The sequence below is a fragment of the Pseudomonas sp. CFBP 5748 genome (assembly GCF_053850495.1).
On the sequence record NZ_JBSPTN010000001.1, the window covers coordinates 638,677 to 693,880 of the forward strand.

Consider the following 55,204-nt stretch of genomic DNA (forward strand, 5'->3'; position numbering starts at 1 on the left):
TATCCCGAAAGCTGCTGCTGGCCGTGCGCTGGACGCTGTAATCGAATCCGTCACTGGCGCTCTCAAGGCCGGCGACTCCGTTGTTCTGGTAGGTTTCGGCACCTTCTCCGTGACTGACCGCCCAGCTCGTACCGGTCGCAACCCGCAGACCGGCAAGACGCTGGAAATCCCTGCTGCCAAAAAGCCGGGTTTCAAAGCTGGTAAAGCGCTGAAAGAAGCCGTTAACTAAGGTTTCATTGAGTTTATCCGGGTCGGGGTCATGCCTGGCTTGGCAGCGGAGCGGTAATAGGACCGGTTGCTACTGGTCTGTGACGCCAGGGCTTGAGGGTTCGAGCCCGGTCCGCTCCGCCAGTTACGAGAAGGCGCATCCTCGGATGCGCCTTTCTTCTATCCGGATTCTACCCACGCTCCACGGTTGCCTAATTTTGAAGTTCAACCGTTTCTGGGGGACGCATGCTGCAGAATATCAGGGACAATTCACAAGGCTGGATTGCCAAAACCATCATCGGGGTCATCGTCGCATTGATGGCGTTGACCGGTTTCGATGCCATTTTTCAAGCCACCACCAACAGCAATGACGCGGCCAAGGTCAACGGCGAAAAAATCAGCCAGAACGAGCTGAGCCAGGCGGTCGATATGCAACGCCGTCAGCTCATGCAACAGTTGGGCAAGGATTTCGACGCCTCTTTGCTGGACGAAAAAATGCTGCGTGATTCGGCGCTCAAGGGCCTGATCGATCGCAAGCTGCTGCTGCAGGGCGCAAACGACGCGAAATTCGCTTTTTCCGAAGCCGCGCTGGATCAAGTGATCCTGCAAACGCCTGAATTCCAGGTCGACGGCAAGTTCAGCGCCGAGCGTTTCGATCAGGTGATCCGCCAACTGGGTTACAACCGTATGCAATTCCGCCAGATGCTGGCCCAGGAAATGCTGATCGGTCAGCTGCGTGCCGGTCTGGCTGGCAGCGGTTTCGTCACGGATGCCCAGGTGCTGGCATTCGCCCGCCTGGAAAAACAGACCCGTGATTTCGCCACCCTGAACATCAAGGCCGACCCGTCGGCAGTGAAGCTGACCGACGACGAGGTCAAGGCTTACTACGATAAACACGCCAAGGAATTCATGACGCCTGATCAGGTGGTCATCGATTATCTCGAACTGAAGAAAGCCTCGTTCTTCGATCAGGTCAGCGTCAAGGACGAAGACCTGCAAGCGGCCTATCAGAAAGAAATCGCCAACCTGTCCGAACAGCGTCGGGCTGCGCACATCCTGATCGAAGTGAACGACAAGGTCACCGAAGCCCAGGCCAAGGCGAAGATCGAGGAAATCCAGGCCCGCCTGGCCAAGGGTGAGTCGTTTGAAGCCCTGGCGAAGGAGTTTTCCCAGGACCCGGGTTCGGCGAATAACGGCGGTGATCTCGGTTATGCCGGTCCAGGCGTTTACGATCCGGAATTCGAAAAGGCGTTGTATGCCTTGAACAAGGACCAGGTATCGGCGCCGGTGCGCACCGATTTCGGTTTGCACCTGATCAAGCTGCTGGGTGTCGAAGCGCCTGAAGTTCCCACGTTTGCCAGTCTTAAGGACAAGCTGACCCGCGAGCTGAAGACCCAACAGGTAGAGCAGCGTTTCGTGGAAGCGACCAAGCAACTGGAGGATGCCTCGTTTGAAGCGTCCGACCTGGCGCAACCGGCTCAGGACCTGAAGCTGACCGTCCACACGTCGGCACCATTCGGGCGTGAAGGCGGGGAAGGGGTTGCGGCCAACCGTGCCGTGGTCACCGCTGCCTTCAGCCCGGAAGTGCTGGATGAGGGTGCCAATAGCACCGCCATCGAGCTGGACCCGGAAACTGTCGTGGTGCTGCGTGCCAAGGAACACCGCAAGCCTGAACAAATGTCGCTGGAAAGCGTGTCTGGGGCGATTCGCACTCAATTGGCCAAGGAACACGCCAGCGCGGCAGCCAAGACCCAGGCCGATGAGTTGATCGTCAGCCTGCGTGACGGCAAGACTGCCCTGGACAAGCCGGTTGCCGGCCAAAGCTGGAAAGTCAGCGAAGCGGCAACCCGTAACCAGGAAGGTATCGATCCGGCAGTGCTGCAAGCACTGTTCCGCATGCCCAAGCCTGAGTCGAAGGATAAGCCGACGTTCGCCAGCGTGACGTTGCCAGACGGCAGCCTGGTGGTCGTGCGTCTGAACGGCGTGAACGAAGCGGCGGCACCGACCGACGAAGAGAAGGCTCAGTATCGTCGCTATCTCGCTTCCCGTATCGGCCAGCAGGACTTCGCCGCTTATCGCAAGCAGTTGGAGAGCCAGGCGGACATCAAGCGTTTCTGAATGCGATGATGGCTCGCTAACCAAAGACCCCGGCCGAAAAGCCGGGGTCTTTTTGTATCTGCTTATTGCCAATGGCGGAATGTTCGTCGATCCATCGAGATTGCTTCTTTTTCCTGCAAACAACCCCCAGTAGACTTGTATCCCGTTCAAGTCGTGATTACTCACGCTGCCGAGCCGCGTTCTGTTGCACAATACGCCCCGGACTGTTTTTCTCAGGATGTTCAATGTTCAGATCACCTCACATGCGCACCCTCGGGCTTGCCTTGGCGTTGGCCGCCGCAGCCGGTTGCTCGTCCAAGAAAGCTGCCATTTACGAGCATGAAAACTTCGATGATTCCGGTACATTTTCGCGTACTTACCCAGTGAGTGATGCCGCGACCTGTGAAGCCGGGCGCCGGGCGTTGCTCAGTCAGGGCTACATCATCACCAGCAGCGATGCGAAACTGGTCAGTGGTCACAAGAGCTTTCAGCAGACCGGCGAAACCCACATGGAGATCAGTTTCAACCTGGTCTGTGCCGAAGACGGTGGTACCGGACATCGTGCGACCATGTTCGCCAACGCCCTGCAGGACCGTTATGCCCTGAAGAAAACCAACAACTCCGCCAGCCTGGGTGTGGGGGTGCTGGGCTCGGTGTCGATGCCGATCGGCTCGTCAGATGATTCGATGGTCAAGGTCGCCAGCGAAACCGTGTCGGCGGCCAAGTTCTATGAGCGTTTCTTTGCTTTGGTGGAATTGTTCCTACCGCCTGAAGCGAAAAAAGCCGTTGAGAACGTCGAAAAACCAAAAGATGAATTGGGTGTTCCGGAAACCAAGGTCGAACCGGCGGCGCTGATGCCTGCTCCTGCACCTGAACCTGAACCTGAATCTTCCGCGCCGCAAGCGGCGCCACCACCTGTCGAACCCGCGCCTGCGGTGTCGGAGCCGATCACTCCGCCTGCCGAGCCAGCGCCGATTGCGCCTGAGCCGTCAGAGCCAACGCCAACCACGGAAACCATCACTGCGCCACCGCCCAGTACTTTGCCGGCGCCGACCGAGCCAATCCAGCCGCTCCCCTGAGGTTCGGCGAGGGGTAATCTCTTGCCACACCTTAATACGGTAATTTTCCGACGCTGTGCTACGTTTAATTCATGAAGCTTTTGCTTCATGTTTTGTTCATAAAGCAGCTTTATGCTGATTCCAACGCCATCAGGCATCGGTTTCAACGACAGGGGAAGGACTCGTAATGGATGATTATCAGGAAGAGCTGCTGGAATACCAGGCGTATGAACTGGACCCGCTGGAACCCGCCGAGGATGCGACGGAGTTGTAGTGCAAGGGCAGCGTACGCTACACGTTATTAGTGGAAAGTTTGAAGCTCAAATCACTCTATGACTGCGGCGAAACTCTCCGGGCGTCTGGTCGTTCCAGCGCTTGAAGGCACGTTGGAACGCCTCGGCTGAGGCGAAGCCCAACAGGTAGGCGATTTCGCCGAACGCCAGTTCGGTATCGCGGATGTAGGTCATGGCAAGGTCGCGGCGGGTGTCGTTGAGGATCGCGCGAAATTGCGTGCCTTCCTCGGCCAGTTTGCGGCGCAAGGTCCAGGTCGGTAGCTTCAGGCGTGCCGCCACTTCTTCCAGGTCGGGTTCCCGGCCGCCATTGAGCAACGGCCCCAGCAGTTGGATGATGCGCTCGCGTAGACTGCGGGTTCGGGTCAGCTGCTCCAGTTCCTGTTCACACAACTGAACCAGATGCCGCCAGGTACTGGGGCAATGCTGCCGATTGCGCTGGGCGAGACTGTCCAGGCCCAGGCGCAGTTGATTCTGCTGGGCGCCAAACTGGATAGGGCAATCACCGAGCGTTCGGTAGGCCTCCACGTACGGCGGTTCTTCGAATTCGATCTCTATGCGTTCGGCCCGCACCGCGATGTCGCTCACGCTCGATAGCTGCGCAAGCCAACCGGCAATGATCGAGTCCACGACGAAGCGGTTGTAGGCGTTATATGGGCTGATGGAATAGAACCGCAGCCACGCTCCCCGGGCGTCCTCATGAAAACTCGATTGGCCACGATAGTTGGAACCGTACAGAGGCTCGAAGCGGATCATGCAGCGTGCGGCTTCGCGTACGGTCGGCGCCTGGGCAGCAGTGACGCCCGCCAGCCCGGCCTGGCTCAAACGGCTGAGTTGACCCATACGCAGGCCCAGGGCCGGATCCTGGGTCTGTTGGATCGCCGCATGGCCCAGGCGCATGTAGCGTGGGATCGACAGGCGAGCCCCGGGTTGGGCCAGGCGTGCGGCATCGAGGCCGTATTGTTCAAGCAAGGGCTGGGGGTCCTGTCCATGACTGGCAACCGCATCCGCCAGGCTATGGACGAAGCCCACGGACAGGTCCCCCAGGCGCATCGGTTGCGGTTTCATGTTCACAACCAAAGGTTCAGCAAGCGGGCGCCACGGGCTTCTCCGTCAGAGAAGTGCTCGCCGCTGTGGCTGATGAAGCTCTGCCCGGCACTGCCGCTGTCCCAGAACTGGCCCCGCAGGAAGACGCTGACGCCGCCCCTGGCCCGGCTGATGGGCAATTGGCTGGTCAGCGTCAGGCGGTGCCAGGCCTGGCCTTCACTCACCTCGCCGGGTTTGAGGCTCACTTCGCTCGGCGTGGACAGGCCTTTATAGCCGCTCCAAGGTTTGTCCCACGTGTCGCGCCCGATGACGAAGGCGGGCACTGCGATCAGTTGCACGCCTTGTTCGTCGAGCTGCCGATAGTGGACTGGGTACCAGCTGTCGCTGCCGATCAGCACGCCCAGGCGCCCGGCGGGGGTGTCGATGACGCGGGTGGTGTTCGAGTGCTCCGCGCCCAGCACATCCCGTTGTTCAAACACCGGATGCTGTTGGCGCTGGGGTTGGCCGATCGGCTGCCCATCGCGGCCAAATACCAGGCTGCTGTTATACAGCGCGCCGCGGCCAATCTTCAGTTGACCGTTACTGACGCTGGGCTCGGGCAGCACGATGGAGCCGGCCACCAGGGTCACGCCGAATTCCTTCGCCAGTCCGCCAAACAGCGCCTGATAGTCATGGGCCATGGTGTCGGCCTTCATGCGTAGGTAGGCATCGTCCAGCCGGTTGTCGCCTTGAGCATTGAACAGGGCCTGGATAAACGCCAGCGGGTTGCTGATCGCCAGCCAATTCATGGCGTCCTTCAGCGTGGCAGCCTGATACAACTCGTCTTTTTCCCCGCTGACCATCAGCCAGGTACCAATGTGCTCGGGCAAGACCACGATGGTTTTGTCGTTGATAAAGCCTTGGTCGCGAGCGTTCTGCAGATAGGCCGCCAGCTTGCGACGCAGGTGCGCGGGGCTTTGGTAGTCAGTGGGAAATAATTCCGGTTGGATGCCCAACAGGTTGCCTCGATCGGCGGGGGTGCCCTGGTCGACCGCCAGGTTGATGCGAAGGTCTGACAGGTAATGACCCGCCGGACGGTCCGCCGTCCACAGTGCATAGGTGATCAGGGCGGCAATCAAGGCCAGTGAAAACAGCAGGTACAGAAATTTGCGCATGGGGGACAGTCGGCGGTCGTGTGCGGATTCACTGACTAGGGTAGGGCCCACAGTGGGCGTTGCCAAGGGGCGCTGCGCATTTGGATCATTAAGTTGTCAGTTACGGTCATTGAGTGAGTGCATCCCGGCTCTTAGGCTGTTACGCATGACAGAGGGAAGCCGCAGAGCTTCCGCATTTTTCCGTGATTGCCCGTTGTGGAGTTATCGATGACCGCCTCCCATTACCCGCACCTGCTGGCTCCGTTGGACTTGGGTTTTACCACGTTGCGCAACCGTACCCTGATGGGGTCGATGCACACCGGTCTTGAAGAAAAGCCCGGCGGCTTCGAACGCATGGCGGCGTATTTTGCCGAGCGGGCCCGGGGCGGCGTGGGCCTGATGGTCACCGGCGGCATCGGGCCGAATGACGAGGGCGGCGTGTACTCCGGCGCCGCCAAGCTGACCACTGAAGAAGAGGCGCTCAAGCATCAGATCGTGACTCGCGCGGTACACGAGGCCGGTGGCAAGATCTGCATGCAGATCCTCCACGCCGGGCGCTATGCCTATAGTCCCAAGCAAGTGGCGCCGAGCGCGATCCAGGCGCCAATCAACCCGTTCAAGCCCAAGGAGCTGGACGAGGAGGGTATCGAGAAACAGATCAGCGATTTCGTCACCTGTTCGACACTGGCCCAGATGGCTGAATACGACGGTGTCGAGATCATGGGGTCGGAAGGTTATTTCATTAACCAGTTCCTGGCGGCCCACACCAACCACCGGACCGACCGTTGGGGCGGCAGTTACGAAAACCGCATGCGCTTGCCAGTGGAAATCGTGCGTCGGGTGCGCGAGGCGGTCGGTCCGAATTTCATCATCATCTTTCGCCTGTCGATGCTCGATCTGGTGGAGGGCGGCAGCTCCTGGGACGAGATCGTCCAGTTGGCCAAGGCCATCGAGCAGGCCGGCGCGACGATTATCAACACCGGTATCGGCTGGCATGAAGCGCGGATTCCCACCATCGCCACCAAGGTTCCTCGGGCGGCGTTCAGCAAAGTCACGGCCAAGCTGCGCGGCTCGGTGAGTATTCCGCTGATCACCACCAACCGTATCAACACCCCGGAAGTGGCCGAGCAGATCCTCGCCGAAGGCGACGCCGACATGGTCTCGATGGCGCGGCCGTTCCTGGCGGACCCGGAGTTCGTCAACAAGGCCGCTGCGGGTCGTGGCGATGAAATCAACACCTGCATTGGCTGCAACCAGGCCTGCCTCGACCATACCTTTGGCGGCAAACTCACCAGTTGCCTGGTGAACCCACGGGCGTGCCATGAAACCGAGCTCAACTACCTGCCGGTGACCCAGGTGAAGAAAATCGCCGTGGTCGGTGCTGGCCCCGCCGGGCTGTCCGCCGCCACCGTGGCGGCCGAGCGCGGTCACCAGGTGACGCTGTTCGATTCGGCCGGCGAGATTGGCGGCCAGTTCAACATTGCCAAGCGTGTGCCGGGCAAGGAAGAGTTCTTTGAGACCCTGCGTTACTTCAATCGCAAGTTGCAGACCACGAATGTCGAGTTGTGCCTCAACACTCGGGTGGATGTGGCGCAACTGGTGGCGGGCGGCTATGACGAGATCATCCTCGCCACCGGCATCGCGCCGCGTGTGCCGGCGATTCCCGGGGTGGAGCATGCCAAGGTGTTGAGCTACCTGGATGTGATCCTGGAGCGCAAGCCGGTGGGTCGCAGCGTCGCGGTGATTGGGGCCGGCGGTATTGGCTTTGATGTCTCGGAATTCCTGGTTCACCAGGGCGTCGCCACCAGTCAGGACCGTGAGGCGTTCTGGAAGGAGTGGGGGATCGACACTCAGCTCCAGGCGCGCGGTGGCGTGGCCGGAATCAAGGCCGAACCCCATGCCCCGGCACGCCAGGTGTTCCTGCTCCAGCGCAAGACGTCCAAGGTCGGCGATGGCCTGGGCAAGACCACCGGCTGGATTCACCGCACGGGCTTGAAGAACAAGCAGGTGCAAATGCTCAACAGCGTCGAGTACCTGAAGATCGACGACGAAGGCCTGCACATTCGCATCGGCGAAACCGGCGAGCCGCAAGTGCTGGCCGTGGACAATATCGTGATCTGCGCTGGCCAGGATCCGCTGCGCGAGTTGCAGGAAGGCCTGGTGGCAGCGGGGCAGAACATCCACCTCATCGGCGGTGCCGATGTCGCGGCGGAGCTGGATGCCAAGCGGGCAATCAACCAGGGTTCGCGGTTGGCGGCGCAGTTGTAAGGCATAAACCTGTGCGGTGACCTTGTTTTCAACCATGGAATCCAAGGTCACCACAAATTCAATGTGGGAGCGGGCTTGCTCGCGAAAGCGCCGAGTCAGCTTGGATCAATGTTGAATGTGCCGTCGTCTTCGCGAGCAAGCCCGCTCCCACAGGGTTTTGCATTGCCAGGTCATCGCAACTGAGCTGTTAAGATGCCGGCATATTTTCAACCGGCCTGCTGCAATGCTTCTTCCCGCCCTCGACTGGCACCCCCAACCCCGACTCGAACGCCTTCATCTGGACTGGCTTGCCCGTGCCGGCATTGAAGTGGCGGTGTTGCGCCTGGATCGGATCGATCCGCTGATCAGCGGTAACAAGTGGTTCAAGCTGGTTCATCATTTGCGCGCCGCCCACGAGGTGGGGGCCGAGGGCGTCATGAGCCTGGGCGGGGCCTATTCCAATCATCTGCATGCGCTGGCCGCGGCGGGCAAGCGCTTCGGGTTTCCCACGGTCGGGCTGCTGCGTGGCCATCCCCAGGAAACGCCAACGGTGCTCGACCTCAACGCGTTCGGTATGACGTTGCACTGGTTGGGTTATGGTGGATACCGGGAGCGGCACACAGCGGATTTCTGGGTGCCCTGGCGGGTGCGTTATCCAGATTTGTATCCGGTGCCCGAGGGTGGTTCAGGATTGCCCGGCGCCCGGGGTTGCATGGCCTGGGTGGCCAGTGCCCGTGAGCAAATGTCAGCGTTGGGGTGGACGGATTATCACGGCTGGTGGTTGGCCTGCGGCACCGGCACGTCGTTGGCGGGGCTGGTACTGGCCGAAGCGGGAGAGCGCCCGGTCTACGGTGTGCTGGCGGTGCCTCAGGACTATGGCGTGGCGCAGCAGATCGAAAGCATCGTGGGGGAGGCGGGGCTTTCCCATCCGCTTTATGAGTTGTTCGACGGCAGCCGTGGCGGTTTCGCTCGGGTCGACGCCGAACTCACCACCTTCATCGAAACCACAGGCGTAATCGAGCTGGAGCCGTTGTACACCGGCAAGGCGTTGATGTTGCTCAAGGCGCGGGTCGAGGCCGGACAGTTTGCCCCAGGTACCCGCTTGATCTTCGTTCACACCGGCGGCTTGCAAGGCCGCCGAGGGTTTGCGTAACCCGCCGTCAACCGCGTTTAGGCATCATCCGCAGCAGCGTGTTATCGCGCACCACGTAGTGGTGATAGAGCCCCGCCAAGGCATGCAGGCCAATCAACCAATAGCCGATGGTGCCGCCCAGCACATGCCAGCCTTCCAGCTGTTTGGCAAAGTCCTTGTCCTGATCGATGAGCAGCGGCAAATCGAAACCGTAGAACATGACTTGATGTCCTTCGGCACTGGTGATCAGCCAGCCCAGTAGCGGCATGGCGATCATGAACAGGTACAACGCCCAGTGCATCAGGCGTGCAAGGACGATCTGCCACGCAGGCGAAGCCGGGAAAATCGTCGGTGCCTGACCCATGCTGCGGGCGAACAGGCGCAGCCAGACCAGCACAAACACCGTCAGGCCGAGCATGAAATGCGCTTCCTTGATCAAGGTCCGACCGCCACTGCCCTTGGGGAAAATTCCTCGGAACTCGATGCAGGCATAAACCACGGCCAGCAGAATCAGCATTAGCCAATGCAAGGTGACGGTGACGGTACTGTAGCGGCTTTCTGAGTTAGTCCAGGGCATTGCGCAGCTCTCCAGCATCAGGGTAATGCGCCGTCTTGAGCGGCGTTGTGTGCTTTTTACTGTAAGCCGGTTTCGCTGGGTTTGCTTGAGCCAGATCAGTTTTGCCAGCACGAAGTCCTGATAAGTGCACTCGCTACAAGGTGACGGGTCAGGGTGTCGTGTCCGGTGGGTTCAGCAGCCAGTCGAGTAGCAGTCCTGCATCAGGGATGGGCGGCACCGGTTGCGCTGGCGCAACGACTTGCCCGCCACCGCTGTCGACAATTCCCGGGCACAGCACGGGTCGATCGGGGTCGCCGTCGAGAAAGCTCACCAGCACTTCACTGCCGGCCATCAGGGTGGGCCTGGCATGCTGTGCCAGCCGCGACACGGGCAGCATGATGCCTTCGTCATCCGGGGTCCACAGACTGACGCTGATGTGGCCGCGCTCATCGGGTCTGGCCGGCTGGCCAGCGGGGCCGAGCACATGGGCGAGGTGATAACCGGGAATGCGGGGCTTGGGATGTTTGAGTGCCGGCCTGAACACGGTGGACCACGCAATGGCTGTGAATCGGTTGCGATAGTCCAGGGCCGGCGGAGTGGGCGGTAGATTGGTTTCAAGGATCGAAAACTGCCGCCCGCGATGTTGGACTTCGGTGATCAGCCATTGGTCGTTGAAGGTGGGAACCGGGTGTTCGCCGATCTGCGCGATATGGCCGCTACGCAGGGCCGGTTGGGTGCTGTGGCCGTGGATCTGCCGTTGCCGACAGCGCAACCGTTCAAGGCTTCGGCGAGTGACCTGGTCATCATGAGCCAGCGCCGGATTGCCGCGCAGGGTTTCGTGGTCGACGCCTTTGAAGGGATGATTCGCGGCGCTGCTCCCGGCTTCGCTCATCGCCCGGTCGCTGAAACCGGCAGGCAGGCCCGGCGCCGTTAAGCGGTGACGCTGATACAGCCGTTGGATGGCCGATTGCCGGCCAGCGTCCTGGCGTAGTGTCAGTTCGACCGGACGCGCGGGGAAGCTTTTAGGGTCTTCGGCGAACACCAGGACATGGCCCTGGTGGGCATGTTCGAAGTGATAATGGATACCTTCTTCTTCGCATAAGCGTTGTAGCAGATCCAGATCACTTTCCTCGTACTGGATGCAGAAGGGACGGCATGGGTAATGCCCGTGGGGCAGTTCGAAACGGTAGCTGTGGGCGGGCAGTGCGTTGTCCTGCAACAGGCGTTGCAACACTTGCACAACGTTGAGTCGATAGAAAATCCGTCGCCGCGGGCCTTGTTCCAGATGCTGGAGGTAAGGAACCAGCGCCACACGGTAGCCGATGCGGTGCGGTGTATGAGCGCTCAGGCAGACGCTGTGGACAATCCCATGGATGCCCGATTCGCCGTCCAGGCGCAGGAAGGCCGGTTGTCCCAGTAGCGTGTCAGGGTTCATCGGTGGCGCCAGGCCGATCAATTCGAGATCAAAGCGGTACGGCTGGTTGAGGGCTTCCCGACCGTTGAACCGCAATACTTGCAGGCGCAAGTCGCTTTGCGTGAGGGTCAGGCTGAAGGGACTTTCCGTGTCGTTGTGCATCACCGCTCTTACTTGCAGGGAGAGAAGCGCAGAGGGTACGAAACCCCAAGGTGAAACGGTGCTAGCGAATCGCTATTTCAGAAAACCCCTACAACACGCTGTGAAAATGTCGATTCGCAAGGGCTGAATTTTTTGGTCGATCAGCCGGTTTAGGCCGTATAAACTTGCGCCACAGCGCCGGCCGGCAGATGTCTCGGCGCGTCAGACAAGAGAGTGAGTAATGGGCGCACAGTGGAAGGTTAAACACAAAGAAGCGGCTGCCAACGCCAAGGGCAAGATTTTCGGCAAGCTGGTGAAAGAAATCACCATTGCCGCGCGCAACGGCGCCGACACCGCTACCAACGCGCACTTGCGCCTGGTGGTCGAGCAGGCGAAGAAGGCCTCGATGCCCCGCGAGACCTTGGAACGTGCGATCAAGAAAGGCTCTGGCCAGCTCGGCGAAACCGTGCAATACCACCGTGTCACCTACGAAGGCTTCGCACCGCATCAGGTGCCGCTGATCGTTGAATGCGTGACCGACAACATCAACCGCACCGTTGCCGAGATTCGTGTGGCGTTCCGCAAGGGCCAACTGGGCGCTTCAGGTTCGGTCGCCTGGGACTTCAACCATGTCGGCATGATCGAGGCCGCGCCGGACAGCCCTGACGCCGATCCGGAAATGGCCGCCATCGAGGCCGGTGCCCAGGATTTCGAACCGGGCGAAGACGGCGCGACGTTGTTCATCACCGATCCTGCCGACCTCGATGCGGTGCAGAAGGGGTTGCCTGAGCAGGGCTTCACCGTGTTGTCGGCCAAGCTGGGCTATCAGCCGAAAAACCCGGTCAGCGGCCTGACCGACGAGCAGATGGCTGAAGTCGAAGCTTTCCTTGAAGGCCTCGACAACCATGATGACGTGCAGGATATGTTTGTCGGGTTGGCGGGTTAAGCAGCACAACTCCCTGTGGCGAGGAAGGTTTTTCTGTGGGAGCAAGGCTTGCCCGCGAGGCAGGCGCCTCGTTTTCTCAGCGACCGCGTTGTCTTCATCGCGGGCAAGCCTTGCTCCCACACCAGTGTTTCTCCCCTCACCACAGTCGAGCGCTCTAGCGCTCGATGCTGCGGTTCCAGCGCGCGTTCCAGGCTGGGCGCTGTTCGTTGACCTGATCCCAATCCACGGCGATGGCGGTTTCCAGATAGCGCTTCATCGCCTCCACCTGGCCACGGGTCTTGTCAGTGGTCGGGGTGTTGGGGTTGGACGGGATCTGGTCGCCTTCTTCCAGGGCAATGGCCTGGGCTTCAGGCGTCAGCAGGAACGCCGCGAGCTTTTGCGCCAGTTCCGGTTGGGTATTTTGCGCGATGGCGCATTCGGCGACGTTGAGCACCACCGAGCCTTCCTTCGGCTGCGCGTACTCGACCGGCATGCCCTTGATTTTCAGCGCGGTCACCTGGGTGGGGGTCAGTGGGAACAGCGCGGCCTCGTCGGTCTGCAGCATTTCGGAGATCTTCGCTGAACTCGGGATGTATTCCAGCACGTTGCGTCCGATCGTGTTCGGCCAGGCCTTGAAGCCCGGTTCGACGTCGGCCTCGCTGCCGCCCTGGATCCGGTTGAACATCAGGAAACCGTGCAAGCCAAACGTGGATGAGGCCATCGACTGGAACACCACTTTATCCTTGAAGCGTGGGTCGGCCAGGTCCATCCAGGACGTCGGCGTATTCCAGCCTTTTTCCGTGAACAGCCGTGTGTTGTAGGCCAGTCCGGTCACCCCGAGGCTGACCGCCACCGCCTGCTCCTTGATACGGCCCTTGGCCGGAATCTGCGCCAGGGGCGGGCTGTCCGCGAGTTTGTCGCACAGCCCCATGGCAATGGCGCGGTACATGATGCCGTCATCGAGGAACATCACATGCATCTGCGGGTTGCCTTTGCTGGCCTGGACTTTGGCCAGGATGTCGGCGGAGGTGCCGGGCACGATCACCACTTTGACGTTGTTGGCTTTCTCGAAGGCCGGCAAGACTTTGTCGGCGTAGAGCCGCTCCATGGTGCCGCCGTTCATGCCCAGGTAAAGCGTCGGCTCGGCCAACGCCTGGGTGACCGGGAGCAGGGCGCCCAGGCAAGCGCAACCCAGCGAGCAGAAACCGAACAGTGCACTGCGTTTGACGTTATTCATTGGCGCGACCTTCCTCTATCAAGCAACGGAGATGGAGTGGAACCGGGTGATGGAAAACGCATCCAGCGGCGTGGTTGAGGCGCCGTTGCAGATGATCTCGGTGAGCGCCTGGCCCACCGCAGGGCCGATCTGAAAGCCCGCGCCGGCAAAGCCGAACGCATGCAACAGGCCGGCTTGGGTACTGCTATGGCCGATCACCGGTTGGCGATCGGGCAGATAACCTTCGGTGCCGCTCCAGGTGCGAATCGCCTGGGCGCCCTGCAAAAACGGATAGAGTTCGACCGCCTGGCGCAGGATGTCGATTACCGCGTTCTGGCCGGGACGGGCCCGGGCATCGTCCAGGGCAAACCCTTGGCCGCCTCCCAGCACGCAGTTGCCACGGGCGACCTGGCGCGCATAGATACCGCCGCCCTCCACGCCGGTGCTGGCGTTCATCACCCAGGGCAATGGCTCGGTGACCAGCATCGCCGGGTGCCCGGCGTGCATGGGCACCGCTTCGCCAAACTGCGCGGCGAAATGGCTCGCCCAGGCTCCGGCGCAGTTCAGCAGCCAGGGGGCGTGAACCACCAGGCCCGTTTCGCTGTGTACGGCAAAGCGCTGGCCGTTGTGCTCGACAGTGCTGACCGCGCATTGTTCGTGGATCTGCGCGCCGTGCCGGCGGGCTGCCTGGGCGAATGCCGGCGACACCAGGCGCGGATTGGCGTGGCCGTCATCCGGGCACAGCGACGCGCCGACCGCGATCGCGCCGACCCATGGAAAGCGGGCACGCAGCTCCGCACGATCGAGCAGTTGCAAGTCGAGGCCGAAGCCCTGGCTGCTGGTGGCGTAATCGTGCAGCGCTCGCAGATCTTCAGCGCTGCGGGCCAGTTTCAGATGACCGCTGCGCTGGTACTCACCGTCGATGCCGATCAACCGAGGCAACTGGCCCCAGATGTCATGGGCCCGTTGCGACAGTGGCAGTTGCGACAATGGCCGTCCCTGTCGACGCACACCGCCGTAATTCACGCCGCTGGAGTGCGAGCCGCAAAAGTCCCGTTCCAGCAGTGCCACCCTTCGTCCGGCCTGGCTCAGGAACAGCGCGGCGGAGGCGCCGACGATACCGCCGCCAATGATCACCACATCCACTTCGATCATGGTTCGACCTCCAGGCCGAACGGCACGGGTTTGATCGGCGCCTGGGCCCGCAAGCGGCCAATGCTGGAGACAGGGCGTCCGCTTTCCCAGGCGATGATTTCCGCTGCGGCGGCGCCGCACATCCGACCCTGGCAACGCCCCATGCCGACCCGGCAATGGGCCTTGACCCGGTTGATCTCCCAGTGGCCTTCGCCCACCACTTGGCGGATGTCGCCGGCGCTGACTTCTTCGCAGCGGCAAATCATCAGGTGGTCAGCGGCATCGGCGGCCCAGTTTTCGGGAAAGGCAAATGCGCGCTCCAGGCCCAGGCGGAAATGGCCGATGCGTTCGAGGGCTTGTTCCAACTGAGCGCAATGCTGCGGGTCGATCAGATAACCGATGTCCTCGAGCAGGGCCAGGGCCGCCCGTTCGCCGGCCACTTCAGCGGCATCGGCGCCCATGATCCCTGCACCGTCGCCCGCCAGGTAAACCCCGGGCACGTTGCTGCGACCGGCGCTATCTCGTTTCGGCAACCAGGCGCGATTGAGCGGGTTCCAGGCGAATTCGCAGCCCAGCAGGTCGGCCAATTGGGTTTCGCTGCGCAAACCGTGGGCGAAGGCCAGTGCGTCGCACTCAAGGGATTGCTCGCCTTTTGCGTTGCGCCATTTCAGTGACTGCACCCGGCGCTCACCTTCGATACACGACAGGCTCGCGCCTTGATGTACGGCGATGCCATGGGCGCTCAGCCAGGCGCGGTAATAGAGGCCCTTGGCGAGGGTGGCCGGTTGCGCCAGCAGGCCGGGCAGGGCACGAGCCTGGGCGCTGAAGGGCGAACTGTCGAGCACTGCGACCACGTTGGCACCGGCCTTGGCGTATTGATACGCCACCAGATAAAGCAATGGGCCGCTGCCGGCGAACACCACTCGCTCACCGATGGCGCAACCCTGGAATTTCAAGGCGATCTGCGCCGCGCCCAGGCTGTACACCCCTGGCAGGGTCCAACCTGGTACCGGCAGGATCCGGTCGGTGGCGCCCGTGGCGACGATCACACTGGTGTACTCCAGGCGGTCAGCGCGGCCTTCATGCAAGGTGTCCAGCAGGCCGGCCTCGGCGTTCCACACCAGGGTGTCGGGACGGTAATCGAGCTGTTCGCGCAGTTCGTCGAGGGTCTGGTGGATGGCGTTGGCCTTGTGCGCTTCGAAGCCATACAGCTTGGCTGGTGAGCGCTTGAAATTGGCCGGTTGCCGCCGATAGATCTGCCCGCCACCGTGGGCGGCTTCGTCCAGCAGGATGGGGTATACGCCATGGGCAACCAGCGTCTGTGCGGCACGGATACCGGCCGGGCCGGCGCCGATGATGGCTATGGGTTTCATGGCCACCTCGTTGGCGGTGCTGTGGGGTTGGTGGCGTTTTTAAAGACGCCTTCGCGAGCAAGCCCGCTCCCACAGGGGGGCTGTGGTGGGCATGGGTTTTGTGGGCGGCACAAGTCTCCTGTGGGAGCGGGCTTGCTCGCGATGAGGTTGGCATTATTCATAGCTGGCGCCCCGGTTCGCGGCTGATGTGCAGCCCGGCTTCGAGCAGGGTCGAGCAGGCGCGTACGCGGCGGCCGTCGCCCAGGCGGACCCAACAGTCCTGGCAGGCGCCCATCAGGCAGAAACCGGCCCGGGGTTCGGCGCTGAAGTCGCTGCCGCGCAGGTGTTCGCTGTTGGTCAGCACGGCAGTCAGCAACGTGTCACCCAGCAGGCCGCGGGCGGGTACGCCGTCGAGGGTAAAGTCCAGGGCCGGGCGGTCGCCTTCGGCCAGTCGTTTCAGCAGAGCCATGGCGCCCTCATTGTTTGCCTACCAGGACCCGATCCAGGCCATAGACCCGGTCGAGCAGAATCATGGTCAGCGCGGTCAGCCCGATGACCAATGCCGACACCGCCGCCATCATCGGGTCGATGGATTCGGTGGCGTAGACATACATGCGCACCGGCAGGGTTTGCGTGGCCGGTGAGGTGACGAAGATCGACAGCGTGACTTCATCGAAGCTGTTGATGAACGCCAGCAACCAGCCCCCGGCCACCCCCGGCAGAATCATCGGCAAGGTGATTTGCCGAAACAGCGTGAAGCGTCCGGCCCCCAGCGACTGCGCGGCCTGTTCGGCGCTGCGGTCCAGGCCGATGGCCGATGCGAGCACCAGGCGCAGCACATACGGGGTGATCACCAGCACGTGGGCGAAGATCAGCCAGGCAAAGCTGCCGTTCACCCCCATCAGCGCAAACAGGCGTAGCAATGCGACCCCCAGCACCAGGTGCGGAATGATGATCGGCGACAGGAACAGACCGTTGAAAAAGTCCCTGCCCGGAAACTCGAGCCGAGTGATCGCCAAAGCCGCCGGCACCGCAATCAACGTCGCCAACGAGGCTGCGCAGAACGCCAGGATCAGGCTGTTGTAGAACGCATCGACAAAATCCGCGCGCTCGAACACGGCGCGGAACCAGCGCAGGGAAAATTCCGTAGTCGGCAGGCTCAGGGTGTTTTCCGGGGTGAAGGCGACGAGGCAGACCACCACCAGCGGCGCCAGCATGAACACCACCACCAGGGTATGAAACAACAGGGCGAAAGGACCGTTCCTGGACATGACGAATTACCCCAATGACTTCTTGTAGCGGCCTTCGATCATCCGGTTCCACGACAGCATGATCAGCAGGTTGAGCAGCAGTAGCGCGACGGCAATGGCCGCGCCCATGGGCCAGTTGAGTTCCGACAGGTATTGGTCGTAGATCAGCGTGGCGACCATTTTCAAACGGCGCCCACCGAGCAGGCCGGGAATCGCGAAGGAGCTGGCGGCGAGGCCGAACACGATCAAGGTGCCCGACAGCACGCCGGGCATGATCTGCGGCAGCACGACTTTGCGGATTACCGTGAACTGGCTCGCGCCCAGCGACAGCGCGGCCTGTTCGGCGGCTGGGTCGAGTTTCTGCAGCGAGGTCCAGACCGGAATGATCATGAACGGCAACATCACGTGAACCAGGGCGATGACCACGGCGAACGGCGTATACAACAACTTCATCGGTGAGCCGCCGAAGGCTTGCAAGGTCTGATTGACCAAGCCGTCGGCGCCGAGCAACAGGCTCCAGCCGAAGGCCCGCACCACCACCGAAATCAGCAGCGGCGTAAGAATCAGGATCAGGAAAATCGAGCGCCACGGCGCCCTCATGCGGCTGAGGACGTAAGCTTCCGGTACGCCGATCAGCACACACAACAGCGTGGTCAGGCCGCTGATCCAGAGCGTGCGTAGAAAGATCTCGTAGAAGTACGGATCACCCAGCAGGCTGGCGTAATGCTCGAAGGTATAGGCGTCGCCGTTGATGCCCGAACTGTAGTCAAAGACGTTGAACGACAGCACCAGCGTCAGGCCCAGGGGGATGACCAGCAGGCCCAGGTACAAGGCCAGGGCCGGCGCGGACATCAGGTAGCCTTGCCGACCCCGACGCATTGCCTCGATCAGCTTCATGCCGGCACCTCATCGACGCTCAGCACCCGCAGCAGCGCCGGGTCCCAGTCCAAGCCGACGACGGTGCCTTCGGTCATGGGCGCTGAGCCGTCGTTGCGGCGCACCACGCAGAGTTCGCCCAGGACGGTCGAGACGCCGTACAACCATTGGCTGCCGAGAAAGAAGCGGCTGATGAGGGTGCCTTGCAGTCGGCCTGCACCGGCGGCGCACAGGTCGATTTTTTCCGGGCGCAGGCTCAGGATCAGGTCGCCCTTGTCCTGCTTGCAGACTTGAACGACGCCTGCGCTGTCACGCTCACCGGGCAGCAGATTGGCTTTGCCGACGAAGCCGGAAATGAACTCAGTGCGCGGGTGTTCGTAAAGGGTGTATGGCGCGTCGATCTGTGTGATGCGCCCGGCCTGCATCACTACGACCCGGTCACTGATGGACAGCGCCTCGGACTGGTCGTGGGTGACCATCAACGTGGTGATCCCGACTTCGCGCTGGATACGGCGGATTTCGTATTGCATCTCTTCGCGCAAGTTGGCGTCGAGGTTGGACAGCGGTTCGTCGAGCAGCAGCACTGGCGGCTCGATCACCAGCGCCCGGGCCAGTGCCACACGTTGGCGCTGGCCGCCCGAGAGCTCTCGTGGGTAGCGTTCGGCGTGTGGGTCCAGGCGTACCAGCTTCAGCACCCGATCAACCCGTTGTTGCAACTCGGCGTTGGCCACTTTGCGCATGCGCAGGCCGAAGGCGACGTTGTCCTTGACGGTCATGTGGGGGAACAGCGCGTAACTCTGGAATACCACGCCCAGGCCCCGGCTGGCGGGCTTGGCGTGGGTGATGTCGCGACCGTCCAAAAGAATGCGCCCGCTGCTGACTTCGACGAAGCCGGCGATCATCTGCAAGGTGGTGGTTTTACCGCAGCCGGAGGGGCCCAGCAGCGAGACAAACTCGCCTTTCTCCACGGACAGGTTGGTGGCGACCACCGCGTCGATGTCGCCGTAACGTTTGCCAAGTCCTTCAAGTCGCACAAAAGCCATAGCTGCGCTCCACCTTGGATTGTTATGCGTCGCCGTGAGGCGCGCTTTTTTATGGGCAGATACGAAAGGATGCTGCGGGGTGCGTTGGCGCTCGAGCTTGTGTCGGCTGCCGTTGTTGTTCGGATCGCCCCTGTCTGGACGCAGAGTAGGACGAAGAATAGGATGGGCTCAATGGCCTATTTCACTGAAGCGAAGACTATTTTCAGTTTCATTCGGTGAGTAAATTTATTGATGGAAAATTAAATGTCAGATTCCACTGATCGGAATGATGCGAAGTCTGAGGTCGGGGTTGGCGCTGTCTCCAGATTGTTCGCCGTGTTGCGTAGCCTGGGGGACACCGTCGAAGGCGGCGAGCGGGTGACGCAATTGGCACAACGCATCGGCCTGTCCCAGCCCACCACCCATCGCTTGCTGCGCAGCCTGATGGACGAGGGCATGGTCGAGCAGGACGCGCGCAGCAAACGCTATCGCTTGAGCCTGGACTTCTTTGCCTTGGCCGCCCGTGCCGGCAACTCTGGCAACCTGCGTGATCTTGCGCGACCTGCCATGCTGCGGCTGTCGGCGTCCTTGGGGGACTCGTTGTTTTTGCTGGCGCGCAGTGGGTTCGATGCCATTTGCCTGGACCGTAGTGAAGGGCCGTTCCCGATCCGCACATTCACCGGCGACATTGGCGGGCGAGTGGCTCTGGGCGTGGGGCAGGGCAGCCTGGCCATCCTCGCGTTCCTGCCGGAAGAGGAGCGCGACACGGTGATTCATTACAACCTGCCCCGGCTCAAGGATTTCCATTTGTACGACGAAGTCTTCCTGCGCACGGAAGTAGAGAACGTGCGCGCACTGGGCTATGCCGGACGCAATACAGGCGTGTTGCAGGGCATGGCCGGGGTGGCCGTGCCGATCCTGGACCGTGACGGCCGTGCCGTGGCGGCCTTGAGCGTGGCAACAGTGAGCGATCGACTGGGGCCCGATCGCTTGCCGACGGTGGTGGAAATGCTCAAGCGCGAAGCGGCGCTGATCGGACCGCGAGTCAACCCGTTCGACCCGCTGCTGCGCAGGCCTTCGCAGGTGTTTGGGCAGGGTTGAGTTTCACGGACATCCCCGACCCCTGTGAGAGCGGGCTTGCTCGCGAAAGCGGTGTGTCAAACGACATTGATGTTGAATGTGCCAGCGCCTTCGCGAGCAAGCCCGCTCCTACAGGGGATCTGCTGTGCTCAGAAATTCAGGGTCTGCTTGAGCTTTTGCGCCGCCGGCGTATCACTGGGTATGACCATCGCATAGTTGTATCCCGGCCCGGACCAATACTCGGCCTGCAGCTCGCCGTCGCGGCGGCTGCCACGGGGCAGCAGGAAGTTTTTCGGGCCCGGTGGGCGCACGTAGAAGCTGATCTTCTGGCCGCTTGGGTCTTGATAAACCACCATGGCCGCCGCCCCTTGCTCGGTGCTGAGCAAGCGACCGCTGACCGGCTTGAAACCGGCGCCCGACAGGTCTGGCAGCCGGTTGGCCTGGGTGAAGTAACGGTCGAGCCAACCTTGCATGCTCTGCTCGTCGCCGGTTTGGTAATCGGCCGGAAGGATGCCCTGTTGGGCGAACAGTCGGTACGCCTGTAGTGCGTCAGCCATGGGGGCTACGGCGCTGAGAATGGTCATCTCCCGCGCCTTCCAGCCGCTGAACCCGCCCACACTGACCGCCAGCAACAACACTGCTGCGCTGGCCAGGTGGCGGCGGGATCGATGTTTCAGGCGCTGGCGAATCATGGCCGGGTCGAGATCCGGGTTGGCCGGCCGCTGCAAGGCTCCACTCAGGGCCGTGCGCAGGTGTTGCGCGTCCTGTTGCCAGGCGCGGACCCGGGCGGCAACCTCGGGGTGACCGGCGAGGTAAGTGTCCATCAGACGCTGGTCGGCCTCGCTCAGCTGGCGATCGACGTAGGCGTGCAGGTCGCTGTCGCTGGGGGGCATGCTGATCATTTGAGTATCCGCAGGGTAGGGCGGGTGATTTCGCCGTCGCTGAGTTGGCGCAGGGCCTGGCGGGCGCGAGACAGGCGTGACATCACCGTACCGGTCGGTACACCGAGGATGTCGGCGACTTGCTGGTAACTCAAGCCTTCCACCGACACCCATAACAACAGTGCACGTTGTTCAGTGGAGAGTTGGTCGAAGGCCTGCAGGGACGATTGCGCAATCACGCTGCGTTCGGCCGAAGGATGGGCATCGTTGCGGCCGGTGAAAAATTCCAGCATGCGCGCATATCGCCGGGAACGGCGATGGGCATCGAGAAACTGCCGATAAAGAATCGAAAACAGCCAGGCCCGCAGGTCGCCGTCAGGGCGCTTGTCGTCCCATTTGGACAGCGCCCGCTCCAGGCACATCTGCACCAGGTCATCGGCGTTGCTGGAGTTGCGCGTCAGCGACACGGCAAACCGCCGTAGCCGGGGGATGAGGATGCGCAACTGTTCGTCGAGTTCGTTCATGGGAGTGTGGCTTCTTGGGGCAGTCACTGCGCCTGGACTGGAAAGACGATCCGCGAACGAGATTATTCCAGCGCAGGAAAAATAAATACGAGGCGTGGGAATAAACCTGTCAGGCCTTCGTCTCACGGGTTCTTTCCGCAAGCGCTGGAGCTTTCTTATGGTTGACCCTTCCTCTTCGCCGAGTCGGCCGCCGCTGAGCGCCGCCAGCCTGACGCTGCGCCTGAGCGGCATCGCGGTGATCGTCGCCGCGCTGGCCGGGGCCTTTGCCTACGTCAATGGCACCTTTGACCCGCAACGTCTGACACCGAATGCGCTGGTCAACGTGTTGGAAAAAAATAACGGTGTTCACCCGGGCTTTCGGCGCAATCACTCGAAGGGTGTCTGCGTCGCCGGCTATTTCGAAAGCACCGACCAGGCCCGCGCCTATTCCAGCGCGCAGGTGTTCATGGCGGCGCGAACGCCGGTGGTCGGGCGTTTCGCCCTGCCCAGCGGCAACCCCTATGCACCGGACGGCAGCGTCCCGATTCGCAGTCTGGCGTTGCGTTTTACCCAGGCCAACGGCCAGCAATGGCGCACGGGCATGAACAGCATGCCGGTGTTCCCGGTGGGTACGCCTGAAGCGTTCTATCAATTGCAACAGGCCCAGTCGCCGGATCCGGCCACGGGGAAACCGAACCCGGCGGCGGTGCCAGCGTTCTTTGCCGCGCACCCGGAAGCTGTACCGTTCCTGCAATGGATCAAGACCGCCAAACCATCGGCCAGCTATGCCACCGAAACCTACAACGGCATCAATGCGTTCTACCTGGTCAACTCGACAGGGCAGCGCCAGGCCGTGCGCTGGGGCGTGGTGCCGATGAGCCAGGACGTAGCGGACGCCACCCCACCCCAGGGGGCCGACTTTCTGGGGCAGGATCTGGTGAAGCGTCTGGCTGCCGGGCCGTTGCGCTGGCAGTTGAACATCACCTTGGCCAATCCTGGCGACCCGGTGAACGATGCCAGCAAGGCCTGGCCGTCTGATCGCAAGGTACTCAATGCCGGCACGCTGGTGCTCGAGCGCACCCAGGCGCAGGACAACGGCGAGTGCCGCGATATCAACTATGACCCGCTGATCCTGCCCAGCGGGATCGAGGGTTCCGAGGACCCGCTGTTGGCCGCGCGTTCCGCCGCCTATGCCAGTTCCTATCTGCGGCGTACCAGCGAAGTCAGCCAATTGCCCGCTAACCAGGAGTCCCGCCCATGAGCGCCCCTCGTCACTTTGCACCATTGGCCCGGCTGCTGCACTGGCTGATGGCATTGATGATCATCGCCATGCTGTTTATCGGCGCTGGCATGGTCGCCTCGGTGTCCGAGCGCCATGAATGGCTGCTGCAACTGCACAAGCCGTTGGGCATTGCGATTCTGTTGCTGGTAGTCGTGCGCCTGGTGGTGCGCTTTTCCACCCGACAGCCGCCGCTGCCGGCCGATTTGCCAAGTTGGCAGGTGTTGGCGGCCAGAGCTTCGCATGTGCTGTTGTACGCTTTGATGCTCGTCCTGCCGCTACTGGGCTGGGGCATGATTTCGGCAGCGGGGGACCCGGTGATGCTCAGTCATTCGTTGCAACTGCCCGCGATCCTGCCGGCGGACGCCCAGACCTTCGCACTGCTGCGCAAGGCCCACGGGTACCTGGCCTATCTGTTGTTCCTGACCGTGCTGGTGCATTTGGCGGCGGCGTTGTTTCACGGTTGGGTGCGCCGGGATGAGGTGTTGGACAGTATGTTGCGAGGTAAGGGCTAATAGAGGAAACCGTGGCGAGGGAGCTTGCTCCCTCGCCACGGAATCTATTCATGTCGTTAAATTGAACGTCAGCGCAATTCGTCGACCATGTCCGCGACGGTGCTCAACACATCCTTGCCCAATTGCATCGAGCGCTTGCCGGACCAGCCGGTCAGCGGGTTCGGGTGGTCGTCGTGGTCTTTGAACGGCATTTCCAGGGTCAGGGACAAGCAATCGTATTTCTGACCGACCGCGTTGCAGGCCAGGGTCATGTTGGCCTGGCCCGGTTCGTCGCGGGTGTAGCCGTGAGCGGTCTGGAAGTCTTTGGTCTGGTGTTTGAGATGGCTGCGAAAGCGCTCTTCGAGTTGGGCAATACGCGGCGTGTAACCCGGATTACCTTCACATGCGGCGGTGAAGACATGGGGGATTTCCTCATCGCCATGCACATCGAGGAACAGATCGACCCCGTACTTTTCCATTTGCTGCTGTACGAAAAACACCTCCGGGCTGATTTCCGGACTGGCGTTCTGCCAGGCACGGTTGAGGTCCTGGCCCAGGGCATTGGTACGCAAATGACCGTGGAACGCGCCGTCCGGGTTCATGTTCGGCACCAGATACAGATCGGCCTTGGCCAGCAATTGTCCCAGTTGCGGATCATCCTGATGCTGGAGGCGTTCGATCACGCCTTCCATGAACCATTCGGCCATGTGCTCGCCAGGGTGCTGCTGGGCGATGATCCAGACCTTGCGCCGACCTTCGGCACCGCTGCCCTTGCGCAGCAATTGAATGTCACGGCCTTGCGCACTTTTACCGACGGCCAGCAGTTCGGTACCGGCCTTGTGCAACGCTTGCTCGATCAACCAATCATGACGGCCACGGCTGTAGGGTTCGAAGTAGGCGAACCAGGCATGAGGTTGTTCGGCCTCTAGGTGAAAGCGCAGGGCGTCGCCTTCAAACTGCGTGGGAATACGGAACCAGTTGACGTGATCGTAGGAGGCAACGGTCTGGTAGCCGGTCCAAGCCTTGTTGTAGGACGATTGACTGGCATTGAGCAGGCGGAAGGAATATTCCTGGCCGACATGCAGGCCGCTGGCCTTGAAGTGGAACCATTGAAAGTGAGCGCTGCGGGTGTCGGGTCGGATCTTCAGCAGCGACTGCAGCGGGTTGCTGATGTCGACGACTTCAATGTTGCCGCTGTCAAAATTGGCGCTGATATCGAAAGAGGATTTAGCCACGGTCACGGCTCCTGAAAAGGATTTTCATGGCCGTTACTTTACACGCAAGAAAGGCAAAACCGGACGATTTGAGTCATTTGAAGAAGGGGGCGCCCTCCCTGGACGCCAACGCAGCTTAGAGAGTCAGCAGTGGATTCTCAAGTAGCTGCCTATCGATCGCTTTCGCGGCTGAGGCGGGGGGGGGAACACTTGTAAATGGATACTCATTTGCTATCATCGCCGCCACCGAATTAGCGACACCCAAAGACTTCATTAGCCTGAAGCCATAAGCCGAAAAATCGGCAAAAAAAGACCCGGCAAAAAGCCGGGTCAAAAACCGTGATTAGCCTGATGAGGAGATATTCCAGAAGTCCGACCTAAGGTCTTCTGGCCTATCGACTGATCTCGCGACCAGCTGATGCAATAATAATCATTATCATTTGCAAGTCAAATGGTTTTATCGCATCGATTGGAAAATATTTCCTTTCGCCCGCATTTGCGGCGCCATTCCCCTGTGCTACGCCTAGCGAGTAGGGTAGCCATCCAGGGACCGGTCAAGCATCACCTTGACCAGATCAATCATATGCACCACTGAAAATGCCAGGTCCCGGCTCGAACCATCCAGCCGGTTGGCGGATTCGTGGGCGGTGGCCGCCGCGCAGCGCAGCAGATCACAAGCGTGAACCAGGGCTTCTTCTGAGCTGATGTTGCGATTTACGTCGAAGAAGCGATGCTCTGCCGGAGCATCCGAAACACCTGGTTTCAAGTAGTAGTCGAGGGCGCGTTGGGCCGCCGGGCAATCCTGCAGCGAGGGGAACGAGCTGTCGAAAGGGTTGTTGGGCTGATCCTTGTTGGGTGTGTCCATGGTGTCGAGATTCTCCGTATGGGGGGCTGAAGTCCTGAACCCAGAATAGTACCTATCGTAATTGTGACGATAATTTAAATACTACAATTTGTGTTTTGATGGTCGGAGACAGCCACGTATCGTGCCGCACATGGATAAATGGATAGAGTTGGTCAAGGCCAAGATGAAGGAGCTGCGCGTCACGCAAGTGGTGCTCGCAGAACGTTTGGGCATGTCCCAGGGCGGTGTCGGCCATTGGCTGACCAAGCGCCGGCAGCCCAGTGTCGAAGACATGAATCGGGTCCTGCAGGAGCTGGGGCTGGAGTTTCTGGAAGTGGCGATGGTGATTCGCGAGCCGGATACTTCGACCGACGAAGGCATGGCCCTGGCGCAGAAGTACAATCCGTACTTCCGTTACCCGGTGAGCGATTGGAGCGAGGTGGGTGAAATCCGCGAAGGCGAGCTCGCGACCTACGACAAGGCGCGCTATGAGCTGACGGATTACCATGCCCAGGGCGACGCGTTCTGGCTGGTGGTGGTTGGCGATGCGATGACCGCACCGAGCGGGTTGAGCATTCCCGAGGGGATGTCGATCCTGATCGACCCGGCCATCGAAGCGGTGCCCGGCAAACTGGTGGTCGCGCAACTGCCTGGCAGCAGCGATGCGACCTTTCGCAAATTGATCGAAGAGAGCGGCCAGCGTTATCTGGTTCCGCTCAATCCGACTTACCCGAAAAACCTGTACACCGAACAATGCCGCATCATCGGTGTGGTCGTGCAGGCCACCATCAGGTTCTAACTGGATCGACCCGGCATACGGGTCGATGCCTATTCTTCGAACGCCACCAGTGCGCTGCCTTCGCTGACCATTTCACCTTCCTGGCAATACAGCGCCTTGATCACGCCGGCCTTGGGCGCACGAATGCTGTGCTCCATTTTCATCGCTTCCAGCACCACCAGTTGCGCCCCGGTTTCCACCGTTTGGCCGACGCTCACCAATACCCGGACGATGCTGCCGTTCATGGGGGCGGTCAGGCCGCCTTGATGGCTGTGGCTGGCTTCGGCAGCGGCCAACGGGTCGTACAGATCGACTCGGTGCAGGTCACCTTCCCATTGCAGATACAGGCTGTCGCCCTGGCGGATGGCCCGATGTCTACGGCGCAGGCCGTGGTGCTCGATCAGCAGTTGCTCGCCCTTGAACTCCGCGCTACCCGCTGTAACGTCCAGCGTCATCGCGCGATCCTGTCCTTCGCAGCTCAAGTGCAGGGTGGTTTCCCTTGGCAGTCCCAGGCGCAGCCCGGCGACGTTGGCCCAGGGCGAGTGGGCGTCATCGGCTCGTACACGTGGCGTCAGACTCAAGGCAAAACCGTGGGCCGCAGCGCGCCAGAAATCATCATTCAATTCGCCAGGCTCTGGCAGTAATTGCGCCTGATAGCGTGGGATAAATCCAGTGTCCAGCTCCGCCGCCGCGAAGGCGGGGTGAGCGACGATGCGTCGCAGGAACCCGATATTGGTTTTCAGTCCGCCAATGGCAAATTCGTCGAGCATGCTCAATAGCCGTAACCGCGCCTGTTCACGGTCCTCGCCCCAGGCGATCAGCTTACCGAGCATCGGGTCGTAGAACGGCGAGATCTCATCACCTTCTTCCACGCCACTGTCGACCCGCCGCCCCGGCCCTTCGGCTGATTCGCGATACAGCGCCAGGCGTCCGGTGGCCGGCAGGAAATCGTTGGCCGGGTCTTCGGCGTACAGCCGCACTTCGATGGCGTGGCCGATCAAAGGCACCTCGTCCTGAGTCATCGGCAGCGCTTCGCCACGCGCCACGCGAATCTGCCAGGCCACCAGATCGAGGCCGGTAATGGCTTCGGTCACCGGGTGTTCGACTTGCAGGCGCGTGTTCATCTCCATGAAGAAAAACTCGCCGCGCGCATCCAGCAAGAATTCCACGGTACCGGCGCCGACATAACCGATGGCTTGTGCCGAGCGCACCGCAGCTTCGCCCATGGCTCGTCGCAGTTGCGGACTCAGGCCCGGCGCCGGGGCTTCTTCGACGACCTTCTGGTGCCGACGCTGAATCGAGCAATCGCGCTCGTTGAGGTACAGGCAGTTGCCGTGCTGATCGGCGAACACCTGGATCTCAACGTGGCGCGGCTTGAGCAGGTATTTCTCCACCAGCATCCGCGAATCGCCGAATGACGATTGCGCTTCACGCTGGGCCGAGGCAAGGGCTTCGGCCAGCTGGCTGACGTCTTCGACCACTTTCATGCCTTTGCCGCCACCACCGGCAGTGGCCTTGAGCAGCACGGGATAACCGATGCGTTCACAGGCGTCGCGGAAGGTGTCGAGGTCTTGGGCTTCGCCGTGATAGCCGGGCACCAGGGGCACGCCGGCGGTTTCCATCAAGGCCTTGGCCGCGGACTTGCTGCCCATGGCGTCGATGGCCGAGGCGGGCGGGCCGAGGAAGATCAACCCGGCGTTTTCGATGGCGCGGGCGAACCCGGCATTCTCCGACAGAAAGCCATAACCCGGATGGATCGCCTGGGCGCCACTGGCCAGGGCGGCGGCGATCAGCTTGTCGATTTGCAGGTAGCTGTCGGTGGCCTTGCTGCCGCCCAGGTCGACGCGAATGTCGGCTTCACGGCTGTGGCGCGCATCGCGGTCGGTGGCGCTGTGCACGGCCACAGTGGTCAGGCCCATGGCTTTGGCGGTGCGCATTACGCGGCAGGCGATTTCACCACGGTTGGCCACCAGCAAAGTAGTGAGGACAGGGGCGCTCATCGACGCGGCTCCTTATGATTCGACTCGGCTTGCCAGTTCGGCGCACGTTTTTGCAGGAAGGCTCGTAACCCTTCCTGGCCCTCCGGGCTGACACGGATGCGGGCGATGGCGTTTTCGGTGTAGCGCCGCAGCGCCGGGGTGAGGGCGCCGTTACCGACTTCGCGCAACAGTTCCTTGCTGGCGCGCATGGCCGCCGGGCTGTTGAGCAACAGGTTGTCGATCCATTGCTCGACCTGCTGATCCAGGGTCTCGGCCGGGTAACTTTCCGACAGCAAACCGATTTCTTTCGCACGTTGCCCGCCGAAGCGTTCAGCGGTCAGGGCGTAACGCCGGGCCGCCCGTTCGCCTATGGCTTGCACCACGAACGGGCTGATCACCGCCGGCGCCAGGCCAATGCGTACTTCCGACAGGCAGAACTGCGCTTCATCGGCGCCAATGGCCATGTCGCAGGCGCTGATCAGCCCCAGCGCACCCCCAAACGCCGCACCTTGGACGACCGCCAACGTAGGGATTTTCAGCTTGGCGAGGTTGTACATCAGCTCCGCCAGTTCCCGGGCGTCGTCGAGGTTGGTGTGATAGTCGAGCTCGGCCGATTGCTGCATCCAGGCCAGGTCGGCGCCGGCGCTGAAATGTTTGCCACGCCCGCGGATCAGCAGGAAGCGCAGGCTCGGATCGCCGCTGACCTGATCCAGGGCGAGGATCAGTTCGCGGATCATTTCAGCGTTGAACGCGTTGTTTTTCGACTCGCGGCTCAGCCACAGGGTGGCGACGCCACGCGGGTCGGTGAGCAGTTCGAGGGTATTGAAGTTATCCATGGGCATTCCCCGTTTACATCCGGAACACGCCGAAGCGGCTCGGTTCGATGGGCGCGTTCAGTGACGCAGACAAGGCGAGGCCCAGTACGTCGCGGGTCTGGGCCGGGTCGATGACGCCGTCGTCCCACAGCCGTGCGCTGGAATAGTAGGGGTGACCCTGTTCTTCGTACTGATCGAGAATCGGTTGCTTGATCTCAGCTTCCTGGGCAGCGCTGAAAGGATGGCCGCTGCGTTCGGCCTGTTCGCGCTTGACCTGCACCAACACACCTGCCGCCTGCTCGGCGCCCATCACGCCAATCCGTGCATTCGGCCACATCCACAGGAACCGTGGGTCGTAGGCCCGGCCGCACATGCCATAGTTACCGGCGCCGAAACTGCCGCCGATGATCACGGTGAATTTCGGTACCTTGGCGCAAGCCACCGCCGTCACCAGCTTCGCGCCGTGCTTGGCGATGCCACCGGCTTCGTATTTCTGCCCGACCATGAAGCCGGTGATGTTCTGCAGGAACAGCAGCGCAATACCACGTTGACAGGCCAGTTCGATGAAGTGCGCGCCTTTCTGCGCCGCTTCGGCAAACAGGATGCCGTTGTTGGCCAGGATCGCGATCGGGTAGCCGTGCAAGTGGGCGAAGCCGCACACCAGCGTCGTGCCGAACAGCGCCTTGAACTCGTCGAACACCGAACCGTCCACCAGGCGTGCGATCACTTCGCGCACATCGAACGGTTGCTTGGCGTCGGCCGACACCACGCCGTACAGCTCATCGCTCGCATACAACGGAGCGATGGGTTGGCGTTGCTGCACGTCACCGAGTTTGCGCCAGTTGAGGTTGGCCACGCTGCGGCGGGCAATGGCAAGGGCGTGTTCATCGCTGTCGGCGTAGTGGTCGGCGACGCCAGAAATCTTGCAATGCACATCGGCACCGCCCAGGTCTTCGGCACTCACCACTTCACCGGTGGCGGCTTTCACCAGGGGTGGGCCGGCGAGAAAAATCGTGGCTTGCTGGCGGACCATGATCGCTTCGTCAGCCATCGCTGGCACGTAGGCGCCACCGGCGGTGCAGGAGCCCATGACCACGGCGATCTGCGGGATGCCCTGGGCACTCATGTTGGCCTGGTTGAAGAAGATCCGCCCGAAGTGCTCGCGGTCCGGGAACACTTCGTCCTGGCGCGGCAGGTTGGCGCCGCCCGAATCCACCAGGTAAATGCAGGGCAGGCGATTCTGCTGGGCGATGGTCTGGGCGCGCAGGTGTTTTTTCACTGTCAGCGGATAGTAGGAGCCGCCTTTGACCGTCGCGTCGTTGGCGACAATCATGCACTCGACGCCCTCCACGCGGCCGATCCCGGCAATCACCCCAGCCGCTGGCACGTCTTCGCCATAGACTTCATAGGCCGCCAACGGGCTGATTTCCAGAAACGGTGATCCGGGATCCAGCAGCCGATTGATGCGCTCACGGGGCAGCAGTTTGCCCCGCGAAGTGTGGCGCTCCTGGGCCTTGGGGCCGCCACCTTGCTGCACTTGTGCGAGCAAGGTGTGCAGGGCCTCGACCTGTTTGAGCATCGCATCGCGGTTGGCGATGAAATCCGGCGAACGGGGGTTGAGCTGAGTGTGTAGCGTGGCCATGGTCAGCTCCGTTAGCGGGTTTCGTTGAACAGTTCGCGGCCGATCAACATCCGACGAATCTCACTGGTGCCAGCACCGATTTCGTACAGCTTGGCGTCACGCAGCAGACGACCGGCGGGGAATTCATTGATGTAGCCGTTGCCGCCGAGGATCTGGATCGCGTCGAGGGCCATTTGCGTGGCGCGTTCGGCGCTGTAGAGGATCACCCCGGCGGCGTCCTTGCGGGTGGTTTCGCCGCGCTCACAAGCCTGGGCCACCGCATACAGGTAGGCGCGGCTGGCGTTGAGCTGGGTGTACATGTCGGCGACCTTGCCCTGGATCAGCTGGAATTCGCCGATGCTCTGGCCGAACTGCTTGCGGTCGTGGATGTACGGCACGATCAGGTCCATGCAGGCCTGCATGATCCCGGTGGGGCCGCCCGAGAGCACCACGCGCTCGTAATCGAGGCCGCTCATCAGCACTTTCACGCCGCCATTGAGCGCGCCGAGGATGTTCTCTTCCGGCACTTCAACGTCATCGAAAAACAGCTCGCAGGTGTTCGAGCCGCGCATTCCGAGCTTGTCGAACTTGTTGCTGCGGCTGAAGCCTTTCCAGTCACGCTCGACGATGAAGGCGGTGATGCCGTGGGGGCCTTTTTCCAGGTCGGTCTTGGCGTAGATCACGTAGGTGTTGGCGTCGGGACCGTTGGTGATCCAGGTCTTGCTGCCGTTGAGTACGTAATGATCGCCACGCTTGTCGGCGCGCAGCTTCATCGAGACCACGTCGGAGCCGGCGTTCGGCTCGCTCATGGCCAGGGCGCCAACGTGTTCGCCGCTGATCAACTTGGGCAGGTATTTGGTCTTCTGCTCATGATTGCCGTTGCGGTTGATCTGGTTCACGCAGAGGTTGGAGTGGGCGCCGTAGGAGAGGGCGACCGAAGCCGAGCCGCGGCTGATTTCTTCCATCGCCACCACGTGGGCCAGATAGCCCAGGCCGGCACCGCCGTATTCTTCCGCGACCGTAATGCCCAGCAGGCCCATGTCGCCAAACTTGCGCCACAGGTCGGCGGGGAACAGGTTGTCGATGTCGATCTGAGCGGCGCGTGGAGCGATCTCTTTGGCGACGAAGGACTGAACCTGGTCGCGCAGCATGTCGATGGTTTCGCCGAGGGCAAAGTTCAGGGATGGGTAGCTCATGGGACACCTTTGGCTTTTTTATCGGGTGCGGAGAGCTGAAGAGTGGCTCTCACCTTTACGTTAACGTAAGCCTGTGACGGATGGCTGTCAATCGCCCTTTACGTTAACGTCAACTTGAGCCAGAGTAAGTGCGCTCTGCATCAGGTTCACCGCTACACCCACTAATAAAGACAAGAGGGGGCGTCATGGATCAATCCGGTTCGCATTCGCAATTCAGCTACACCCGTGGCTCCCAGGCCAAGGCGTTGTTGGCGCAAACCATCGGCCAGGCTTTCGACCAGACAGTGGCCCGCCATCCGGAGGGCGAGGCGCTGGTGGTTCGCCATCAATCGCTGCGTTACACCTGGCGACAACTGGCCGAAGCCGTCGACCTGCATGCCCGAGCCTTGTTGGCATTGGGTTTGAAAGCCGGCGATCGCCTCGGTGTGTGGGCACCCAATTGTGCCCAGTGGTGCATCAGCCAGTTCGCCAGTGCGAAGATCGGTGTGATCCTGGTCAACATCAACCCGGCCTACCGCACCTCGGAGCTGGAGTACGTGCTCAAACAATCCGGCTGCCAATGGCTGGTGTGCGCCGGGGCGTTCAAGACGTCGGATTATCACGCTATGCTGCAATCGCTGGCCCCGGAGTTGGCGGAACAATCGATCGGCCAGTTGCAGAGTGAATGTTTGCCGGACCTGCGAGGCGTGATCAGCCTCGATCTTCAGCCGCCGCCAGGCTTTCTGCCCTGGTCGCAATTGGCCGCCCTTGGCGCAGCGACTACATCTGAACAACTGGCCGAGCGCCAGGCCAGCCTGCATTTCGATCAACCGGTGAATATCCAGTACACCTCCGGCACCACCGGTTTTCCCAAGGGCGCGACCCTCAGCCACCGCAACATCCTCAATAACGGCTACATGGTCGGCGAAAGCCTGGGCCTGGTCGCCGCCGACCGGCTGGTGATTCCGGTGCCGCTCTACCACTGCTTTGGCATGGTCATGGGTAACCTGGGCTGCATGACCCATGGCAGCACCATGATCTACCCCAACGATGCCTTCGATCCGTTATTGACGCTAAAGACCGTCGCCGAGGAAAAAGCCACGGCGCTGTATGGCGTACCCACCATGTTCATCGCCATGCTGGATCAGCCGCAAAGGGGTGAGTTCGACCTGTCCAGCCTGCGCACCGGGATCATGGCCGGGGCCACGTGCCCGATCGAAGTGATGCGGCGGGTCATCAATGAGATGCACATGGCCGAGGTGCAAATTGCCTACGGCATGACGGAAACCAGTCCGGTGTCATTGCAGACCGGTCCTGCGGATGAACTGGAGTTGCGCGTCACCACCGTGGGCCGCACCCAGCCGCAACTGGAAAGCAAGATCGTCGATGAGGCTGGCGAGATCGTTCCCCGTGGCACCATCGGCGAGTTGTGTACCCGCGGTTACAGCGTGATGCTCGGTTACTGGAACAACCCCAAGGGCACCGCCGAGGCCATAGACCAGGACAACTGGATGCACACCGGCGACCTGGCGACCATGGACGAGCAGGGTTATGTCCGCATTGTCGGACGCAACAAGGACATGATTATTCGCGGCGGTGAGAATGTTTACCCGCGTGAGCTGGAAGAGTTCTTCTTCACCCACCCGGCGGTGGCGGACGTGCAAGTGATCGGCATCCCATGCTCGCGCTACGGCGAAGAAATCGTCGCCTGGATCAAATTCCACCCCGGTCACAGCGCCACCGAGCAGGAGCTGCAAGCCTGGTGCAAGGAACGTATCGCCCACTTCAAGACGCCGCGTTATTTCAAGTTCGTCGAAGAATTTCCGATGACCGTCACCGGCAAGATCCAGAAATTTCGCATGCGCGAAATCAGCATTGAAGAACTGCGCGAAAAGGGAGACTGAGCAAAATCCCCTGTGGGAGCGGGCTTGTTCGCGAATGCGGTGTATCGGCCAAGGCGATATGGCTGACACACCGCCTTCATGAATCGTCCCGGAAAACTTAAACACCAGACAGCACAAAGGGGAGCCGAAGCTCCCCTTTAATTTTGTCGTCGCGTGCTCTTTTTTTATTATTGAGGGGCGGCCTGTTGTTGTTTTTGGGAGCCGTGACCCTTTACCGCTGTTTTTGGCGATCCCCATCCGGGATCAAGAGCAAACGTATTTTTTTGAGCGCTGATCTGCTTTTTCGCCTGGCGATCCAACCGATTCGGGAGCTACCTGAAGGTAGTTTTATTGTTCTCTGCCCGGTTGCGGGTTGCTCCTGAAAGCACCCTGAAAAGCACATCCTCTCCAAAAAAATCTGTTAGCTGCGTCTCTGCCGTGTTGTTTTTGTTATGTCAGAGTCGTTTCGTCTTGTTTTTATTGGGTTTGCTGCGTTTTTTTATTCTTGTTATGTCAGAGATATAGCAGGTGGCGTGCCAACTTTTAAAACTATATATAAATCAATGAGTTATGTTTTTTGCTGCAAAAAGCAGGCGGGCCAAACCTGACAAATTGTTTCCGTGTTACTCGTTTCGCCGCTGTTACAACGCCAGCGGTAACACCTCACTGTGCGGCGCGGGCCTTGGCGACGCGCGAACCGGTCGGGCGGCCAAGCACGTCACAAATCTGCCGGCCCGCGCCGATCAATGCGTCCAGGTCGACCCCGGTCTCAATGCCCAAGCCGTTGAGCAGGTACAGCACGTCTTCGGTGGCAACGTTACCGCTGGCGCCCTTGGCGTACGGGCAGCCACCAAGGCCGGCGATGGAGCTGTCAAACACCGCGATGCCTTCCAGCAGGCTGGCGTACACGTTGGCCATGGCCTGGCCGTAGGTGTCGTGGAAATGCCCGGCCAGTTTGTCCCGAGGTACCTGTGCGCCAACCACCTCGAACATCCTGCGCGTGGCGCCGGCGGTGCCGGTGCCGATGGTGTCGCCCAAGGAGACCTCGTAACAGCCCATTGTGTACAGTTCCCGCGCGACCCACGCGACCTGCTCGGCCTTGACCTCGCCTTCATACGGGCAGCCCAGCACGCAGGACACATAACCGCGCACGCTGACCCCATGCTGCTTCGCGGCCTCCATGATCGGCGCGAAGCGCTCCAGGCTTTCCTGGATGGAACAGTTGATGTTGCGCTGAGAGAACGCTTCGGACGCGGCGGCAAACACCGCCACTTCTTTCACGCCGGCCGCCAGCGCGTCTTCAAAGCCCCGCAGGTTCGGTGCCAGGGCGCCATAGGTGACGCCGGGCTTGCGCTGGATCTGCGCGAACACCTCGGCGGAGCCGGCCATTTGCGGCACCCACTTGGGCGAGACAAAACTGCCGACCTCGATGTAACCCAGGCCGGCGGCACTCAAGGCGTCTACCAGGCGCACCTTGTCGGCGACGCTGATGGGTTGCGCTTCATTCTGCAGACCGTCGCGGGGGCCGACTTCGATCAGGCGTACAAAGGAGGGGAGGGACATGGGGATTGACCTGTAGTAGTGGGCGTGTCAATCCATTGTGGGAGCGGGCTTGCTCGCGAAGGCGGTGTGCCAGTCGCCAAATAGGCTGAGATAAGTCCGCATTCGCGAGCAAGCCCGCTCCCACAATGGAATCACGTCGTTATTGGACGATTTCCTGGCCCTTGATCGTCTGCTCCAGTGCCTGGATGCAGCGTTCTTCGGCGGTGTCCAGTTCGAGTTTCATCTGTTCGATGTCCAGCAGTTGCTGTTCGAGTTGTTCCCGGCGTTCGGCGATTTTCGCCAGCATGCTGTGCAGTTGTTTCTGATTGCCGCTGGTGGGGTCGTAGAGTTCGATCAGTTCGCGGCACTCGGCCAAGGAAAAACCGATGCGCTTGCCCCGCAGGATCAGCTTCAGGCTGACCTTGTCCCGCGGCGAGTAAATACGTTCCTGGCCACGTCGCTCCGGGCTCAATAGGCCTTGTTCTTCATAGAAGCGGATGGCCCGGGTGGTGATATCCAATTCGCGGGCGAGGTCGGAGATGCTGTAAGTCTGGCTGCTCATGGAAGCGCTCGAAACGAAAGGGGCTGGCGCTAAGCTAAAGGCAGGTTGACGTTCGCGTCAAGCAGTCGTAGGTGCGTTGCCTGTACAGGCCTCTTCGCGAGCAAGCCCGCTCCCACAGATTCTGCGTTGTACACAAATGTTGAGTGTATTGCAGGTCCAATGTGGGAGCGGGCTTGCTCGCGAAGAACGAGAACGCGGTCCAGAGCTTTACACCACCTTATCAAGCTTCTTCTCGTGCGCCGTCACCTGCTGGCAGAGTTCGATCATCTGCTCGCGCATCCAGCGGTTGGCCGGGTCCTGGTCGGTGCTTTCGTGCCAGTACAAGTGGGTTTCCACCGGCGGCACATCGTTGACCGGCAACAGGAAGGCGTGCAGATCGTGACGACGGGCAAAGCGCTCGGGGACGGTCATGACCATGTCGGTCTGCTGCAGCACTTGGGACGCCATCAGGTAATGCTGGGAACGCAGGGCGATCTTGCGCTGGATGCCCATCTTGCCGAGGGCCAGGTCGACATAACCGAGCCCGTTGCGGCGGCTGGAAATATGCACGTGGGTCTGGGCCAGGTAATCGTCGAGGCTGATCTTCTCCTTGCCCGCCAGCGGGTGCCCCTTGCGCATGGCGCACACGTAGCGGTCTTCCATCAGCTTGACGTGGCGCACCTGCGGGTCGGTGTTGAGCGGCGCGTCCACGGCGAAGTCGAGGCGCCCGGCGGCCAGTTCCTTGGTGGTTTCACGGCGTTTGGACAGGAAACTCTCGATGGCCACGGTCGGTGCCAGGCGGCGCAGACGTTGGAACAACGGCGGCAGGATCACGCCTTCGGTGAGGTCGGTCATGCTGATGCGGTAGGTCTTGACCGCCTGCAACGGGTTGAAAATCCGGCTTTCCTGCACCGACACCCGCAGCAACGACAGGGCATTGCGCACCGGGCCGATGATGTTCTGCGCCATGGGCGTGGGCACCATGCCCTGGGCGGTGCGCACGAACAGCGGGTCGTTGAAGGTCTCCCGCAGGCGCGCCAGGGCATTGGACACGGCCGGCTGCGTGATGCCGACGATCTGCCCGGCGCGGGTCAGGTTGGCTTCGGTGTAGATCGCATCGAAGACAATGAAAAGGTTGAGGTCGACCTTGCTCAGATTCATGGCGCTGCACTCTTATTCTTGGACGTGTTGTGAGGTGCCGGGTGGCGATGCGAATCAGTGAAACATATATCGGTGATGAATGTTAATACACGCCGAGAATAGGTTAGGTAAATTTTCGTAGCTGAACTAGCATCGATTTCATGACCTAAAACAACCTCTGCCAAGAAGGTGCTGCTCATGGATTTCGCCTATTCCCCCAAGGTTCAGGAACTGCGTGAACGTGTCACGGCGTTCATGGATGCCTACGTTTACCCGGCCGAAGCGGTGTTCGAACGGCAAGTGGCCGAAGGCGACCGCTGGCAGCCCACGGCCATCATGGAAGAGCTCAAGGCCAAGGCCAAGGCTGAGGGTTTGTGGAACCTGTTCCTGCCCGAGTCCGAACTGGGTGCCGGCCTGACCAACCTGGAATATGCACCGTTGGCAGAGATCATGGGCCGCTCGCTGTTGGGGCCGGAGCCGTTCAACTGCTCGGCGCCGGATACCGGCAACATGGAAGTGCTGGTGCGCTACGCCAATGAAGAGCAGAAGCAGCGTTGGCTGGAGCCGCTGCTGCGCGGCGAGATCCGCTCGGCTTTCGCCATGACCGAGCCGGACGTTGCCTCTTCGGACGCCACCAACATGGCCGCCCGTGCCGAGCGCGACGGTGACCAGTGGGTGATCAATGGCAAGAAGTGGTGGACCTCAGGGGCCTGTGACCCGCGCTGCAAGATCCTGATCTTCATGGGGCTGAGCAACCCCGATGCACCACGGCATGCCCAGCATTCGATGATCCTGGTGCCGGTGGACACCCCTGGGGTCAAAATCGTCCGGCCACTGCCGGTGTTCGGCTACGACGACGCGCCGCACGGGCATGCCGAAGTGCTGTTCGATAACGTGCGAGTGCCGTACGAAAACGTCCTGCTGGGTGAAGGCCGCGGCTTTGAAATTGCCCAGGGTCGCCTTGGCCCAGGCCGGATTCACCACTGCATGCGTTCCATCGGCATGGCCGAGCGCGCCTTGGAGTTGATGTGCAAGCGGGCCGTGAGCCGCACTGCGTTCGGCCAGCCATTGGCGCGCCTGGGCGGTAACGTCGACAAGATCGCCGACTCGCGGATGGAGATCGACATGGCGCGCCTGCTGACGCTGAAAGCGGCGTACATGATGGACACCGTCGGCAATAAAGTGGCCAAGAGCGAAATTGCCCAGATCAAGGTCGTCGCGCCGAACGTGGCCTTGAAAGTCATCGATAGGGCAATCCAGATCCACGGTGGGGCCGGGGTCTCCAACGATTTCCCGCTGGCCTACATGTACGCCATGCAGCGCACCCTGCGCCTGGCCGACGGCCCGGATGAAGTCCACCGCGCCGCCATCGGCAAGTTCGAGATCGGCAAATACGTGCCTAAGGAAATGCTGCGTAGCAAGGGCTAGGAGCTGGCCCACCAAGGGCCTCTGTGGGAGCAAGCTTTGCTCCCACAGGCTAATCCTGTGGGAGCGAGTTCGCTTACTCCTTGACGCTCATGTACTCCTCGGCCCAACGGATGTACTCCTCGGGCTGGGTGTAGGTGTGGGTCAGTTCGGTGGCGCTGAGATCCGACGCCTGGGTGAAGATCTGCCGTTGTTCACGAAGGCTGTCGTAGGTGGCCTTGATCGCGGCGAAATAGGCGCCGTGGCCGTCGATGGTGACTCGCACACCCAGCTCAGCCAGGCGTTTGTCGTCGCGCAACTTCGGGTTGCCATAGGTGACGAGCATCAACGGCAGCGTCAGGTTCTCGCTGATCTGCTCCAGGTGTTCGAAGTCCTGCACACCCACCATGCAAATCCCATCCGCCCCGGCACGCTCATATTGCTGGGTGCGGCTGATGATTTCCTGGACCGGCAAAATCCCGGCATTGGTACGGGCAATGATCGCCATTTCCGAATCGACTCGCGCCTCCAGTGCTGCGCGAATCTTGCCGACGCCTTCGGCCACGCCGATCAAATCGGTGGATTTACGCCCAAACTGGGCCGGCAGCAAGGTGTCCTCGATGGTCAGCGCCGCCACGCCGGCGCGTTCCAGTTCGATGATGGTGCGCATCACGTTCAGGGCATTGCCGTAGCCGTGGTCGGCGTCGGCAATCACCGGCAGTTGGGCCACACGGCCGATGCGGGTGGCCTGTTCGGCGAATTCGCTGAGGGTGATCAGGGCGAAGTCCGGCGCGCCCAACACTTGCAACGACGCGACCGAGCCACCCAGGATCCCCACTTCAAACCCCAGGTCGGCGGCGATGCGCGCCGACATTGGGTCAAACACCGAGGCGGTGTGGTAGCAGGTTTTGGAAGCCAGCAGTTGACGAAAATTGCGACGCAAATCTTGATGGGAAAGCCTGGACATATGAGTTCCACCAATGGAATGGAAAGGCTTGAGCAAAAGTGTCAACGCCGAAGGAACAAAAGGCTATCACGTGGGAGACGCAAAGATGATGACGAATGCGCATGGGCGATGCCGTCCCTGCATCGAAAAAAGGCGATATTGAGCCCAACCCGCGGGTTACGCCGCTACCGCCTGTCGTCCCTGTTTGAGCAGCGCCACGGCGCGCACCATGTCACCCGGTTGTACTTGCAGGCGTTTGGCGGTGAGCCGGTCGACCAGCAGACTCTGACCATGCTGGCGTGCCCGGGCACTGGTCACGCGGCAGTTCGCCAGACGTCGGTTATGGATCAACCAGACCGGAGCTTGTTCGTCCGGCGTGCCGATGGCCAGGGTCAACGACTGGCTGTCGCGCACGGTGCGGATCTTCGAAACCGGCGCCTCGATGACCGGGCCGGCGTCGAAAATATCGATATAGCCTTTATGAGAGAACCCCTCGGCGCCGAGAATCTTCATGGCTGGCTCGGTATTCGGGTGGGCCTTGCCGATCACCGCCTGGGCCTGTTCAGTGAGCAGGCAGGTGTACAGCGGCTGGCGCGGCATCAACTCGGCAATGAACGATTTGTTGCCCATGCCGGACAACTGGTCGGCGTAGCTGAAATCCTTCTTGAAAAAGTGCCGTCCCAGGCTATCCCAGAACGGTGAGCAACCTTGCTCGTCGGCGTGGCCGCGCAATTCGGCGATCATTTTCTCGCCGAACAGCTCTGAGAACTCGGCCACGAACAGCAGGCGCGCCAGGGACAGCAGGCGTCCATTGTGGCCACGGCGTTGCTCGGGGTGCAGGAACAACGAGCAGATTTCCGATTGCCCGGTCATTTCGTTGTTGAGAAACAGCGTCGGGATCTGTCGCTGGATGCCCAGCTCCGGTGCCGAACTGACGGTCACCCCAACGCGGTAGTTGTACCAAGGCTCGCGTAATCCCACCGCACCGGTCAGGGCGCTGATGCCCACTACTTGCCGGTCATCATCCTCGAGCACGAACAGGTAATCGGCGTCGGCACGTTCGACTTGCCCGGCAAAGGTGCGCTGGGCCCAGCGAACGCGATGGGCCAGGCGCTCTTCGTTGGCCGGCAGGCTGGTGAACCCGGGGCCCGCGCAGCGGGCAAGGTCCAGCAGCGCGGGCAGGTCGGTGATGGCGACCGGGCGGACAATCATGAGGCAGCTCCTTCATAGTGTCGGTCCAAGCGCGGATACGCAACACGGGCTCCAGTGAGATTCATAAGGCAACCACCCGGATCGGCTGGCCATCCGTGACGCCCAGGGCGGCCAGCATGTCTGGCGACAACACCACGGCGCCCTCGGTATTGACGTCCAGTTCGGCCACGATCGCCCGGTAGCTTCCAAGCCCATCATTGCTCACCAGATAGCGGCCGCGGGCGTCGATCTGCGGGCTTTGCCGAGCCGTGGCAATCTGGCTTTGCGTGATGGAGCGGATGTTGGCGACACGGGCATGCAACGTCGGCCCGCCGTCGAAGATGTCCACGTAGCTGTTGGTTTCGAAACCCTCGCGCTCCAGAATGTCGAAGGCTTCCTGGCCGTCGGGATGCACCCGGCCGATGCAAGCCTGGGCCTGCGCCGGCAACATTGGCACGTAGATCGGGTATTGCGGCATCAGCTCCGCCAGAAAGGTACGGCTTTGCAGGCCGCACAAGCGTTCGGCCTCGACGTAGGGCAGGTCGAAGAAGTGCTTGCCGATGGCATCCCAGAACGGCGACTGGCCGTCTTCGCTGCTGAAACCGACGATCTCCGTGATCACCGATTCAGCAAAGCGCTGAGGGTGCGCGGCGATAAACATCAGCCGGGCCCGCGACAGCAGTTCTGATTCGGGCGTGCGAACCCGCTCGGCGTCGATGTGAAACCCACGCAACAGTGTCTGGCCGTTGAGGTCCTGGCACAGCGACAGCGCGGGTACACCATGGTGGATATTCAGTTCCCGGGATTCGCTGGAGAACGGCCGGTTGCGCAGGCTGTAGAACGGTTCGTTGCAACCGGTGTTGGAGAGGATTTCCGAACAGCCGGCCAGGTGCCCGGATACCAGGTCCTGCAGGACAAAAAAATAATTCTCGCCGCCAGGGCTTTGCACGTCGGCCTCGAACGAGGCGCACGAGTCGAGGATTTTTTCCCGCAGGCGCTCGGTATCGTCCGGCAGCGAGGTCACGCCTACCAGGCTGTTGCGGGCCAGCTGCTGCAACTGCGGCAGGTCGCTTAATTGAACTGGACGTAAGGCCAGCATGGATTGCACTCCTGTTCCAGAGAGCCCGGTGACCAGCACCGGGCTTGACGATCACTGTCGATCTCCACGCGTACTCACTACGGCAGGTCGAACCCTTCGACCGCCGAACTTCACTGAGCGGCCGGATCGGGCAACGCAGTGCGGCTGCCGAATTTATTCAGCACGCACAGATAGACCACGCCTGCGGCAATCCAGATCAGGCCGAGCTTCTGCGCATCCACGCCCATGTTGTACATGATGGCCGCGACGATCACGAAGCCGACCAGCGGGCAGATCAGATGGCGAATCACCTGGCCGGAGCGCTGGCGGCGCCAGTAATGGTTGATCACGGTGATGTGCAGCAACATGAAGCCGCTCAGGGCGCCGAAGTTGACCAGGGAGGTCAGGGTGTCCACGGCATTGATAAACAGGTAGCAGATCAATAGCGACAGCACGGCGACCAGATAAATGCTCAGGTACGGGGTGTTGTGTTTCGGATGGACCTTGGCCAGCACCTTGGGCAACTTGCCGTCCCGGGCCATGCCGAACAACAGCCGCGACACCGCCGCTTGCGAGGTGATCGCCACCGCCACGCCCCAGGCCAGCGCCGTGGCGACAGCGGTCAAGGTTGCCAGCCAGCTGCCGGCCGCCAGTTCGGCGATTTCATAGAATGCGGTGTCAGCTGACTTGAAGCCCATGCCGGCCGCCAGGTCAGTGGCGATCCAGGTCTGCACCACGAAAATCGCCCCCATCACCAGCAAGGTCACCAACGCTGCCTTGCCGACGCTGCGGCCCGGGTCGCCCTTGATTTCTTCGGCCAGGGTGGAAATGGCGTCGAACCCCAAAAACGACAACACGGCGATGGACACGGCTTGCATCAGCAGGGCGAAGTTGAAGTGTTCCGGGCTGTACAGCGGCGCCAGGGTCAGTTGGCCGTTACCGCCGCCGCTGTGCAGGGCATTCCAGGCGTAGAACAGGAAAATCCCCAGTACCACCAGTTGTGCCAGCAGGAAAATAATGTTCATCCGTGCGGTGAAGGTGATGCCCCGCAGGTTGACGAAGGTCGCACTTACCAGGAACGCGAGGATGAAACCGACCTTGGGAATGTCCGGGTACAGATGATTCAACGCCATGGCGGCGTAGACATACAGCAGCGGCGGGATCAGCAGGTAGTCCAGCAGCATCAGCCAGCCCGCGATGAACCCGACGTGTGGGTTGAGGCCTCGTTGTGCGTAGGAATAGACGGAACCGGCCACCGGAAAAGCCCGGGCCATGCTGCCGTAGCTCAACGCGGTGAACAGCATCGCCACCATGCCGATGATATACGCCAGCGGCACCATCCCCGGGGCCTCGGCGTTCACGTAGCCATACACGCCAAACGGGGCGATGGGGATCATGAAAATCATCCCGTACACCACCAGGTCCGTCAGTGACAGGCTGCGCTTCAATTCCTGTTTGTAGCCAAATGCCTCGATACTCATGAGCCGTTCTCCTTCTCAGCTGTGTGTGGGTGTGCTCTTGCTTGTCGCTTGCCGCTCAAACCTCGCCGCTGCGTTCCTACAACAACGGGGCCAGGTAAGCGCTCCAGGTTCGCACCGCGTCGGGGCTGCGCAGCAGGTCGTTGCGCACTTCGATCAACACCGAATCCAGGCCGCGTCCATCGCCGTGCACCGGGACCGTCATGTCGGTCAGAGGGTTGATCTTGTAGGGCTGGTTGCCCGCCGCGCGCAGCGAATGCCGGCCCAGCCCGTCGACGATGCGTTGGGCGTAATCCTTGGCTTCGCCGAACAGTACGCCGGCTTCCAGCGCGCGCGGTTGGCCGTAGAACACCGGTGTAAAACTGTGGATGCCCACTACCCGCACCAACCGGTCGGCGGCCAGGCGCTGGTCGATCAACGCCCGCAGCCGATCATGGAACGGGTGGAACAGGCGCTGCTGGCGATAGGCACGAGTGGCCTCGTCCAGGGAATGGTTGCCCGGGACCTGGTAGATCTCGCTCTGGGCCGGAATGCTATCGGACACGTGAAGCGGGCGGTTCAGGTCGATCAATAACCGTGAATAATTGGCCGACAGCAAGGTCGCGCCCAACGTTTCGGCCAGGCGTTCGGCCAGGGCCAGGGCGCCGATGTCCCAGGCGATGTGCTCCTGGGCGGCTGTTTCATCCAGGCCCAGGTCATTCAGGGCTTCGGGCATGAAGCGGCTGGCGTGTTCGCACACCAGCAGCACCGGGTGCTCGGAGTCTTCCCGGAGCAGCCGGTAGGCCGGTCCGGTGTAGAGGCCTGATTCAGCACACTCAATAGATTCGCGCATAGTGCTCACAACGCTCGGCAGGTGACAGCGCCTGGGTCAAGGCCAGCTCCTGGGCCTTCAAGGCGAAGTAGGTTTCAACCAGCGGGGCGGGCAGGGCTTCGAGCAGCGCCCCACTGTGGCGCAGGCAATCCAGCGCCTGGGTCAGGGTTGTTGGCAGAGCGATAATGCCACGGGCGCGACGTTGTTCTTCATTCAACTCATCGGGTATTTCATCGGTGACAGCGTTCAGCGCCAGCCGTTGCTCGATGCCCAGGCGTCCGGCGACCAACAGTGCTGCCATCGCCAGATGTGGCGAGGCGGTGGCGTCCATGGCACGAAATTCCAGGTTGTACTGGTTCGCCACGGGTTTACCGCCCAGGCTCACGGTCGGGCAGATGCGCAGCGCCGCTTCGCGGTTGCGCTGTCCCAGGCAGGCGTAGGACGCGCTCCAGTGATGGGGTTGCAGGCGTTCGTAGGACAGCGGTGTTGGGGCGGTCAGCGCGCACAGCGCCGGCAGATAGTGCAGCACCCCCGCGGCCCAGTGTTGGCCGAGGCTGGACAAGCCGTTGCTGCTCGCGGCGTCATGGAGCACGGGGTCGCCGCTCAGGTCTTGCAGGCTCAGGTGCAGGTGCACACCGTTGCACACGGCATTCTCTGCGGTCTTGGGGGCGAAGCTTAAGCCCAAGCCCATTTGCCGGGCGATCTCGCGGCTGATTTCCCGCACGTTCACCGCACGGTCGGCAGCGGCCACGCCGAGGGTCGGGCGGCAGGTGATTTCGTATTGGTGCTTGCCGTATTCGGGCAGGAACATTTCCGGCTCGACACCGCCGGCCCGCAGGGCACTGAGCAGCCAACCGGCGAACCCGGCCTGCTGGCGCTGGGCCTGGAGGCTGAAGGCCAGGCGGTCGGGTTGGGACGGCGTGGTATTGAGGTTGAACTCATGCTCGAACGCAGCGAACACCTGCAAGCCGAGTTCGGTGCGATAACGCTCCACTTCGTCATGCAGCAGCGTGCGCGGGCAGGCGCCCCACGGTCGGCCATCGGTTTCCCGGATGTCGCAGTGGATGAAATCCAGGACGGGGGCCTGGGCGTCGGGGCCGTTGCTGATGGTCACCCGGCTGGACAGGTCCGGCACCAGCCGCAAGTCGCCATAGGCGCCCCAGGGGTTGGCCGAAGCGATGATGTCCTGGGGCGTCAGCGCGCTATTGGCCGGCACCCAGCCACAACCGGCGGTGACGTAGTGGGGCAGCTCATCGCTGGGAAACGAACGCCCGCGGGTCACGCCGATCAGGTCGGTGCTTACCAGCGTCGTGATGGGTAACGGTGCCAGGGGCGCGGCGGTATCGAGGCGGCTCACGGCTGCATCTCCTGCAAACGCCCGAGCACGGTGTCGGTATCGGCGATCCAGCAGTAGCCCTTGATCGCGTTCAGGCACGCCAGATGCCGTTGTTCGGTGTACGTGGCGCAGGCATCTTCCACCAGCGTGACCAGGTAGCCGCGGTCGGCGGCGTCACGCACGGCCATATCGACGCATTGGTCGGTGACGATGCCGGCGATGATCAGGTGGCGGGTCTGCAGGTTGCGCAGCACGTAGTCGATGTTGGTGGAATTGAAGACCCCCGAGGAGGTCTTGGGCAGCACGATTTCGTTTTCCAGCGGCGCCAGCTCGGCAATGATCTGCGCCTCGGGGCTGCCCTTGGGCAGGTGCATGTCCGACAGCTTGTGATCCAGGGAGCGGTCACGGCCATCGGCGGTGAGGCTTTCGATGTGAGTGTGCAACACGTTGTGCCGGGCCGCGCGCAGCGCGTTGAGCAGGCGTTGCTGGTTGGGAATCACCTGCTGGCGCGCCCGACGGATGAAATATTCGGCCTCGGCGGTGTTCAGATGGGCATCGAATTGCGGTTCCAGCCAGGCGCGTTGCATGTCCACCAGCAGCAACGCCGTGTGGTCGTGAGTGAACGGCAAATCCCGAGGCGAGCGGTGGGGGAGCGAGAACATCCTTATTTTTCCTCCAACAGGTGCGTGCTGAATTCCGCGCGCAAGGCGTCGATACCCTCCAGGCGCTCGGCCAAGTCAGGGCATTGCAGGGTCATGCAGGCGATCAGCGCTTCGACCTGGGCCAGCGCCGGCACCAGGCTGTCGAAGGCTGAGACCGATTCCACCGGAGCGCTGATGATCAGGTCGGCCAGCTCTCGCAATGGCGAGGCATAGACGTCGCTGAACAATACGACCCGGGCGTGGCGAGCCTTGGCCGCGCTGGCCACACGCAGGGCCTGGGCCTGGTAGCGGCGATAATCGAAGATCAGCACCACGTCCTGGCGCTGCACGTCGAACAGTCGGTCGGGCAACTGGGCGTTGTCTTCCAGGGCAAAACAGCCTGCCCGCAACAGGCGCAAGTGGTTGAGCAGGTAGTGGGCAAGAAAGCTGCTGAAGCGCCCACCAAAGCAATGCACCTGGTGGCGGCTGTCGATCAGCCACTGCACGAGAATGCGCACGTCTTCGGGTTGGGTCAGGGCCTGGGTGTCGTTGAGGGTGCGTTGGCTGGCCGCAAGGTACTGGCTCCAGGTATCGCCTTGCGGCAATTTGGCCCGCGGTTGCAACAGCGTGCGAGGCGAGCGCAGGCGGTGGTCCATGTCACTGAGCAGCGCATCCTGGAATTCGGCGTAACCGCCAAATCCGAGCTTTTTTACCAGCCGCACGATGGTCGGGTCGCTGACGCCGGCATGGTCCGCCAGACGCGACATCGGGCCCAGGCCGTTGCGTGGATAGTGATCGAGCAGGGCGCGTACGACCTTGCGTTCCGACGGCGTCAAAACCAGGCCGGGATCGGTGATCAGGTCTCTGAGAGGCGGCATCCGTGCTCCTTGCCTGGATGGGGTGTTGGATTTCTTTCATAACTCCTGAAAATAGTATTTATGTAGCTGGTGCTACATGTCCAGTGGTTTTTACGTTCTGTTTAAAATGTTCAATGATGGTACGAAACCCCTGTAGGACTTGGGCTTAGTTGTCTGGAGTGGATATGTCAGTCGGCGCTTCAGTTGGTGTCAGATAAAACGCCTTTTTGTCTCAGTTATTTGATTTCATATAAGGTGCTGTACAAGAAAAGGACTAGTCTCCCGCCCACCGATTGCCTGAGTATCCCGCGTGCAAGCAACCCGTCTGACCCTGATTTGCCACGCCCGCACCGTTGCCCAGAAACAGGCGCGCTTTGGCCTGGAAGAGCCGCTGGATGCTGGCTGGCTGGCGCAGCGTCCAGAGGCCGGCCACGGCTATCGAAATGTCCGGCAACTGCTCTGCGGGCCAGAACTGCGCACTCGCCAGACGGCTGCGTTGTTCGGCGCAGAGCCCCAGGTCGTCCAGGCCCTGGCCGATTGCGATTTGGGGCGCTGGCGCGGTTTGTCCATCGACGAGGTGTTCACGACTGAACCGCAACAACTGCAAGCCTGGCTCGACGATCCTGAGGCGGCCCCCCATGGCGGCGAATCCGTTGCCCGGTTGTGTCGCCGTGTCGGCGACTGGTTGACCAGCCTGCAAGACAAGCCGGGACATCTGCTGGCCGTCACCCACCCATTCGTGATCCGTGCGGCCCTGATGAATGTATTGCACTGCCCGGCAACCACGTTCCACCGGATCGACATCGAACCGCTGTCGGCCATGGAGTTGCGTTTCAACGGGGTGTGGCGATTGCGCGCCCAGGAGTCGCAGGCATGAAGACGTTATCTGTCATCGGCATCGGCGCCGGCGATCCGGACTACCTGACGATGCAGGCGGTGAAAGCCTTGAATCGGGTGGACGTGTTTTTCCTCATGGATAAAGGGCCCGCCAAGAGCAAACTGATGGATTTGCGCCGCGAAATCTGTCAGCGCTACATCGTTGATCGCACTTACCGTTTCGTCGAAGCCTACAGCCCCGAACGCCAACGCGGCGAGTTGGACTACGCCGCCAGCGTCGAAGAGCTGAACCGAGCGAAGCAGGCCACTTTCGAACGGTTGATCAATGACGAACTGTCCGATGGCGAGTGCGCTGGTTTTCTGGTGTGGGGTGATCCGGCGTTGTACGACAGCACCGTGCGCATCCTGCAGGCGATTGTCGATGCCGGCCGCTGCGCCTTTGAGTTCGAGGTGATTCCTGGCATCACCAGTGTCCAGGCCCTTGCCGCCCGGCACAAGGTGGCGCTGAACGACATTGGCGGTTCGCTGGAAATCACCACTGGCCGCCGATTGGCGGCGGGGCAGGTGGGCGATGCTTCAAGCGTGGTGGTAATGCTCGATGCCGAAGATGCGTATCGCCAGGTGAGCGACCCGGATACGCACATTTACTGGGGCGCCTATGTCGGCACACCGGATGAAATCCTCATTGCTGGCCGGCTGGGGGATGTGGTCGATGACATCGAAGCCACCCGCAAGGCCGCGCGGCAGGCGAATGGGTGGATCATGGATAGTTATTTGCTGCGTAAACCCTGACTGATGACTTAAACCGAACCGTGGCGAGGGAGCTTGCTCCCTCGCCACGGGGTGTGAAGTTGCCAGGTGTCTTTGCATTTTCACCCCCGCCCAAACCGCTCCCGATACACCGACGGCGCCAACCCCACTACGCTGCGAAACGCCACGCGAAAGCTTTCCACCGAGCGGTAGCCACACAACTGCGCAATGTTGTCGGTGTTGTCTTCAGTGCTCTCCAGTAATTCGCGAGCCCTGGCCAGGCGTTCATGTTGCAGCCAGGCCTTGGGCGACAGGCCGCAGGCTTGGGTGAAGTGGCGCAAAAAGGTCCGTTCGCTCATGGCCGCCTGGCTGGCCAGTTCGCGTACGCCAAGGGGTTTGTGCAGGCGTTCGCGGGCCCATTGCATGACGCTCGACAGATCGCTGCGTGGCGTTCGGCTGACCGGCGACGGAATGAACTGCGCCTGGCCGCCCGTGCGTTGCGGTGACATCACCAGCCGGCGCGCCACGCTGTTGGCGACCTGGACGCCATAATCCCGTGCTACCAGATGCAAGCAGGCATCGATGCCTGCGGCGCTGCCGGCCGAGGTGATGACTTGTCCTGAATCCACATACAACACGTGCGGGTCTACCCGGATGGCGGGAAAGCTATCCGCCAGTTCGTCGGTGTAGCGCCAGTGGGTCGTGGCCCCCAGCCCATCCAGCAGCCCGGCGGCCGCCAGGACGAAGGCCCCGGAGCAGATCGACAGCAGGCGCGCGCCTCGGCCATGGGCGCGGCGCAGTGCCTCGAGCAAGGCCGGAGGCGGTGGCTCGTTGCGGCTACGCCAACCTGGCACGACAATGGTTCGAGCCGTTTCGAGCAACTCCATGCCGCCATCGGCCAATACCTGGAAGCCGCCCATGGCGCGCATTGGGCCGTCATCGACGGCGACGATGCGATGCTGGTACCAGGGGAAATCGAATTCGGGCCGCTCCAATCCGAAGATCTCGACGGCAACGCCGAATTCGAACGTGCATAAGCCGTCATAAGCGAGGATCGCGACCAGGCCGGGAGTAGGCTGCATTTGGCGGAAAATTCCCACAGAGTGTCTTGTGCGCCACTGTAGCGGTAAGCGGCGGACGGATAAAGTCTGCTCACGCCCTCATCTACCTTGGAGTACACCCCGATGACCAGTCTGGTTCGCGAAGTGCCTGCTGCCCCGTCCGAGATCGCCCTGCAGCATTTTAGTCGGCGTCTGACATTCGAAACCGATTGTTCCGACGTTCACGCCAGCCAACAGGCTGGCGAACTCGATTTTGTGCTGGTGGATGTGCGTGGGCCCTTGGCTTATGAGCGCGGGCATGTGCCTGGGGCGATCAACCTGGCGACCCGTACGCTTACCGCCCAGGCGCTGGAGGCCTATCCCAAGAGCACGTTGTTCGTGGTGTATTGTGCAGGCCCGCACTGCAATGGCGCGAACAAGGCGGCGGTCCGTCTGGCGACCTTGGGTTACCCGGTCAAGGAAATGATCGGTGGCGTCATGGGTTGGCTCGATGAAGGCTTTCGCCTGACCGGCCTGGTGGAGCGCATGGCGGATGAGGCGATCAGCTGCGATTGCTGATTCTCTTCTGTAACCAGGCTTTTGTGGCGAGGGAGCAAGCTCCCTCGCCACAGGGGTTTACCTGTCAGGTTTTTCGCAAATCACTTGTCCTTGGGAAAGCCTGTTTATTTTCATAACTATTTGTCGCCTCAACACAATTTCCCTCCTGGGTGCCCCTCTAGACTCCCGGCCACTTCGGTTTTTACTGACTGAACGCTGCCTACGAATCTGCCAATAATCGTTAATAAAATCCCTGCGCACTCAGGAGCAAAAATGAACAAACTAGCCATGTTCGGTGCCCTGGCACTGTCCGTATTGTCCCTGTCGGCCGTGGCCGAAGAGGCCAAGCCGATCCGTCTCGGGATCGAAGCCGGTTACCCACCTTTTTCGATGAAAACCCCAGACGGCAAACTGGCCGGCTTCGATGTCGATATCGGCGATGCGCTCTGTGCGCAGATGAAGGTCAAGTGCACCTGGGTCGAGCAGGAATTCGATGGCCTGATTCCGGCACTGAAAGTGAAGAAAATCGACGCGATCCTGTCGTCCATGACCATCACCGACGATCGCAAGAAAAACGTCGATTTCACCATCAAGTACTACCACACCCCGGCGCGTTTCGTGATGAAGGAGGGCGCCGACGTCAAGGACCCGCTGACCGAACTCAAGGGCAAGAAAGTCGGTGTGCTGCGGGCCAGTACCCACGACCGTTTCGCCACTGAAGTGCTGGTGCCGGCGGGCATCAACCTGGTGCGTTATGGTTCCCAGCAGGAAGCCAACCTGGACATGGTCGCCGGTCGCCTCGACGCCATGCTGGCCGACTCGGTCAACCTTGACGAAGGCTTCCTGAAAACCGACGCCGGCAAGGGCTTCGCCTTCGTCGGCCCGACCTACGAAGACCCGAAATATTTCGGTGGCGGCGCCGGCATTGCGGTGCGCAAGGGTGATCAGGCCCTGGCCGATAAATTCAACGCCGCCATCACCGAAATCCGCGCCAACGGCACGTACAAGAAGGTGCAGGACAAATACTTCGCCTTTGACGTCTACGGGCATTAATCGCTGACGCCAAGGTGGCCCGCCGTTGACCCGGCCGGCCACCTTTTTCATGGGCGATTGTTTTACCCTGCGCCTATCGAGATACCGCCATCCGGAGAGTTCATGCAACGCATCGACCATACCCTGCCATGGAGCCACCTGGGCACCGAGCGCCGGCTCAGTGTGTTTCGTTTTGGCCATGGCCCGCGCAAGGCCTATATCCAGGCCAGCCTCCACGCCGATGAGTTGCCGGGCATGCGCACCGCCTGGGAACTGAAGCAGCGGCTCAACGACCTCGAGGCCCAGGGCTTGCTCAAGGGCGTGATCGAGCTGGTGCCGGTGGCCAACCCCATTGGCCTGGACCAACACCTGCAAAGCGCCCACATGGGACGTTTCGAGTTGGGCAGCGGCAAGAACTTCAACCGCGCCTTCGTCGAACTCAGTACCCCGGTGGCGCAACGCATTGGTGATCGCCTGGGTGACGACCCGGCCGCCAATATCACCCTGATTCGCCAGACCATGGCCCAGGTCCTTGATGATCTGCCAGCACCGCCTTCACAACTCGAAGGGCTGCACCGTCTGTTGCTCAAGCATGCCTGCGACGCTGATGTGACCCTGGATCTGCATTGCGATTTCGAGGCGGCTATCCACTTGTATGCCTTGCCGCAACACTGGCCACAGTGGCGCTCCCTGGCAGCACGGCTGAAAGCCGGTGTCGCGTTGCTGTGCGAAGATTCCGGCGGCAGTTCGTTTGACGAGTCGTGTTCCACGCCCTGGTTGCGCCTGGCCAAGACCTTTCCCGAGGCGGCGATCCCGCTGGCCAACCTGGCGACAACGCTGGAGCTGGGCAGCATGGGCGACACCCGGGTAGAGCAAGCCCAGGCCAATTGCGAAGCGATTCTCGGATTCCTCGCTGAGCAGGGCTTCATCAGTGGCGATTGGCCGTGCGCACCCACTCAATGCTGCGAAGGTTTTCCGTTCGAAGGCACTGAGTATCTGTTCGCGCCGCACCATGGTGTCGTGAGTTTCCTGCGCGAAGCGGGGGAATGGGTGGAGCAGGGCGATCCGTTGTTCGAAGTGGTCGATCCGCTCAGCGACCGCGTCACCACCGTCCGGGCCGGCACCCCTGGCGTGTTGTTCGCCCTGGACCGTGGGCGCTACACCCAACCGGGAATCTGGCAGGCGAAAGTCGCCGGGCGTGAACCGATTCGGAGCGGGAAATTGAGCAACGACTGATAAGTGCTGTCTACCTCAGCGCACGGTCTTTGCCGTGCGGCTATCGAACGATGGAGGAAGATTGATGTTTAAAGCGCTCGCCCTGTTTCTATTGCTGATCTCGTCCGGGTTGCAGGCCCAACCCTCGCTGCACACCGACTTGCCGCTCAACTACCTGGCCCAGGTCGATGAGCAAGCTAAAAACCGACCGCTGGTGATCTTCCTGCATGGTTCCGGCAGCAACGAGCAGGACTTGTTCGACCTCAAGGACGAGTTGCCCCGGCACTACAACTACCTCTCGGTGCGGGCCCCGAAGACCATGGAGCAGGGAAGTTACCAGTGGTTTGCCAAGCAGGGCGAGGGGGCCTATGACGGCGACCCCGCGGACCTGAAGGCCAGCGGCCAGTTGCTGCTGGATTTCATCGAGAAAGCCCGCACCAAATACTCGACCGACGCGAGCAAGGTTTACTTGGTGGGCTTTAGCCAGGGCGCGATGATGAGCTACGAAATAGCCCTGCGACACCCCGAAGCCGTGGGCGGCATTGCTGCGATGGGGGGGCGGGTCCTGTCGGTGCTACGCAGCGAGCTGACACCCAACGAGGCACGTCGGGCACTGGCGGTGTTCATCGGCCATGGCACGGTAGATCCGGTCATTCCCTACCACGACGGCACCGAGGCCAACACATTCCTCAAGACCCTGGCGCTGGAACCGGAATTCCATGCCTACCTGGGCCTTGGCCATAACATCAGTGCGCAGGAGGTGCAGGATCTACGGGCCTGGCTGGAGCGACTCAATCCCTAGGCTGCGTTGGATGTGCCGCCGTCATCGCGAGCAAGCTCGGCTCCCACAGGTTCCGGGGGGCTTACTGACCGCTGGCGATCTGTTTCACCAATGCCTCATGACCGGCCTTGTCACTGGCCCGGGAGATGACCTGTACCACCGCCATGCGGGTGCCGGAGGCACCTATCAACGTGGTGTCGAGGGTTGGTCCGCCGCCCTGGGTGGCGCTGGTGTCGAGCTGGCGCAGACCCAGGCCGGTGCCTTTTTGGGTCAGGCTTTTTTCGCCCAGGATCTTGGCATCCGGCAGGGCCTTGGTTTTCTGAACGGCGAAGTCAGCGAAGGTGGTATCGAGAAAGGCATTGTCGTTGTCCTTCACATTCGTGCCGTTGACGATGGTGTTTTCAGCCGCGATCACCACGGTTTTACGGGTGGCATTGCTGTACATCGTGCCCGTTGCCCCGGCTGTGCCCTGGGCGACTTCACCGGCGGGCAGCGATGTCGCGGTGAAGCCCTTGGGCAAGGTGAAGACGAACTTGCCGCCCAGCATCGAAACCTTCTGCGCCGGCGCATCGCCGGTGGTTTTCGGCTGGGCCGCATGGGCCGGCGCCATGATCAGGCTGGCGATGGCCGTCAGCAACAGGGCGGTGGCGTGTTTACTCAGCAATGACATGAAACTCTCCACGGATGGTCGCGCTTGGACGCCGATCATCCCATGGGCATGGCATCTGACTCCAGCATGGAGGCGGACGGGGCGGTCATTTTGCTGGCGGCGGCGTGGTGGCGGGGGTGATCGCCACGGGGGCCGCGGTGCGCACCAGCAAGCGGCGGGTCACGCCGAGCATGGTCACCGATACCGCGATGCCCAGGATGAAGGCCGGCATGCCGAATAACGGCAGGGCGACGGCCACGGTCAGGCAGAAGGCGGCGAAGCAGTACATGCCGGTGGCTGTGGCCCGCAGCAGCGCCCCAGTGAAGGCCGGCCCCCGGGTTTGCTGGGAGAATACGGCCATGACGCTGCCCAGCACCGGAAAGACGGCCAGCAGTCCACTCCAGCGTTCGCCGACGGTGCTGGCCAGCAAGGTCACTGTCAGGGTCAACAGCGCGCCGGCGATCATGCGCAGCAGCAGTTTGTCAGACTTGGGCGCCGGGCCGTTCATGACTGGCCGGACTGCCGGGAACAGATAAGGCGCCGCCACGAGGGCGACCATGGCGATCAGGCTGGACAATGGCAGCGAAGCGGGTAACCGGGACAGCACCAGCGCCACCAAGGCCCAGACGCCTAGGGCGACGGCCAGTGCCCAGGGCCAGGTGCGATGCTGGGCAACCCGGGCGTACACCACGCAGAAAGCAATCATCGCAAACATAGCCGCCAGCGCCGCAGTCGCCGATTGCGCGGCGAACACCTCGCCTTGCTCCAGGGCCAGGAACAGCAAAATGGGCCCCACCACCACCGGTAATCCCGACAGCCAACCGGCCACGCTCGGTCCCCAACGCCTGCCCGCCAGCGAAATCAACAGCAGGAAAGCGGGAATCACCAGCAGTTTGAGCAACAGCACGCGATCAACCTTGTCGGAGGGGAGTCGTCACGTTAGCACCTCCACGCCCAGGTCATCCACCCGCAGCCTGACCGAACGTATGGCTGACCTCGGCCCTACCGTGCGCGCCGGAACCGTGGAGGTGCTGGTGGCGGTCAATGAACCTGGTCCAGTTGACTGAGCACCACACTGCGGTCAGCGATCCCAGTAGGGCACTTCGCCAAAACATTCCAGGAAGAAATCGATCACCGTGCGGACCTTCACGGATAGGCGTCGGCTGCCGGGCCAGAGGATGGCGATCTGTTGGGGTTCGAGGCTGTTGGAGGCCTGGTAATCCTGCAGTACCGGGACCAGCGTGCCGTTGCGCAGCGCTTCGCCGATCAGCCAGGACGGAAACATCACCAACCCCAGGCCTTGTTCGGCGGCCTGGGTCAAGGTGTCGGCGTGGTTGCCGGTGATCGGGCCTTTGACGCTGTAGGGTGTCCAGGCCTGGCCCGGACGGCGGAAGAACCAGCGCTGCTGGCCGGTCACGCCTTTGTAGGCCAGGCATTGATGAGCCGCCAGATCCTGGGGTTTGAGCGGCGCGCCGTGGCGAGCCAGGTAAGCGGGGCTGGCCGCGATCTGGAAACGGTGGGGGGCGAGGACCCGCGCCTGCATGCCTGAGTCATGCAACGGGCCGATGCGAAACAGCAGGTCGGCGCCTTCTTGCAGTGGGTCGACATAACTGTCGGTCTGCTGGATCTCCAGTTGCAGCTTCGGGTAGCGCTCGCACAACTGTCCCAGCCACGGCGTCAGGTGGCGCTGGCCGAATACCACCGGGGCGTTGATCCGTACCAGCCCGGAGGGCT

Annotated in this window: 52 protein-coding genes (2 of these 52 running past the window's edge); 18 read left to right on the plus strand and 34 right to left on the minus strand. The window is 61.6% G+C overall.

What is annotated here, in order from left to right:
- The 3 genes from ACWNZ1_RS02925 to ACWNZ1_RS02935 form a co-directional block, all read left to right on the plus strand.
- Positions 1 to 229, plus strand: partial view of an HU family DNA-binding protein gene (locus tag ACWNZ1_RS02925; RefSeq protein ID WP_003183171.1) — the 3' portion only. Its footprint begins 44 nt before the window's first position; the window shows 229 of its 273 coding nt (coding positions 45-273); its start codon lies beyond the left edge, outside the window; the stop codon is at positions 227 to 229.
- A gap of 224 nt (positions 230 to 453) precedes the next feature.
- Complete coding sequence (locus tag ACWNZ1_RS02930) at positions 454 to 2,325, plus strand: SurA N-terminal domain-containing protein (protein WP_135844584.1); 1,872 nt, start codon at positions 454 to 456, stop codon at positions 2,323 to 2,325.
- Between the two features lie 224 nt (positions 2,326 to 2,549).
- Positions 2,550 to 3,383 carry a DUF2242 domain-containing protein gene (locus ACWNZ1_RS02935; protein ID WP_456027335.1) on the plus strand — a complete coding sequence of 278 codons (834 nt, stop codon included), beginning with the start codon at positions 2,550 to 2,552 and terminating at the stop codon, positions 3,381 to 3,383.
- A gap of 299 nt (positions 3,384 to 3,682) precedes the next feature.
- On the opposite strand, the gene ACWNZ1_RS02940 is transcribed toward ACWNZ1_RS02935, so the two are convergent.
- Both ACWNZ1_RS02940 and ACWNZ1_RS02945 read right to left on the minus strand, forming a co-directional pair.
- Positions 3,683 to 4,720 carry an AraC family transcriptional regulator gene (locus tag ACWNZ1_RS02940; protein WP_135844586.1) on the minus strand — a complete coding sequence of 346 codons (1,038 nt, stop codon included), beginning with the start codon at positions 4,718 to 4,720 and terminating at the stop codon, positions 3,683 to 3,685.
- 2 nt (positions 4,721 to 4,722) lie between these two features.
- A complete protein-coding gene (locus tag ACWNZ1_RS02945) occupies positions 4,723 to 5,853 on the minus strand; it encodes a carbon-nitrogen hydrolase family protein (RefSeq protein ID WP_135844587.1) in 1,131 nt (376 codons plus the stop codon).
- Positions 5,854 to 6,060: 207 nt separating this feature from the next.
- Between ACWNZ1_RS02945 and ACWNZ1_RS02950 the strand changes: the two genes are divergently transcribed.
- Both ACWNZ1_RS02950 and ACWNZ1_RS02955 read left to right on the plus strand, forming a co-directional pair.
- On the plus strand, positions 6,061 to 8,100 hold the full coding sequence (locus tag ACWNZ1_RS02950; protein ID WP_265072865.1) for an oxidoreductase: 2,040 nt from the start codon (positions 6,061 to 6,063) through the stop codon (positions 8,098 to 8,100).
- A gap of 223 nt (positions 8,101 to 8,323) precedes the next feature.
- Positions 8,324 to 9,232 carry a 1-aminocyclopropane-1-carboxylate deaminase/D-cysteine desulfhydrase gene (locus ACWNZ1_RS02955; RefSeq protein WP_456027336.1) on the plus strand — a complete coding sequence of 303 codons (909 nt, stop codon included), beginning with the start codon at positions 8,324 to 8,326 and terminating at the stop codon, positions 9,230 to 9,232.
- 7 nt (positions 9,233 to 9,239) lie between these two features.
- On the opposite strand, the gene ACWNZ1_RS02960 is transcribed toward ACWNZ1_RS02955, so the two are convergent.
- Positions 9,240 to 9,788 carry a cytochrome b gene (locus tag ACWNZ1_RS02960; protein WP_256452498.1) on the minus strand — a complete coding sequence of 183 codons (549 nt, stop codon included), beginning with the start codon at positions 9,786 to 9,788 and terminating at the stop codon, positions 9,240 to 9,242.
- A 148-nt stretch (positions 9,789 to 9,936) separates the two neighbouring features.
- Positions 9,937 to 11,343, minus strand: a complete 1,407-nt coding sequence (locus ACWNZ1_RS02965) for a type VI secretion system Vgr family protein (protein ID WP_456027337.1) — start codon at positions 11,341 to 11,343, stop codon at positions 9,937 to 9,939.
- A 220-nt stretch (positions 11,344 to 11,563) separates the two neighbouring features.
- Between ACWNZ1_RS02965 and ACWNZ1_RS02970 the strand changes: the two genes are divergently transcribed.
- Positions 11,564 to 12,268 (plus strand): YebC/PmpR family DNA-binding transcriptional regulator, encoded by a 705-nt coding sequence (locus tag ACWNZ1_RS02970; RefSeq protein WP_135844592.1) that lies wholly within the window; start codon positions 11,564 to 11,566, stop codon positions 12,266 to 12,268.
- Between the two features lie 154 nt (positions 12,269 to 12,422).
- Here ACWNZ1_RS02970 and ACWNZ1_RS02975 read toward each other — a convergent pair whose 3' ends face one another.
- The 7 genes from ACWNZ1_RS02975 to ACWNZ1_RS03005 form a co-directional block, all read right to left on the minus strand.
- Positions 12,423 to 13,484 carry an ABC transporter substrate-binding protein gene (locus ACWNZ1_RS02975; protein WP_135844594.1) on the minus strand — a complete coding sequence of 354 codons (1,062 nt, stop codon included), beginning with the start codon at positions 13,482 to 13,484 and terminating at the stop codon, positions 12,423 to 12,425.
- Positions 13,485 to 13,502: 18 nt separating this feature from the next.
- Positions 13,503 to 14,618 carry an NAD(P)/FAD-dependent oxidoreductase gene (locus ACWNZ1_RS02980; protein ID WP_256452500.1) on the minus strand — a complete coding sequence of 372 codons (1,116 nt, stop codon included), beginning with the start codon at positions 14,616 to 14,618 and terminating at the stop codon, positions 13,503 to 13,505.
- Positions 14,615 to 15,970 (minus strand): FAD/NAD(P)-dependent oxidoreductase, encoded by a 1,356-nt coding sequence (locus tag ACWNZ1_RS02985; RefSeq protein ID WP_135844596.1) that lies wholly within the window; start codon positions 15,968 to 15,970, stop codon positions 14,615 to 14,617. The genes ACWNZ1_RS02980 and ACWNZ1_RS02985 overlap by 4 nt, the downstream gene beginning before the upstream one ends.
- A 157-nt stretch (positions 15,971 to 16,127) precedes the next feature.
- Complete coding sequence (locus ACWNZ1_RS02990) at positions 16,128 to 16,418, minus strand: (2Fe-2S)-binding protein (protein WP_135844597.1); 291 nt, start codon at positions 16,416 to 16,418, stop codon at positions 16,128 to 16,130.
- Positions 16,419 to 16,425: 7 nt separating this feature from the next.
- Positions 16,426 to 17,220, minus strand: a complete 795-nt coding sequence (locus tag ACWNZ1_RS02995; protein WP_135844598.1) for an ABC transporter permease — start codon at positions 17,218 to 17,220, stop codon at positions 16,426 to 16,428.
- Positions 17,221 to 17,226: 6 nt separating this feature from the next.
- Positions 17,227 to 18,096, minus strand: a complete 870-nt coding sequence (locus tag ACWNZ1_RS03000; protein ID WP_135844599.1) for an ABC transporter permease — start codon at positions 18,094 to 18,096, stop codon at positions 17,227 to 17,229.
- On the minus strand, positions 18,093 to 19,118 hold the full coding sequence (locus tag ACWNZ1_RS03005; protein WP_135844600.1) for an ABC transporter ATP-binding protein: 1,026 nt from the start codon (positions 19,116 to 19,118) through the stop codon (positions 18,093 to 18,095). The genes ACWNZ1_RS03000 and ACWNZ1_RS03005 overlap by 4 nt, the downstream gene beginning before the upstream one ends.
- 243 nt (positions 19,119 to 19,361) lie before the next feature.
- Between ACWNZ1_RS03005 and ACWNZ1_RS03010 the strand changes: the two genes are divergently transcribed.
- Positions 19,362 to 20,198, plus strand: a complete 837-nt coding sequence (locus ACWNZ1_RS03010) for an IclR family transcriptional regulator (protein ID WP_135844601.1) — start codon at positions 19,362 to 19,364, stop codon at positions 20,196 to 20,198.
- A gap of 128 nt (positions 20,199 to 20,326) precedes the next feature.
- Here the strand turns inward: ACWNZ1_RS03010 and ACWNZ1_RS03015 are convergent, their stop codons facing one another.
- Together ACWNZ1_RS03015 and ACWNZ1_RS03020 are read right to left on the minus strand one after the other, a co-directional pair.
- Positions 20,327 to 21,079, minus strand: a complete 753-nt coding sequence (locus ACWNZ1_RS03015; protein ID WP_135844602.1) for an anti-sigma factor family protein — start codon at positions 21,077 to 21,079, stop codon at positions 20,327 to 20,329.
- Complete coding sequence (locus tag ACWNZ1_RS03020; RefSeq protein WP_256452501.1) at positions 21,076 to 21,582, minus strand: sigma-70 family RNA polymerase sigma factor; 507 nt, start codon at positions 21,580 to 21,582, stop codon at positions 21,076 to 21,078. The genes ACWNZ1_RS03015 and ACWNZ1_RS03020 overlap by 4 nt, the downstream gene beginning before the upstream one ends.
- A 157-nt stretch (positions 21,583 to 21,739) precedes the next feature.
- On the opposite strand from ACWNZ1_RS03020, the gene ACWNZ1_RS03025 reads away from it, so the two are divergent.
- Positions 21,740 to 22,822, plus strand: coding sequence for a catalase family peroxidase (locus ACWNZ1_RS03025; RefSeq protein WP_256452502.1), 1,083 nt, complete (start codon positions 21,740 to 21,742; stop codon positions 22,820 to 22,822).
- Complete coding sequence (locus ACWNZ1_RS03030) at positions 22,819 to 23,355, plus strand: cytochrome b (RefSeq protein ID WP_135844605.1); 537 nt, start codon at positions 22,819 to 22,821, stop codon at positions 23,353 to 23,355. The genes ACWNZ1_RS03025 and ACWNZ1_RS03030 overlap by 4 nt, the downstream gene beginning before the upstream one ends.
- A 68-nt stretch (positions 23,356 to 23,423) precedes the next feature.
- On the opposite strand, the gene ACWNZ1_RS03035 is transcribed toward ACWNZ1_RS03030, so the two are convergent.
- Together ACWNZ1_RS03035 and ACWNZ1_RS03040 are read right to left on the minus strand one after the other, a co-directional pair.
- Positions 23,424 to 24,575, minus strand: a complete 1,152-nt coding sequence (locus tag ACWNZ1_RS03035) for a M14 family metallopeptidase (protein ID WP_135844606.1) — start codon at positions 24,573 to 24,575, stop codon at positions 23,424 to 23,426.
- A 496-nt stretch (positions 24,576 to 25,071) separates the two neighbouring features.
- Positions 25,072 to 25,413 (minus strand): DUF6124 family protein, encoded by a 342-nt coding sequence (locus ACWNZ1_RS03040; RefSeq protein WP_135844607.1) that lies wholly within the window; start codon positions 25,411 to 25,413, stop codon positions 25,072 to 25,074.
- Positions 25,414 to 25,543: 130 nt separating this feature from the next.
- Here ACWNZ1_RS03040 and ACWNZ1_RS03045 point away from each other — a divergent pair, with 130 nt between their 5' ends.
- Positions 25,544 to 26,191 (plus strand): LexA family protein, encoded by a 648-nt coding sequence (locus tag ACWNZ1_RS03045; RefSeq protein ID WP_135844608.1) that lies wholly within the window; start codon positions 25,544 to 25,546, stop codon positions 26,189 to 26,191.
- A 29-nt stretch (positions 26,192 to 26,220) separates the two neighbouring features.
- On the opposite strand, the gene ACWNZ1_RS03050 is transcribed toward ACWNZ1_RS03045, so the two are convergent.
- From ACWNZ1_RS03050 to ACWNZ1_RS03065, 4 genes are read right to left on the minus strand one after another with little or no spacing between them, the layout of a single operon-like run.
- Positions 26,221 to 28,170 (minus strand): acetyl/propionyl/methylcrotonyl-CoA carboxylase subunit alpha, encoded by a 1,950-nt coding sequence (locus ACWNZ1_RS03050; RefSeq protein ID WP_280944811.1) that lies wholly within the window; start codon positions 28,168 to 28,170, stop codon positions 26,221 to 26,223.
- A complete protein-coding gene (locus ACWNZ1_RS03055) occupies positions 28,167 to 28,985 on the minus strand; it encodes a gamma-carboxygeranoyl-CoA hydratase (RefSeq protein ID WP_456027338.1) in 819 nt (272 codons plus the stop codon). The genes ACWNZ1_RS03050 and ACWNZ1_RS03055 overlap by 4 nt, the downstream gene beginning before the upstream one ends.
- Before the next feature lie 13 nt (positions 28,986 to 28,998).
- On the minus strand, positions 28,999 to 30,606 hold the full coding sequence (locus ACWNZ1_RS03060; protein WP_135844611.1) for a carboxyl transferase domain-containing protein: 1,608 nt from the start codon (positions 30,604 to 30,606) through the stop codon (positions 28,999 to 29,001).
- 11 nt (positions 30,607 to 30,617) lie between these two features.
- Positions 30,618 to 31,781, minus strand: a complete 1,164-nt coding sequence (locus ACWNZ1_RS03065) for an isovaleryl-CoA dehydrogenase (RefSeq protein ID WP_135844612.1) — start codon at positions 31,779 to 31,781, stop codon at positions 30,618 to 30,620.
- Positions 31,782 to 31,966: 185 nt separating this feature from the next.
- On the opposite strand from ACWNZ1_RS03065, the gene ACWNZ1_RS03070 reads away from it, so the two are divergent.
- The gene (locus ACWNZ1_RS03070; protein ID WP_256452505.1) at positions 31,967 to 33,664 is read left to right on the plus strand and encodes an AMP-binding protein; all 1,698 of its coding nucleotides are present in this window, start codon (positions 31,967 to 31,969) and stop codon (positions 33,662 to 33,664) included.
- A gap of 642 nt (positions 33,665 to 34,306) precedes the next feature.
- Here the strand turns inward: ACWNZ1_RS03070 and ACWNZ1_RS03075 are convergent.
- The 3 genes from ACWNZ1_RS03075 to ACWNZ1_RS03085 form a co-directional block, all read right to left on the minus strand.
- A complete protein-coding gene (locus tag ACWNZ1_RS03075; protein ID WP_135844614.1) occupies positions 34,307 to 35,206 on the minus strand; it encodes a hydroxymethylglutaryl-CoA lyase in 900 nt (299 codons plus the stop codon).
- 139 nt (positions 35,207 to 35,345) lie between these two features.
- Entirely contained in the window at positions 35,346 to 35,747 is a 402-nt protein-coding gene (locus ACWNZ1_RS03080) for a MerR family transcriptional regulator (RefSeq protein ID WP_135844615.1), read from the minus strand.
- 207 nt (positions 35,748 to 35,954) lie between these two features.
- A complete protein-coding gene (locus tag ACWNZ1_RS03085) occupies positions 35,955 to 36,887 on the minus strand; it encodes a LysR family transcriptional regulator (RefSeq protein ID WP_135844616.1) in 933 nt (310 codons plus the stop codon).
- A gap of 177 nt (positions 36,888 to 37,064) precedes the next feature.
- On the opposite strand from ACWNZ1_RS03085, the gene ACWNZ1_RS03090 reads away from it, so the two are divergent.
- The gene (locus ACWNZ1_RS03090; RefSeq protein WP_256452507.1) at positions 37,065 to 38,294 is read left to right on the plus strand and encodes an acyl-CoA dehydrogenase; all 1,230 of its coding nucleotides are present in this window, start codon (positions 37,065 to 37,067) and stop codon (positions 38,292 to 38,294) included.
- 73 nt (positions 38,295 to 38,367) lie between these two features.
- Here ACWNZ1_RS03090 and ACWNZ1_RS03095 read toward each other — a convergent pair whose 3' ends face one another.
- From ACWNZ1_RS03095 to ACWNZ1_RS03130, 8 genes are all read right to left on the minus strand, one after another.
- Entirely contained in the window at positions 38,368 to 39,237 is an 870-nt protein-coding gene (locus ACWNZ1_RS03095; RefSeq protein ID WP_135844618.1) for an isocitrate lyase/PEP mutase family protein, read from the minus strand.
- 156 nt (positions 39,238 to 39,393) lie between these two features.
- A complete protein-coding gene (gene astA, locus ACWNZ1_RS03100) occupies positions 39,394 to 40,428 on the minus strand; it encodes an arginine N-succinyltransferase (RefSeq protein WP_135844619.1) in 1,035 nt (344 codons plus the stop codon).
- 61 nt (positions 40,429 to 40,489) lie between these two features.
- Complete coding sequence (locus ACWNZ1_RS03105; protein ID WP_135844620.1) at positions 40,490 to 41,506, minus strand: arginine N-succinyltransferase; 1,017 nt, start codon at positions 41,504 to 41,506, stop codon at positions 40,490 to 40,492.
- Between the two features lie 110 nt (positions 41,507 to 41,616).
- Entirely contained in the window at positions 41,617 to 42,966 is a 1,350-nt protein-coding gene (locus tag ACWNZ1_RS03110; RefSeq protein WP_135844621.1) for an APC family permease, read from the minus strand.
- Between the two features lie 76 nt (positions 42,967 to 43,042).
- Positions 43,043 to 43,795 carry an N-formylglutamate amidohydrolase gene (locus ACWNZ1_RS03115; RefSeq protein WP_135844622.1) on the minus strand — a complete coding sequence of 251 codons (753 nt, stop codon included), beginning with the start codon at positions 43,793 to 43,795 and terminating at the stop codon, positions 43,043 to 43,045.
- Entirely contained in the window at positions 43,779 to 45,131 is a 1,353-nt protein-coding gene (locus ACWNZ1_RS03120; RefSeq protein WP_256452508.1) for a type I glutamate--ammonia ligase, read from the minus strand. Before ACWNZ1_RS03120 ends, ACWNZ1_RS03115 begins: the two co-directional genes overlap by 17 nt.
- The gene (locus ACWNZ1_RS03125) at positions 45,128 to 45,772 is read right to left on the minus strand and encodes an isochorismatase family cysteine hydrolase (RefSeq protein WP_135844624.1); all 645 of its coding nucleotides are present in this window, start codon (positions 45,770 to 45,772) and stop codon (positions 45,128 to 45,130) included. The genes ACWNZ1_RS03120 and ACWNZ1_RS03125 overlap by 4 nt, the downstream gene beginning before the upstream one ends.
- 2 nt (positions 45,773 to 45,774) lie before the next feature.
- Entirely contained in the window at positions 45,775 to 46,629 is an 855-nt protein-coding gene (locus tag ACWNZ1_RS03130) for a MurR/RpiR family transcriptional regulator (RefSeq protein WP_135844625.1), read from the minus strand.
- A 289-nt stretch (positions 46,630 to 46,918) separates the two neighbouring features.
- Between ACWNZ1_RS03130 and ACWNZ1_RS03135 the strand changes: the two genes are divergently transcribed.
- Both ACWNZ1_RS03135 and cobF read left to right on the plus strand, forming a co-directional pair.
- Entirely contained in the window at positions 46,919 to 47,485 is a 567-nt protein-coding gene (locus tag ACWNZ1_RS03135) for a histidine phosphatase family protein (RefSeq protein ID WP_256452509.1), read from the plus strand.
- Positions 47,482 to 48,237, plus strand: a complete 756-nt coding sequence (gene cobF / locus ACWNZ1_RS03140) for a precorrin-6A synthase (deacetylating) (RefSeq protein ID WP_456027339.1) — start codon at positions 47,482 to 47,484, stop codon at positions 48,235 to 48,237. Before ACWNZ1_RS03135 ends, cobF begins: the two co-directional genes overlap by 4 nt.
- Positions 48,238 to 48,317: 80 nt before the next feature.
- Here cobF and ftrA read toward each other — a convergent pair whose 3' ends face one another.
- On the minus strand, positions 48,318 to 49,277 hold the full coding sequence (gene ftrA, locus ACWNZ1_RS03145) for a transcriptional regulator FtrA (RefSeq protein ID WP_135844628.1): 960 nt from the start codon (positions 49,275 to 49,277) through the stop codon (positions 48,318 to 48,320).
- A gap of 102 nt (positions 49,278 to 49,379) precedes the next feature.
- Here ftrA and ACWNZ1_RS03150 point away from each other — a divergent pair, with 102 nt between their 5' ends.
- The 4 genes from ACWNZ1_RS03150 to ACWNZ1_RS03165 all read left to right on the plus strand — a co-directional run bounded on the left by ACWNZ1_RS03150 (position 49,380) and on the right by ACWNZ1_RS03165 (position 52,842).
- Positions 49,380 to 49,814, plus strand: coding sequence for a rhodanese-like domain-containing protein (locus tag ACWNZ1_RS03150; RefSeq protein WP_135844629.1), 435 nt, complete (start codon positions 49,380 to 49,382; stop codon positions 49,812 to 49,814).
- A 252-nt stretch (positions 49,815 to 50,066) separates the two neighbouring features.
- Positions 50,067 to 50,846, plus strand: coding sequence for an ABC transporter substrate-binding protein (locus tag ACWNZ1_RS03155; RefSeq protein WP_135844630.1), 780 nt, complete (start codon positions 50,067 to 50,069; stop codon positions 50,844 to 50,846).
- A 102-nt stretch (positions 50,847 to 50,948) separates the two neighbouring features.
- On the plus strand, positions 50,949 to 52,061 hold the full coding sequence (locus ACWNZ1_RS03160; protein WP_135844631.1) for a M14 family metallopeptidase: 1,113 nt from the start codon (positions 50,949 to 50,951) through the stop codon (positions 52,059 to 52,061).
- Between the two features lie 64 nt (positions 52,062 to 52,125).
- Entirely contained in the window at positions 52,126 to 52,842 is a 717-nt protein-coding gene (locus tag ACWNZ1_RS03165) for an alpha/beta hydrolase (protein WP_256452510.1), read from the plus strand.
- Positions 52,843 to 52,903: 61 nt separating this feature from the next.
- Here the strand turns inward: ACWNZ1_RS03165 and ACWNZ1_RS03170 are convergent, their stop codons facing one another.
- From ACWNZ1_RS03170 to ACWNZ1_RS03180, 3 genes are all read right to left on the minus strand, one after another.
- Positions 52,904 to 53,491: a DcrB/PsbP domain-containing protein gene (locus tag ACWNZ1_RS03170; protein WP_135844633.1), complete on the minus strand. Its 588-nt coding sequence runs from the start codon at positions 53,489 to 53,491 to the stop codon at positions 52,904 to 52,906.
- Positions 53,492 to 53,576: 85 nt separating this feature from the next.
- Positions 53,577 to 54,377: a hypothetical protein gene (locus tag ACWNZ1_RS03175; RefSeq protein ID WP_265072875.1), complete on the minus strand. Its 801-nt coding sequence runs from the start codon at positions 54,375 to 54,377 to the stop codon at positions 53,577 to 53,579.
- Between the two features lie 174 nt (positions 54,378 to 54,551).
- On the minus strand, positions 54,552 to 55,204 hold the 3' portion of the coding sequence (locus ACWNZ1_RS03180; protein ID WP_135844635.1) for a LysR family transcriptional regulator. 280 nt of this gene lie beyond the right edge of the window; the window shows 653 of its 933 coding nt (coding positions 281-933); its start codon lies beyond the right edge, outside the window — the gene reads right to left on this strand; it ends in the stop codon at positions 54,552 to 54,554.

What these genes read in the sequence shown, in the direction of transcription:
- ACWNZ1_RS03150 (WP_135844629.1), top strand. Translation starts at nt 49,380, where the DNA reads ATGACCAGTCTGGTTCGCGAAGTGCCTGCTGCCCCGTCCGAGATCGCC.
- ACWNZ1_RS03105 (WP_135844620.1), bottom strand. Translation starts at nt 41,506, where the DNA reads ATGCTGGCCTTACGTCCAGTTCAATTAAGCGACCTGCCGCAGTTGCAG.
- ACWNZ1_RS02975 (WP_135844594.1), bottom strand. Translation starts at nt 13,484, where the DNA reads ATGAATAACGTCAAACGCAGTGCACTGTTCGGTTTCTGCTCGCTGGGT.
- ACWNZ1_RS03030 (WP_135844605.1), top strand. Translation starts at nt 22,819, where the DNA reads ATGAGCGCCCCTCGTCACTTTGCACCATTGGCCCGGCTGCTGCACTGG.
- ACWNZ1_RS03005 (WP_135844600.1), bottom strand. Translation starts at nt 19,118, where the DNA reads ATGGCTTTTGTGCGACTTGAAGGACTTGGCAAACGTTACGGCGACATC.
- ACWNZ1_RS03080 (WP_135844615.1), bottom strand. Translation starts at nt 35,747, where the DNA reads ATGAGCAGCCAGACTTACAGCATCTCCGACCTCGCCCGCGAATTGGAT.
- ACWNZ1_RS03165 (WP_256452510.1), top strand. Translation starts at nt 52,126, where the DNA reads ATGTTTAAAGCGCTCGCCCTGTTTCTATTGCTGATCTCGTCCGGGTTG.
- ACWNZ1_RS02950 (WP_265072865.1), top strand. Translation starts at nt 6,061, where the DNA reads ATGACCGCCTCCCATTACCCGCACCTGCTGGCTCCGTTGGACTTGGGT.
- ACWNZ1_RS03125 (WP_135844624.1), bottom strand. Translation starts at nt 45,772, where the DNA reads ATGTTCTCGCTCCCCCACCGCTCGCCTCGGGATTTGCCGTTCACTCAC.
- ACWNZ1_RS02990 (WP_135844597.1), bottom strand. Translation starts at nt 16,418, where the DNA reads ATGGCTCTGCTGAAACGACTGGCCGAAGGCGACCGCCCGGCCCTGGAC.
- ACWNZ1_RS03045 (WP_135844608.1), top strand. Translation starts at nt 25,544, where the DNA reads ATGGATAAATGGATAGAGTTGGTCAAGGCCAAGATGAAGGAGCTGCGC.
- ACWNZ1_RS02940 (WP_135844586.1), bottom strand. Translation starts at nt 4,720, where the DNA reads ATGAAACCGCAACCGATGCGCCTGGGGGACCTGTCCGTGGGCTTCGTC.
- ACWNZ1_RS03050 (WP_280944811.1), bottom strand. Translation starts at nt 28,170, where the DNA reads ATGAGCGCCCCTGTCCTCACTACTTTGCTGGTGGCCAACCGTGGTGAA.
- ACWNZ1_RS03010 (WP_135844601.1), top strand. Translation starts at nt 19,362, where the DNA reads ATGTCAGATTCCACTGATCGGAATGATGCGAAGTCTGAGGTCGGGGTT.
- ACWNZ1_RS03090 (WP_256452507.1), top strand. Translation starts at nt 37,065, where the DNA reads ATGGATTTCGCCTATTCCCCCAAGGTTCAGGAACTGCGTGAACGTGTC.
- ACWNZ1_RS03160 (WP_135844631.1), top strand. Translation starts at nt 50,949, where the DNA reads ATGCAACGCATCGACCATACCCTGCCATGGAGCCACCTGGGCACCGAG.
- ACWNZ1_RS03055 (WP_456027338.1), bottom strand. Translation starts at nt 28,985, where the DNA reads ATGGATAACTTCAATACCCTCGAACTGCTCACCGACCCGCGTGGCGTC.
- ACWNZ1_RS03000 (WP_135844599.1), bottom strand. Translation starts at nt 18,096, where the DNA reads ATGAAGCTGATCGAGGCAATGCGTCGGGGTCGGCAAGGCTACCTGATG.
- ACWNZ1_RS02935 (WP_456027335.1), top strand. Translation starts at nt 2,550, where the DNA reads ATGTTCAGATCACCTCACATGCGCACCCTCGGGCTTGCCTTGGCGTTG.
- ACWNZ1_RS03095 (WP_135844618.1), bottom strand. Translation starts at nt 39,237, where the DNA reads ATGTCCAGGCTTTCCCATCAAGATTTGCGTCGCAATTTTCGTCAACTG.
- ACWNZ1_RS03110 (WP_135844621.1), bottom strand. Translation starts at nt 42,966, where the DNA reads ATGAGTATCGAGGCATTTGGCTACAAACAGGAATTGAAGCGCAGCCTG.
- cobF (WP_456027339.1), top strand. Translation starts at nt 47,482, where the DNA reads ATGAAGACGTTATCTGTCATCGGCATCGGCGCCGGCGATCCGGACTAC.
- ACWNZ1_RS03155 (WP_135844630.1), top strand. Translation starts at nt 50,067, where the DNA reads ATGAACAAACTAGCCATGTTCGGTGCCCTGGCACTGTCCGTATTGTCC.
- ACWNZ1_RS03170 (WP_135844633.1), bottom strand. Translation starts at nt 53,491, where the DNA reads ATGTCATTGCTGAGTAAACACGCCACCGCCCTGTTGCTGACGGCCATC.
- ACWNZ1_RS02980 (WP_256452500.1), bottom strand. Translation starts at nt 14,618, where the DNA reads ATGATCGAAGTGGATGTGGTGATCATTGGCGGCGGTATCGTCGGCGCC.
- ACWNZ1_RS02970 (WP_135844592.1), top strand. Translation starts at nt 11,564, where the DNA reads ATGGGCGCACAGTGGAAGGTTAAACACAAAGAAGCGGCTGCCAACGCC.
- ACWNZ1_RS03070 (WP_256452505.1), top strand. Translation starts at nt 31,967, where the DNA reads ATGGATCAATCCGGTTCGCATTCGCAATTCAGCTACACCCGTGGCTCC.
- ACWNZ1_RS03075 (WP_135844614.1), bottom strand. Translation starts at nt 35,206, where the DNA reads ATGTCCCTCCCCTCCTTTGTACGCCTGATCGAAGTCGGCCCCCGCGAC.
- ACWNZ1_RS03060 (WP_135844611.1), bottom strand. Translation starts at nt 30,606, where the DNA reads ATGGCCACGCTACACACTCAGCTCAACCCCCGTTCGCCGGATTTCATC.
- ACWNZ1_RS03025 (WP_256452502.1), top strand. Translation starts at nt 21,740, where the DNA reads ATGGTTGACCCTTCCTCTTCGCCGAGTCGGCCGCCGCTGAGCGCCGCC.
- ftrA (WP_135844628.1), bottom strand. Translation starts at nt 49,277, where the DNA reads ATGCAGCCTACTCCCGGCCTGGTCGCGATCCTCGCTTATGACGGCTTA.
- ACWNZ1_RS03040 (WP_135844607.1), bottom strand. Translation starts at nt 25,413, where the DNA reads ATGGACACACCCAACAAGGATCAGCCCAACAACCCTTTCGACAGCTCG.
- ACWNZ1_RS02930 (WP_135844584.1), top strand. Translation starts at nt 454, where the DNA reads ATGCTGCAGAATATCAGGGACAATTCACAAGGCTGGATTGCCAAAACC.
- astA (WP_135844619.1), bottom strand. Translation starts at nt 40,428, where the DNA reads ATGATTGTCCGCCCGGTCGCCATCACCGACCTGCCCGCGCTGCTGGAC.
- ACWNZ1_RS03065 (WP_135844612.1), bottom strand. Translation starts at nt 31,781, where the DNA reads ATGAGCTACCCATCCCTGAACTTTGCCCTCGGCGAAACCATCGACATG.
- ACWNZ1_RS03130 (WP_135844625.1), bottom strand. Translation starts at nt 46,629, where the DNA reads ATGCCGCCTCTCAGAGACCTGATCACCGATCCCGGCCTGGTTTTGACG.
- ACWNZ1_RS02985 (WP_135844596.1), bottom strand. Translation starts at nt 15,970, where the DNA reads ATGAAACCCATAGCCATCATCGGCGCCGGCCCGGCCGGTATCCGTGCC.
- ACWNZ1_RS02960 (WP_256452498.1), bottom strand. Translation starts at nt 9,788, where the DNA reads ATGCCCTGGACTAACTCAGAAAGCCGCTACAGTACCGTCACCGTCACC.
- ACWNZ1_RS03115 (WP_135844622.1), bottom strand. Translation starts at nt 43,795, where the DNA reads ATGCGCGAATCTATTGAGTGTGCTGAATCAGGCCTCTACACCGGACCG.
- ACWNZ1_RS02965 (WP_456027337.1), bottom strand. Translation starts at nt 11,343, where the DNA reads ATGCACAACGACACGGAAAGTCCCTTCAGCCTGACCCTCACGCAAAGC.
- ACWNZ1_RS03015 (WP_135844602.1), bottom strand. Translation starts at nt 21,079, where the DNA reads ATGATCAGCATGCCCCCCAGCGACAGCGACCTGCACGCCTACGTCGAT.
- ACWNZ1_RS03085 (WP_135844616.1), bottom strand. Translation starts at nt 36,887, where the DNA reads ATGAATCTGAGCAAGGTCGACCTCAACCTTTTCATTGTCTTCGATGCG.
- ACWNZ1_RS02995 (WP_135844598.1), bottom strand. Translation starts at nt 17,220, where the DNA reads ATGTCCAGGAACGGTCCTTTCGCCCTGTTGTTTCATACCCTGGTGGTG.
- ACWNZ1_RS03020 (WP_256452501.1), bottom strand. Translation starts at nt 21,582, where the DNA reads ATGAACGAACTCGACGAACAGTTGCGCATCCTCATCCCCCGGCTACGG.
- ACWNZ1_RS02945 (WP_135844587.1), bottom strand. Translation starts at nt 5,853, where the DNA reads ATGCGCAAATTTCTGTACCTGCTGTTTTCACTGGCCTTGATTGCCGCC.
- ACWNZ1_RS02955 (WP_456027336.1), top strand. Translation starts at nt 8,324, where the DNA reads ATGCTTCTTCCCGCCCTCGACTGGCACCCCCAACCCCGACTCGAACGC.